General features: G+C 67.7%; 50 protein-coding genes and 6 pseudogenes (1 of these 56 cut by a window edge). 25 read left to right on the top strand and 31 right to left on the bottom strand.

Annotation, left to right across the window (positions count from 1 at the left end; translation table 11 throughout):
- Positions 1-136 carry the 3' end of a hypothetical protein gene (locus tag ACFWXQ_RS05750; protein ID WP_386267614.1) on the top strand. It extends 557 nt beyond the left edge of the window, so the window shows 136 of its 693 coding nt (coding positions 558-693); its start codon lies beyond the left edge, outside the window; its stop codon occupies positions 134-136.
- Positions 137-180: 44 nt separating this feature from the next.
- Here ACFWXQ_RS05750 and ACFWXQ_RS05745 read toward each other — a convergent pair whose 3' ends face one another.
- The 3 genes from ACFWXQ_RS05745 to ACFWXQ_RS05735 form a co-directional block, all read right to left on the bottom strand.
- Positions 181-1,026, bottom strand: a complete 846-nt coding sequence (locus ACFWXQ_RS05745) for a MerR family transcriptional regulator (protein ID WP_383953277.1) — start codon at positions 1,024-1,026, stop codon at positions 181-183.
- A gap of 210 nt (positions 1,027-1,236) precedes the next feature.
- Positions 1,237-1,752: a hypothetical protein gene (locus ACFWXQ_RS05740; RefSeq protein WP_383953279.1), complete on the bottom strand. Its 516-nt coding sequence runs from the start codon at positions 1,750-1,752 to the stop codon at positions 1,237-1,239.
- A gap of 45 nt (positions 1,753-1,797) precedes the next feature.
- Positions 1,798-2,037: a hypothetical protein gene (locus tag ACFWXQ_RS05735; RefSeq protein ID WP_383953281.1), complete on the bottom strand. Its 240-nt coding sequence runs from the start codon at positions 2,035-2,037 to the stop codon at positions 1,798-1,800.
- A gap of 222 nt (positions 2,038-2,259) precedes the next feature.
- Between ACFWXQ_RS05735 and ACFWXQ_RS05730 the strand changes: the two genes are divergently transcribed.
- Positions 2,260-4,179 (top strand): hypothetical protein, encoded by a 1,920-nt coding sequence (locus ACFWXQ_RS05730; protein WP_383953283.1) that lies wholly within the window; start codon positions 2,260-2,262, stop codon positions 4,177-4,179.
- A gap of 954 nt (positions 4,180-5,133) precedes the next feature.
- On the top strand, positions 5,134-7,611 hold the full coding sequence (locus ACFWXQ_RS05725) for a WD40 repeat domain-containing protein (RefSeq protein ID WP_383953284.1): 2,478 nt from the start codon (positions 5,134-5,136) through the stop codon (positions 7,609-7,611).
- Between the two features lie 442 nt (positions 7,612-8,053).
- On the opposite strand, the gene ACFWXQ_RS05720 is transcribed toward ACFWXQ_RS05725, so the two are convergent.
- Positions 8,054-8,656, bottom strand: a complete 603-nt coding sequence (locus ACFWXQ_RS05720) for a DUF6000 family protein (protein WP_383953286.1) — start codon at positions 8,654-8,656, stop codon at positions 8,054-8,056.
- A 343-nt stretch (positions 8,657-8,999) separates the two neighbouring features.
- On the opposite strand from ACFWXQ_RS05720, the gene ACFWXQ_RS05715 reads away from it, so the two are divergent.
- Together ACFWXQ_RS05715 and ACFWXQ_RS05710 are read left to right on the top strand one after the other, a co-directional pair.
- Positions 9,000-9,290, top strand: coding sequence for a hypothetical protein (locus ACFWXQ_RS05715; RefSeq protein WP_383953288.1), 291 nt, complete (start codon positions 9,000-9,002; stop codon positions 9,288-9,290).
- Between the two features lie 33 nt (positions 9,291-9,323).
- The gene (locus ACFWXQ_RS05710; RefSeq protein WP_383953290.1) at positions 9,324-9,590 is read left to right on the top strand and encodes a hypothetical protein; all 267 of its coding nucleotides are present in this window, start codon (positions 9,324-9,326) and stop codon (positions 9,588-9,590) included.
- Positions 9,591-9,839: 249 nt separating this feature from the next.
- Here the strand turns inward: ACFWXQ_RS05710 and ACFWXQ_RS05705 are convergent, their stop codons facing one another.
- Together ACFWXQ_RS05705 and ACFWXQ_RS05700 are read right to left on the bottom strand one after the other, a co-directional pair.
- Complete coding sequence (locus ACFWXQ_RS05705; RefSeq protein WP_383953292.1) at positions 9,840-10,061, bottom strand: hypothetical protein; 222 nt, start codon at positions 10,059-10,061, stop codon at positions 9,840-9,842.
- Between the two features lie 244 nt (positions 10,062-10,305).
- Positions 10,306-11,817, bottom strand: coding sequence for a PLP-dependent aminotransferase family protein (locus ACFWXQ_RS05700; RefSeq protein ID WP_383953294.1), 1,512 nt, complete (start codon positions 11,815-11,817; stop codon positions 10,306-10,308).
- 54 nt (positions 11,818-11,871) lie between these two features.
- Between ACFWXQ_RS05700 and ACFWXQ_RS05695 the strand changes: the two genes are divergently transcribed.
- The 4 genes from ACFWXQ_RS05695 (at position 11,872) to ACFWXQ_RS05680 (ending at position 15,562) form a co-directional block, all read left to right on the top strand.
- Positions 11,872-12,465 (top strand): TIGR03086 family metal-binding protein, encoded by a 594-nt coding sequence (locus ACFWXQ_RS05695; RefSeq protein ID WP_383953296.1) that lies wholly within the window; start codon positions 11,872-11,874, stop codon positions 12,463-12,465.
- A gap of 53 nt (positions 12,466-12,518) precedes the next feature.
- Positions 12,519-12,938 carry a hypothetical protein gene (locus ACFWXQ_RS05690; RefSeq protein WP_383953298.1) on the top strand — a complete coding sequence of 140 codons (420 nt, stop codon included), beginning with the start codon at positions 12,519-12,521 and terminating at the stop codon, positions 12,936-12,938.
- 296 nt (positions 12,939-13,234) lie between these two features.
- A complete protein-coding gene (locus ACFWXQ_RS05685; RefSeq protein WP_386267609.1) occupies positions 13,235-14,035 on the top strand; it encodes an SDR family NAD(P)-dependent oxidoreductase in 801 nt (266 codons plus the stop codon).
- A gap of 333 nt (positions 14,036-14,368) precedes the next feature.
- On the top strand, positions 14,369-15,562 hold the full coding sequence (locus ACFWXQ_RS05680; protein WP_383951116.1) for an RNA-guided endonuclease InsQ/TnpB family protein: 1,194 nt from the start codon (positions 14,369-14,371) through the stop codon (positions 15,560-15,562).
- Positions 15,563-15,590: 28 nt separating this feature from the next.
- Here ACFWXQ_RS05680 and ACFWXQ_RS05675 read toward each other — a convergent pair whose 3' ends face one another.
- Positions 15,591-15,941, bottom strand: a complete 351-nt coding sequence (locus ACFWXQ_RS05675) for an ester cyclase (protein ID WP_383951122.1) — start codon at positions 15,939-15,941, stop codon at positions 15,591-15,593.
- 204 nt (positions 15,942-16,145) lie between these two features.
- On the opposite strand from ACFWXQ_RS05675, the gene ACFWXQ_RS05670 reads away from it, so the two are divergent.
- Positions 16,146-16,727, top strand: coding sequence for a TetR/AcrR family transcriptional regulator (locus ACFWXQ_RS05670; protein ID WP_383951113.1), 582 nt, complete (start codon positions 16,146-16,148; stop codon positions 16,725-16,727).
- A gap of 505 nt (positions 16,728-17,232) precedes the next feature.
- Here the strand turns inward: ACFWXQ_RS05670 and ACFWXQ_RS05665 are convergent.
- From ACFWXQ_RS05665 to ACFWXQ_RS05655, 3 genes and pseudogenes are all read right to left on the bottom strand, one after another.
- Positions 17,233-18,635: pseudogene (locus ACFWXQ_RS05665) on the bottom strand (NF041680 family putative transposase).
- A 241-nt stretch (positions 18,636-18,876) separates the two neighbouring features.
- Positions 18,877-19,659: a phosphotransferase enzyme family protein gene (locus ACFWXQ_RS05660; protein ID WP_383951111.1), complete on the bottom strand. Its 783-nt coding sequence runs from the start codon at positions 19,657-19,659 to the stop codon at positions 18,877-18,879.
- A gap of 208 nt (positions 19,660-19,867) precedes the next feature.
- Entirely contained in the window at positions 19,868-20,776 is a 909-nt protein-coding gene (locus ACFWXQ_RS05655; RefSeq protein ID WP_383951109.1) for a LysR family transcriptional regulator, read from the bottom strand.
- A gap of 182 nt (positions 20,777-20,958) precedes the next feature.
- Here ACFWXQ_RS05655 and ACFWXQ_RS05650 point away from each other — a divergent pair, with 182 nt between their 5' ends.
- Entirely contained in the window at positions 20,959-21,705 is a 747-nt protein-coding gene (locus ACFWXQ_RS05650; protein WP_383951106.1) for an SDR family NAD(P)-dependent oxidoreductase, read from the top strand.
- A gap of 349 nt (positions 21,706-22,054) precedes the next feature.
- On the opposite strand, the gene ACFWXQ_RS05645 is transcribed toward ACFWXQ_RS05650, so the two are convergent.
- Both ACFWXQ_RS05645 and ACFWXQ_RS05640 read right to left on the bottom strand, forming a co-directional pair.
- Positions 22,055-22,936 carry an expansin EXLX1 family cellulose-binding protein gene (locus tag ACFWXQ_RS05645; RefSeq protein ID WP_383951103.1) on the bottom strand — a complete coding sequence of 294 codons (882 nt, stop codon included), beginning with the start codon at positions 22,934-22,936 and terminating at the stop codon, positions 22,055-22,057.
- A gap of 402 nt (positions 22,937-23,338) precedes the next feature.
- On the bottom strand, positions 23,339-23,704 hold the full coding sequence (locus ACFWXQ_RS05640) for a hypothetical protein (protein ID WP_383951101.1): 366 nt from the start codon (positions 23,702-23,704) through the stop codon (positions 23,339-23,341).
- A 410-nt stretch (positions 23,705-24,114) separates the two neighbouring features.
- On the opposite strand from ACFWXQ_RS05640, the gene ACFWXQ_RS05635 reads away from it, so the two are divergent.
- The 4 genes from ACFWXQ_RS05635 to ACFWXQ_RS05620 all read left to right on the top strand — a co-directional run bounded on the left by ACFWXQ_RS05635 (position 24,115) and on the right by ACFWXQ_RS05620 (position 29,676).
- Entirely contained in the window at positions 24,115-26,469 is a 2,355-nt protein-coding gene (locus ACFWXQ_RS05635) for an MMPL family transporter (RefSeq protein WP_383951098.1), read from the top strand.
- Positions 26,470-26,599: 130 nt separating this feature from the next.
- A complete protein-coding gene (locus tag ACFWXQ_RS05630; protein WP_383951093.1) occupies positions 26,600-27,757 on the top strand; it encodes a sensor histidine kinase in 1,158 nt (385 codons plus the stop codon).
- A 16-nt stretch (positions 27,758-27,773) separates the two neighbouring features.
- Entirely contained in the window at positions 27,774-28,442 is a 669-nt protein-coding gene (locus ACFWXQ_RS05625; RefSeq protein ID WP_383951090.1) for a response regulator, read from the top strand.
- A 112-nt stretch (positions 28,443-28,554) separates the two neighbouring features.
- Positions 28,555-29,676: a PP2C family protein-serine/threonine phosphatase gene (locus tag ACFWXQ_RS05620; protein WP_383951087.1), complete on the top strand. Its 1,122-nt coding sequence runs from the start codon at positions 28,555-28,557 to the stop codon at positions 29,674-29,676.
- Positions 29,677-29,757: 81 nt separating this feature from the next.
- Here the strand turns inward: ACFWXQ_RS05620 and ACFWXQ_RS05615 are convergent, their stop codons facing one another.
- Entirely contained in the window at positions 29,758-30,144 is a 387-nt protein-coding gene (locus tag ACFWXQ_RS05615; RefSeq protein ID WP_383951084.1) for a hypothetical protein, read from the bottom strand.
- 127 nt (positions 30,145-30,271) lie between these two features.
- On the opposite strand from ACFWXQ_RS05615, the gene ACFWXQ_RS05610 reads away from it, so the two are divergent.
- Entirely contained in the window at positions 30,272-30,907 is a 636-nt protein-coding gene (locus ACFWXQ_RS05610; RefSeq protein WP_383951081.1) for a TetR/AcrR family transcriptional regulator, read from the top strand.
- 165 nt (positions 30,908-31,072) lie between these two features.
- On the opposite strand, the pseudogene ACFWXQ_RS05605 reads toward ACFWXQ_RS05610, so the two are convergent.
- From ACFWXQ_RS05605 to ACFWXQ_RS05595, 3 genes and pseudogenes are all read right to left on the bottom strand, one after another.
- A pseudogene (locus ACFWXQ_RS05605) lies at positions 31,073-31,268 on the bottom strand (ISL3 family transposase); the annotation flags it as partial.
- Positions 31,269-31,340: 72 nt separating this feature from the next.
- Positions 31,341-31,766: a nitroreductase/quinone reductase family protein gene (locus tag ACFWXQ_RS05600; protein WP_383951078.1), complete on the bottom strand. Its 426-nt coding sequence runs from the start codon at positions 31,764-31,766 to the stop codon at positions 31,341-31,343.
- 47 nt (positions 31,767-31,813) lie between these two features.
- Positions 31,814-32,593: an SDR family oxidoreductase gene (locus ACFWXQ_RS05595; RefSeq protein ID WP_383951075.1), complete on the bottom strand. Its 780-nt coding sequence runs from the start codon at positions 32,591-32,593 to the stop codon at positions 31,814-31,816.
- A 144-nt stretch (positions 32,594-32,737) separates the two neighbouring features.
- On the opposite strand from ACFWXQ_RS05595, the gene ACFWXQ_RS05590 reads away from it, so the two are divergent.
- Positions 32,738-33,382, top strand: a complete 645-nt coding sequence (locus ACFWXQ_RS05590) for a TetR/AcrR family transcriptional regulator (RefSeq protein ID WP_383951073.1) — start codon at positions 32,738-32,740, stop codon at positions 33,380-33,382.
- 332 nt (positions 33,383-33,714) lie between these two features.
- Here the strand turns inward: ACFWXQ_RS05590 and ACFWXQ_RS05585 are convergent, their stop codons facing one another.
- The 3 genes from ACFWXQ_RS05585 to ACFWXQ_RS05575 form a co-directional block, all read right to left on the bottom strand.
- The gene (locus ACFWXQ_RS05585) at positions 33,715-36,963 is read right to left on the bottom strand and encodes a TIM-barrel domain-containing protein (RefSeq protein WP_383955044.1); all 3,249 of its coding nucleotides are present in this window, start codon (positions 36,961-36,963) and stop codon (positions 33,715-33,717) included.
- A gap of 73 nt (positions 36,964-37,036) precedes the next feature.
- Positions 37,037-37,621, bottom strand: a complete 585-nt coding sequence (locus ACFWXQ_RS05580; RefSeq protein ID WP_383955046.1) for a DinB family protein — start codon at positions 37,619-37,621, stop codon at positions 37,037-37,039.
- Between the two features lie 143 nt (positions 37,622-37,764).
- Positions 37,765-38,532 (bottom strand): hypothetical protein, encoded by a 768-nt coding sequence (locus ACFWXQ_RS05575; protein WP_383955048.1) that lies wholly within the window; start codon positions 38,530-38,532, stop codon positions 37,765-37,767.
- A gap of 1,273 nt (positions 38,533-39,805) precedes the next feature.
- Here ACFWXQ_RS05575 and ACFWXQ_RS05570 point away from each other — a divergent pair.
- The gene (locus ACFWXQ_RS05570) at positions 39,806-40,066 is read left to right on the top strand and encodes a hypothetical protein (protein ID WP_384079978.1); all 261 of its coding nucleotides are present in this window, start codon (positions 39,806-39,808) and stop codon (positions 40,064-40,066) included.
- A 66-nt stretch (positions 40,067-40,132) separates the two neighbouring features.
- Here the strand turns inward: ACFWXQ_RS05570 and ACFWXQ_RS05565 are convergent, their stop codons facing one another.
- The gene (locus tag ACFWXQ_RS05565) at positions 40,133-40,399 is read right to left on the bottom strand and encodes a hypothetical protein (RefSeq protein WP_383955052.1); all 267 of its coding nucleotides are present in this window, start codon (positions 40,397-40,399) and stop codon (positions 40,133-40,135) included.
- A gap of 41 nt (positions 40,400-40,440) precedes the next feature.
- Positions 40,441-40,728, bottom strand: a complete 288-nt coding sequence (locus tag ACFWXQ_RS05560) for an IS3 family transposase (RefSeq protein WP_383955054.1) — start codon at positions 40,726-40,728, stop codon at positions 40,441-40,443.
- Between the two features lie 310 nt (positions 40,729-41,038).
- Here ACFWXQ_RS05560 and ACFWXQ_RS05555 point away from each other — a divergent pair, with 310 nt between their 5' ends.
- The gene (locus ACFWXQ_RS05555; RefSeq protein WP_386267599.1) at positions 41,039-42,031 is read left to right on the top strand and encodes a helix-turn-helix domain-containing protein; all 993 of its coding nucleotides are present in this window, start codon (positions 41,039-41,041) and stop codon (positions 42,029-42,031) included.
- A 68-nt stretch (positions 42,032-42,099) separates the two neighbouring features.
- Here ACFWXQ_RS05555 and ACFWXQ_RS05550 read toward each other — a convergent pair.
- From ACFWXQ_RS05550 to ACFWXQ_RS05520, 7 genes and pseudogenes are all read right to left on the bottom strand, one after another.
- A pseudogene (locus tag ACFWXQ_RS05550) lies at positions 42,100-42,744 on the bottom strand (IS701 family transposase); the annotation flags it as partial.
- A gap of 366 nt (positions 42,745-43,110) precedes the next feature.
- Complete coding sequence (locus tag ACFWXQ_RS05545) at positions 43,111-45,231, bottom strand: FG-GAP-like repeat-containing protein (RefSeq protein WP_383950236.1); 2,121 nt, start codon at positions 45,229-45,231, stop codon at positions 43,111-43,113.
- Complete coding sequence (locus ACFWXQ_RS05540; protein ID WP_383950231.1) at positions 45,228-45,962, bottom strand: hypothetical protein; 735 nt, start codon at positions 45,960-45,962, stop codon at positions 45,228-45,230. The genes ACFWXQ_RS05545 and ACFWXQ_RS05540 overlap by 4 nt, the downstream gene beginning before the upstream one ends.
- Before the next feature lie 487 nt (positions 45,963-46,449).
- Positions 46,450-46,660, bottom strand: a pseudogene (locus tag ACFWXQ_RS05535) (hypothetical protein); the annotation flags it as partial.
- Positions 46,642-46,767, bottom strand: a complete 126-nt coding sequence (locus ACFWXQ_RS05530; protein ID WP_383950243.1) for a hypothetical protein — start codon at positions 46,765-46,767, stop codon at positions 46,642-46,644. The gene ACFWXQ_RS05530 and the pseudogene ACFWXQ_RS05535, both read right to left, overlap by 19 nt.
- A 273-nt stretch (positions 46,768-47,040) precedes the next feature.
- Positions 47,041-47,457, bottom strand: a pseudogene (locus ACFWXQ_RS05525) (transposase); the annotation flags it as partial.
- Between the two features lie 859 nt (positions 47,458-48,316).
- Positions 48,317-48,499, bottom strand: a complete 183-nt coding sequence (locus tag ACFWXQ_RS05520) for a hypothetical protein (RefSeq protein ID WP_383950228.1) — start codon at positions 48,497-48,499, stop codon at positions 48,317-48,319.
- Between the two features lie 220 nt (positions 48,500-48,719).
- Here ACFWXQ_RS05520 and ACFWXQ_RS05515 point away from each other — a divergent pair, with 220 nt between their 5' ends.
- The 3 genes and pseudogenes from ACFWXQ_RS05515 (at position 48,720) to ACFWXQ_RS05505 (ending at position 51,902) form a co-directional block, all read left to right on the top strand.
- Positions 48,720-49,640 carry a hypothetical protein gene (locus ACFWXQ_RS05515; protein ID WP_383950225.1) on the top strand — a complete coding sequence of 307 codons (921 nt, stop codon included), beginning with the start codon at positions 48,720-48,722 and terminating at the stop codon, positions 49,638-49,640.
- Positions 49,641-49,693: 53 nt separating this feature from the next.
- Complete coding sequence (locus ACFWXQ_RS05510) at positions 49,694-50,176, top strand: hypothetical protein (RefSeq protein ID WP_383950222.1); 483 nt, start codon at positions 49,694-49,696, stop codon at positions 50,174-50,176.
- Positions 50,177-50,392: 216 nt separating this feature from the next.
- Positions 50,393-51,902: pseudogene (locus tag ACFWXQ_RS05505) on the top strand (UvrD-helicase domain-containing protein).
- A 186-nt stretch (positions 51,903-52,088) separates the two neighbouring features.
- Here the strand turns inward: ACFWXQ_RS05505 and ACFWXQ_RS05500 are convergent.
- Positions 52,089-52,625: a TetR/AcrR family transcriptional regulator gene (locus ACFWXQ_RS05500; protein WP_383950219.1), complete on the bottom strand. Its 537-nt coding sequence runs from the start codon at positions 52,623-52,625 to the stop codon at positions 52,089-52,091.
- Positions 52,626-52,700: 75 nt separating this feature from the next.
- Here ACFWXQ_RS05500 and ACFWXQ_RS05495 point away from each other — a divergent pair, with 75 nt between their 5' ends.
- The 3 genes from ACFWXQ_RS05495 to ACFWXQ_RS05485 are packed head-to-tail and all read left to right on the top strand — an operon-like array spanning position 52,701 to position 55,499.
- A complete protein-coding gene (locus ACFWXQ_RS05495) occupies positions 52,701-53,750 on the top strand; it encodes an aldo/keto reductase (protein ID WP_383950216.1) in 1,050 nt (349 codons plus the stop codon).
- Positions 53,747-54,466: a DUF998 domain-containing protein gene (locus ACFWXQ_RS05490; RefSeq protein ID WP_383950214.1), complete on the top strand. Its 720-nt coding sequence runs from the start codon at positions 53,747-53,749 to the stop codon at positions 54,464-54,466. Before ACFWXQ_RS05495 ends, ACFWXQ_RS05490 begins: the two co-directional genes overlap by 4 nt.
- 10 nt (positions 54,467-54,476) lie before the next feature.
- Entirely contained in the window at positions 54,477-55,499 is a 1,023-nt protein-coding gene (locus tag ACFWXQ_RS05485; protein ID WP_383950211.1) for an NAD-dependent epimerase/dehydratase family protein, read from the top strand.
- Between the two features lie 176 nt (positions 55,500-55,675).
- On the opposite strand, the gene ACFWXQ_RS05480 is transcribed toward ACFWXQ_RS05485, so the two are convergent.
- Together ACFWXQ_RS05480 and ACFWXQ_RS05475 are read right to left on the bottom strand one after the other, a co-directional pair.
- On the bottom strand, positions 55,676-55,909 hold the full coding sequence (locus tag ACFWXQ_RS05480; protein ID WP_383950234.1) for a Helicase associated domain protein: 234 nt from the start codon (positions 55,907-55,909) through the stop codon (positions 55,676-55,678).
- Positions 55,910-55,914: 5 nt separating this feature from the next.
- Entirely contained in the window at positions 55,915-56,040 is a 126-nt protein-coding gene (locus tag ACFWXQ_RS05475; protein ID WP_383950209.1) for a hypothetical protein, read from the bottom strand.
- Position 56,041: the final 1 nt, after the last annotated feature.

Below are 56,041 nucleotides of genomic sequence, written 5' to 3'. Positions count from 1 at the left end.
GCTTCCCGGCAAGGCTGGATACCAGGGCGTCGACAAGAAGGGGCGGTACTTCGACCTCACCATCGAGTACGGCGAACGCTGGATCTCGGTGATCGAACGGTCGAACTGGCTGACGTGGGAGAAGCCCAATTCGTGAACGCCCCCGGCCAATCCGGGTCCTCACGTACGGCCCACCAGCTGTCAGCTGCCTGCGGAGAGGTCCCCGTAAAGGAGCCGTGTCGTGAGTTCGAAGCACCGCGTCCGGGCCGCGGAGAAGCCATAAGGCATTTTGGTGATCGCTTCGAAGGCGCTCATGTGGGTGTCCTCCTCGTCGCCCGTCAGGTCGGCGTCGTAGATCTCGAAGAGCTTCTCCTCGACCTCGTCCAGTCCGGCCGCGTCCATGGCCTGTTCCAGGGCCTTGTGGTGGGCGCAGTGCTGCGCGGCGAGTTCTTCGACCTGCGGGTCGTGGGGGTCGACGGTGTCATCGAGGGCGGCGTCGGCCGCGTCGAGGCGGTCTGCCTCGGCCCGTAGGCCGGGATGGGTGGCCAGGGTGATGAACACGCTGGCCTGGATCGCGGCTCCCAGCGGCCCGAAGATCCGTTCCGTGACCAGCAGGGTGTCCAGGTCGGAGGGGCGCAGTGCGCCAGGAGGCAGGTGACTGAGCCGGTCCGTGACCAACGGGGAGAGCAGGCCCAGTGGGCTGCCCACGGCCCGCAGGCGCTGGACTGCCGCGCGCTGACGCTTGATGTCGGCCTCCTGGGCGGCCAGGGTCTCTTCCAGCCGGCCCAGGACGTCCTCGACGTCCCGGGCTTCGTCGAAGGCGGCCCGCATGTCGTCCAGGCTGATGCCGGCCTCGGACATCTTGCGGATCCACAGCAGGCGGATCATGTCGTCGTAGCCGTAGCGGCGGCGTCCGTCTCCGCCTCGCTCGGGCTCCGGCAGCAGACCGATCTGGTGGTAGTGACGAATGGCGCGCGGGGTGGTTCCGGCGAAGGCGGCGGCATCGCCGATCTTGACCTCGCGGGGAGGCATGGCGGAGGGGTACATCGCAGACAGTGCCTTTCGTGCTGTGGTGCCCTCGACGACATCACATGCCGCTACGGCATGTGCAACTACACACCACCCGGACCCTGACGGGCTATCGGGCGCTCACACGACCTCCGTCGCCTCCGGAATGCCTATGTCAGAGGCTCTCGCGAACAGTCCCGTAGTGGACGTCGTGGGCCGTGGAAGGGCGTTCCGGCCGTGCCGTGTCCGTCAGGGGTGGTCGTGACGGCCCGCGAGGGATCCGCCTATCCAGAAGGGCAGTTCCTTCTGATTTTTGCTCAGTGACAGTCGTATGGCGTTGACCAACTGCACCTGTGCCTGGGCGGGTGCACGATTGGCTTGGTCGAACTCCTCCGCGCTCAACGGATTGCGCGACGGATCGCGTGCCGGGTCACGCGCCACCTGGTCCAGGAACGTGCCGATGGCTTTGCCGAAGTTGTCGATCTCCGTCGCGACGGCGGCGGGGGCGACCAGGCTGGCACGGGTCAGGGCTGCACTCCACTCGCTCCAGTCGTAGTCCCATCCCTGTCGGCCGGCGTGGGCGCGGCTGATGGTCATCGTGAACTTGGCGTAGTGGCTGATCAGTTCCTGGTAGGCGATCAGTTGCTTGTCCCGCAGCCACTGACGGTCCTGGGCCCGGTGCGTGACAATGCCCCCGACCAGGACCCCGATCGTGACGGACAGCGCCCCGGCGGCCGTTGTCACCAGTGTGTCCAGCAGTGCCACCCGAGGCCCCGCATCCCCTGTCGCTCGAACGTCAGCGGCTCGAACCTACTGGTGTCCAACCTCCGGTGACAATGCCCAACCTGCACATAGGCCCGCCGTGAGGGCCTCGTCGATCCAGGTGGGCAGGAGGACGCCGGTCTGTTGGGTGAGCATGTCACCGAAGTCACGGAGGAGTTGGTGCGCGGTGGCCAGTTCAGGGAAGGTGTCCAAGACCGCTTTGAGCTGCTGGTGTTCGCCCTCGGTGAGCGAGGCCGGCCGGCGGGTGAGCCGGCCAGGGAGCGTCACGTACGGGCGGGTACAGCCCAGCGCACCCCGGCTCAGACACGGGGATCGAACACGCCCGTCACTCCGACCGTGACAGCTTCCTGTGATCGCTGTCAGAGCCCAATTCGGGCCCCCGGGCTGGGCGCGACGACATCGCAGCCAATGACCTGTACGGGGGTGAGGGCCGGTTGCGCCTTGGCTGACGGCCTTGTTCCGCCGCGAGTCGGCGGGGATCATGATCGCGTGCAACGCCGAGAGAAACTCCACGAACTGCTCGCGTGCGCCGGACTCACGGTCGTCGAGGACATGAGCCCGGGCAGCCTGTTCCCGCCGGAGGCCGGCTGGCGGATCGCGCGGGGGATCGCGGCGCCGGACGGCGCGGTCCGGCAAGCGCTCGACGCCGCGTGGTGGCGCCGCCTCGCAGATGCGGACGGCGAGTTCCTGGTTGCCGTTCTCGGACATCGGATCGGCGGCAACGACTCCTGGTGGACCCGGGTCCGTCACTACGGCGGCGGTGTGCCGGGGCTGACCGGCGACCCCGGGTTCGTGGCGCTCTCCCTCGACGGGCAGGTGCTGCTGGCGGAGGTGCCCGGCGCGGACGGGCCTCGGGTGACGGCCCTCGACCGACTGCCGGAGCGGCTGGAGGAGGCCGCCGCGGCCGCCGGGCGCGAGACGGAGGCCGAGCGCGCCGAGGTGTGGGCGGCGGTGCCCGGCCGGCCGGCATGGCCTTTGCACTGGGCGGAGGGGATCGGGTCCAATCCGGCCGCGCCGGACGAGCTGCTGATCCGGCTGCTGGATGTGGAGGCGGGCTTCCTGCACGGCTGCGACCGGCCCGCCGTACTCGACGCCGCCGTGGCGCATCCCGATCCGCGGGTGCGCTCTTGGCCGGCGGACACCTTCCGGCCCAAGCTCACGTCCGATCAGTGGGTGCGCATGGTCCGCGCCGAACCGTCGCCGAGCCGGCGCGTGCTCTGGGCCGAGCATGCCTGCGCCTGGGGCGTCGAACTCCCCGGGGACCTGTACGACGACCTCCTCGCCGGTCCGTCCCGCGCTCAGGCCGCCGAACTCCCGGGGCTCCCCGCACACCACCTCCCCAGCCTCGCCGCGGACGCCGATCCCAGGGTGCGGGCGACTGCCTGCGCCCGGTGGGATGACCTCGCCGCGCCGCTGCGGGCGCGACTGCTGGCCGACACCGACGACGCGGTGCGAACGGCGGCGCTGCTCGCCCATCACAACGGCGTCCCCATGCCTCGCGACGTCTTTGCCGCGCTGCCCGCGCCCCGGCGCGCGCTCGAACAGTGCCGTCTCTCGCCCGAGCTGGAGGCGGAGCTGGTCCGGGACGGGGACGCGGAGGTACGACGAGCGCTGGCCGCCAACCCGCGGCTCAGTGCACACAACGTCGCCGTCCTGGCGGAGGACCAAAACGACGACATCCGCTCGGCGGTGGCACTGCGGCCCGACCTCAACGAGGAGCAGCGTGCCGCGGTGCACTACGACTTCGACCCGACGTCGATGTCACGCACCGTGCCCTGGGTCAAGGGCCTGCACGGTGACGCCGACGCGATGCGCCGCCTCTCCGTATCGTCCCATCCCCTCATCCGCCGAAGCGTGGCCCGTGCCCGGCATCTTTCACCGGACGTCGTTGAGCGTCTGGCGCGGGACGAGGACCGGACGGTCCGCTTGTTCCTCGCCGAATCGTGCGATGACGCGCCGGCCGAGATGCTGCTGGAGGTCTGGCGCTGGTGGGACGGCAGTTTCAGCCACCCCGACCGCCCCCGCAGCCACCCCAACTTCCCCCGTACGGGCCTGCTGCGCTACGCCGGCGACCCCGCAGGGCGGATGCGCCGCCTGGCCCTCGACGCCCCGGAGTCCACGACTGCCGACGTCGCACGTCTCGCCCGGGACCCCGAAGCCGAGGTGCGCCGCCGCGCGGCCGAGGACCCCCGGCTGTCACCGGCCGACGCGGTGCGGCTGCTGAACGACCCAGCGGCCCACGTCCGCGGGACCGCGATGCGCAATCTGCGGCTGCCGGCCCGCGTCCTGGCCGGACTGCTGCACGACCGCGACGCGGCATGCGCGGCGGTCACCAATCCGGCGATCCCGGTCCCCGTCCTGCACCGCATCCTGGACGCGGCCGCGGCAGCCGTGGCAGCCCGGCGCTGAACACCGCCACCCCGCCGAGCGGCCGTGGCGGTCTGACCCCGAACTCCGGCACACCCCCGCCCGTGCGGCGCGAGTTGGCCCCACTGGTGCAGCAGAAGCTTTCCCTGGCAACGGCAGAGACCGGGCCATGCTGGCACGGGGGCGCTTCGAGTCGTCATGCCAGAACCCGTTTGACGACGCCGTAGCCACGTCGCGCCTTGACGGCCGCCAGTAGGGGAGGTGGCCGAGAGCCTGACGACCCCAGAGTCGTAGCGATTCGGCGAACTCGTCGCTGTTCTACGCCAACTCTGACCAGAGTGCCTCGGATCGATGCGGCGGCGTCTTCCGTGTGCTGCTTCGGGACGATAGCGAGGAGACCAGCCAGATGCATACCGACTGCTTCGTGGTCTGGGAGAGCTCCTGGGCGTACGCGGCCGGTGTTCTCGCGCTGCTCCCGGCCCGGGCGTAGCGCACTCGGGTTGGGACGAAGTCGCGCCATCCCGCGGCGACTTCGCCCGCAGATCGCGCGCGTTGGGGGGTGGGTGTGGCACCGTGGATTCAGGTCGGGCCCGTCACTCCCCCCGTGGTGTCGGGCCCGGCCCATTGCGTGAGTTGTGCGGCTCCGCCGCCGAATGGGCCTCGCCACATGGCGCGGACAGGAGTAGCGGGCCCGGCGTCGAGATCTGCGTCGATTGCGTGTTGGCGGCGGTCGCAGCACTCGGTGCTGCAAGGCACCGAGCGACCTCCAGGTACCTGAGCCTGGGGGGACTCCGTTCCTGGCGATGCCGTGCGGCCGGCTGTCCGGCGTAGATCTCTGGCTCGACGGCCAGGAAATGCGCGACCGCGCAGATCTGAACGCCAACGCGGGCGCGCTCTCGACACCATGCCGATCGGCCCGCATTCCGAGGGCCGTTGTCAGTGCGGTCCCATAGCTGCTGAGGGTCGTTGTCAGTGTGGCCCCATACCTTTGGGGTCATGACGGAAAGATCTGATCACGGGTCCCGGGAAGCGACTTCTTCGCATGAGGCGGCCTCGTGGCGGGCGGAGTGGACGTGCGGTTCCGCGTCCGACCCACGGCTGCTCCGCTCCTTGGACGGTCACGACGCCCCCGTGGTCGCAGTGGCGACGGCGGTCGTCGAGGGGCGTTCGGTTGTCGTCTCGGCGAGCCGTGATGCGACGGTGTGTGTCTGGGATCTGGCGACGGGGGAGCGGCTGCATACGCTGACGGCAGCTCCTCCCGACCTCATGTCGTCGTTGTCGCCCGAGTTGGTGGCCCTGGCCACGGTGGTGGTCGACGGGCAACCCCTGGTCCTCACATGCCACATCGACGGGACCGGGAGGTTGTGGGATCCGGCGACGGGGCGTTCTGCGGGCGAACTGGCCCTGGGGCTGGCGCAGTTGGTCCTGGACGGGCGGCACGTGGTGCTGGCCGTCCAGGCGGACCGGACGCTGGGCGTGTGGGACCAGGCAACCGGCAGTCGGCTCGGCGTGTTCCCCTGGATGGTGGACATCGGGGTGCTGGATGGACGCGATGTCGTTGTGACCTGCCATCCGGACCACCAAGTGCAGGTGTGGGACCTGGCCACCGGCCGCGAGGTCGGCGAGTGCCTGCCGGCCGAGGGACCGTGGACACTCGAAGGGCGGGACATCGCCGTAACCAAGGAGGAGGGTCGGGCGGGCCGCGTGTGGGATCTGGACCGCCACGTGCTTCTGGCAGCCAACCTGCGGGAGTTGCTGGCGGATGCCGACTACGAACGCGCAGTGTCAGCCCTGGCGTCCATGGACACCGTGTCGACCCTGACGGTCGTGGACGGCCGGGTCGTGGTCCTCGACACCCACTACGAGGATCCACCGGAGCTCGTCGGTGACCTCGTCCGCGTCTTCATCCCCTACGGCCCGTCCCCGACACTGACCCTCGAAGGGCGCGGTGTAGCGCTCGCCGTGGGCGTGGACCACACACTGCGCTTGTGGGACCTGCCGACGAGCCCCATGGACTCCACGGGTCCTGACGGTACGCGGAGCATGCGCAGCATCCCTTTGGAAGCAACCGCGGGCAAGGAGCTGATCAAGGGCGGTCCAGGAGACCTCGTCGACGTGGCGAGCCTGCTCTCCGCCCGGACGAACGGCCTGGTCGTCACCAAGTCCGGCTGGGAAACCCAGGTGAGGGACGCTTCCCGGAGCCTGGTGCTGGGGGACACGCCCGTCTCCCTCGTGCCCGGTCCGGACGGCACCGTCACGGCATTGCACACGCTCGACCCGTCGGCCTCGGGCAGGGTGCTGACCGGTCACACCGATCGGGTGTGGGCCATCGACAGTGTCCCGGTCGGGACGCGCACCCTGGCGGTCACGACATCCCGCGACCTCACTGTGCGGGTCTGGAATCTCGCCACCGGCGAACAGGAGGGTGAGCCGCTCACCGGGCACACCGGCCAGGTGTGGGGCGTCGCCACCACCGTGATGGACGGACGGGGTGTCGCCGTCACCGCAGGGGAGGACCACACGGTGCGCACCTGGGACATCACCGCTGCCCGAGGGAACGGCGGCCGGTTGCGTGCCGGACACACCGGATCCGTCCTGGCCCTCGCCACAGCGGACTTCGACGGTGTCCCCATAGTCGTCACCGCAGGCGCCGACCACACCGTGCGCACCTGGGACCTGACCACCGGCTCGCAGACCTGCGACCCCCTGAGCGCAGAGGTGTCCGCCATGGCGACGGCGGTGGTGGGCGGGGACTCGGTCGTCGTTACGGCCACGCCCGACGCCACCCTGCACATTCTCGAGCTCGCCACCGGCCGAGCCGTCCACGATCCGTTCCCAAGCGGCCACGGCAGAGTCCTGGCCATGGCCTCGGCGACCCTGGACGGCCTGCCCGTCGCCCTCACGGCAGGCAGCGATCGGGTCGTGGGCGTCTGGGACCTCACCACCGGACGGCCCCTGGTCGCACCTCTCACCGGCCACTCCAGCCGTATCACCGCCGTCGCCACCGCGGTCCTCGACGGACGGCCCGTGGCAGTGACGGGCAGCTGGGACAAGACGGTGCGACTGTGGGACCTCGCCACCGGCCGACAGCTCGGCGAACCCCTGACCGGCCACACCGATTGGGTGACCGCCGTGGCCACCGCCACCCTGGGCGGAACTCCCATTGCGATCAGCAAGGGCCGGGACCGCACGATACGCGTCTGGAACCTGTCCACAGGGCAGGAGATCCGCGACGCCCAGGCCGCCGAGTCAGGCTCCGGCAGCACGCTGGCGGTCACGGCGATGGCTGACGGGCGGCTCGTCGCGGCCTTCGGCGATGACTGCACCGTGCGATTCCGTGATCTCACCGCAGGGTGCCGGGCCGGTACCGACCACCTGCTCCCGTTCCCCGTGCACTCACTCGCGGCGGCACCGGGCGGGCGCTTCGCGGTCGGCTTCGGTGACGAGGTTGGGGTGCTGTCAGGGGCATCCTGACAAGCCATGGGGCCCTGTCGGGGTAGCGACGGTCTTCGCCGAGCAGCGGGTGTCGCCTCCACGCGGTCCGTCGGCATGACGGACATAGGGGACGCGGGGGAGCGGCACTGCCCGTCAGGAACTGCGCGAACAGCGAGACGCAGCACACTCGCAGCCGGCCGCCATGCAGAGACCGCCACGCAGGCACTCCGCAACGTCAACCAGCGGCTGATGGTCGAGAACAGCCGGTTGATCGCCGCAGATACTCCAGAACCAACCCGGACAGCCGCAACCGCCCGCAAGCCGCCCAGCCCTTGAGAAGCCTGCCGCCGACCGACCTCTGACCGACGCCCCCGGCCGCTCTTGCCTGTCACTGTCACCCCCCGGTGGCAACCGGGTGACGCGACGACCGCCGCGGCGCTTGCGGGGCGTGTCGCGGGTACTCACTGACAGAGCCAAAGGGTCAGATGCTGGCGCATTCGTCGATGACGGCGCAGGCGAGGCGAATGCCGCCCAGGTAGGTGGATATGTCGTCATCGCCGTGCATGTGGGGCGCGCCCTGGAACCATTGCGGCCACAGGCCACCCTCCTGAAGGAAGGGGCTGGCCCGGCCGCCGTGCAGGACGGAGTCGGTGTACGAGAGGGCACCCATGGCTGTGGGCTGGTCGTAGGCGAGGTCGGGCCGGCGCAGATAGCGATCCAGGTAAGCGGCGAGCAGGTCGGCGTCCCGTACGGTGCCGAAACTCGCCAGCGCCACGCAGTAGGCCCCGCCCGCGCAGCAGACCTCGCTCTCCAGCAGCAGTGCTCCCAGATGCTCGCGGAAGTGGTCACGGCGCGAGATGGCGGCGAGCCATGCCGCGGTCCGCCGCTCGCGCCAGCTGCCTTCGAAGAGAATGGTGAGGTCGGCGTCGGAGACAGCACTCGCATCAGCGGCCAGGGCATGAACGAACGGCTCGTACTCCTCGCGCGACATACGAAGTACCGCTCCGCCGAGCTTCAGGTAGCGGCGCGCGGGGGCGCAATAGCGGCGGAACAGCGCCTGTATCTCAGGGTCGTGGCGGATCACCACGGCATCCTCTCGCAACCAACACGCAGCTGAGGGCACGGGACGGAATACGCTTCGGTGATCCCGGGACGGGCGGGACGCCACCTGGGACCCGAGTCGGGTGAGCGGGGTTTCGACAGCACGCAGCGCTACGGCTCCACAGAAGCTGTCCTACCGTTCTAACTCGGGCTTACGCCGGTCATTCGTAGGATCGGAGGGGCCTGGGAGTCCGGGGTATGGCTGAGAAGCTGTCGCCGTTCGATGGCTCTTGACACTTGGCCGCCCCGAGCTCCGTGACGGTCTGAACTGCTGATTGGGATACGCGACTTGATCGCTCTGTAGGACAACGCCGGTGAGACCGTCCGTGGCACTTGAACACGACGAGCTGGCAGGGGTGGTCATGGTCGAGATCTGGGCCGCATGGCGGGCCGCCCACGACCCCGTTGCGGGAGTGTCCCGACGGATGCAACTCGCCGCCTACGCCGTGCCGTTCACCGTCCTACCTGCCAGCATCTGGCGGCTGCGGGCCGCATTCGACGAGGGGAACGGGCTCGGTGGGCGGGCGTACGTCGTCTTCCTGTCGGTCCTTTCCGAAGTCCTCGCATTCACGGCGATCGGCTTGATCGCCCGCTGGGGTGAGGTGTTCCCGCGCTAGATCCCGTTCCTTCGCGGCCGCCGGGTCCCGACGATGGCGGCGGTCGTCCCGGCCGCCATCGGGGCAGCTGTCCTCATACTCGTGTTCACCCTCCTGTTCAGTGTCTCCGAGATCAGGGGCACCACGATCCAAGGCGACGACCCAAGAGCCGGCTCCCCGACCCTGGCCATCGGCTGGGAGTCTGCCTGGTACCGCTTCTGCTACGCACCGCTGAGCCTGTGGGGGCCGTTGTTGGCCGTGCTGACCGTCGCGTACTGGAAGCGCCGTCGCACGGCTGAGAACACGCCTGCGGCGGCGTGAGCGTCGAAGACGATCAGTCTGCCGACACTCGCCCTGTGCTCAAGGACCCACAGGTGACCAGCGGTGTGTCGGTCTCCCGGCTGGGCAGCACGGTTCGAACAGCGACGACGGCCGGTTCTCCACGAACTCCCCGAAGACGTATTCACCGTCTCCGTCGCTATGGCACCGTGGCGGAAATGCAGCCGCACAGGGAAGGGCCTGTACTGCATCCGTGTGCGGAACGGGCCTCCGGCCCCACGGTGGTGACGATCATCTCCAGGAGTGCTCGCCCACCAGCAACACGTGCTCCAGCACGTCCTCCATGGGGTCGTCCACCTGGCCCACGTTGATCAATCCGATCCGGGGGCCGTTGTGCGAGGCCGTGTTGGTCTCGTCGGCATACGCGACCCCCGTCGGCAGCGTGCACACCGCTGCCAGGACCAGCACCCGGGCCAGCCCACGCGCCATCGCCCTCGCCGGCTCGTTCGTCATCGCACGACACCTCATTCGTCGGTTCAGCTTCTGATCGGACTCTGCGTCCACCGGTTCATCTGCCGAAACCATGAGAAGGTCACGCCGAGCAACCCGTACGTGACCCTCGTAGTCCCAAGGTCGACGTGCTCGGACGTGGTCCAGCCCCGGCCCATGGGTCACGGAAGCGAGACGGACTCATGTCCAGAAGATCTTCGTGGTGCTGCGGAATTGGACGAGTCGTGTACGTCGCTTCCTGCCGCGTTCAGTGATCCTTGGGCGCGCCGAGTACGCGGTGCAGGCCCGGCTCGATGTCAGGGGCGCTGATCGAGCCGTAGCCGAAGACGAAGCCTGGGCGCGCGGAGCGGTTCGCGGCGACCTCCGCCAGGGTGTAGACCGCCACGCCGGATGCCCGGGCCCGGCCGGCTCGGTCCGCGAGGGCCTCGGGGTCGGCGAGGTGGCCTCGGGTGAGTGCGGTCACGTGCAGGCCGGCGGCGGACGGCACCAGCTCGGCCAGGTCCGCGAAGTGGTCGGTGAGCACGCGGGTGATGGCTTGGTGCCGGGTCGCGTAGATGTGCTGCATCCGGCGGATGTGCCGGGCGAGCAACCCGTCGTCGACGAAGCGGGCGAGCGCTGCCTGCGTGGGGACCGCTGTGTGCCAGTCGGCGGTGTACTTGGCGGTGCGCAGGGCCGTGCGCAGCGGGGCGGGCGCCACCAGGAAGCCGACGCGCAGGGAGGGAAGCATCACCTTGGAGAACGACCCCACGTAGATGACGTGTCCGTCCTGGTCCAGACTCTGCAGCGTCTCGACCGGCCGCCCGCCGAACCGGAATTCGCTGTCGTAGTCGTCCTCGATCACAGCCGCGCCGTGCCGCCGCGCCCACCGCAGCAACGCCGTTCTGCGCCGCAGGGACATCGGCATGCCGAGCGGGAACTGGTGGGCGGGGGTGACGTACACGGCGCGGGTGTCTGGCGGGATGGCGTCCACCAGCAGGCCCTCCGCGTCCACCGGTATGCCCGTGACTTCGGCACCCTGTGCCAGGAACGCCAGCCGGGCCGGTGGATAGCCGGGCTCTTCGACGGCCACCCGGTCGCCCGGTTCGAGGAGCACCCGCCCGATGAGGTCCAGGGCCTGCTGCGTGCTGGTGGTCACCAGCATGTCGTCCGGGCCGGTCCGCACGCCTCGGGAGAGTCCGATGTGCCGGGCGAGTGCGGCCCGCAGTCCGGCGTGGCCGGCCGGGTCGCCGTATCCGACCGCCCCGGCCGCCGAGAGGCGCAGTTCCCTGGCGATCAGGGGACGCCAGGCGTCGTACGGGAAGAGCCGGGCGTCCGGCAGGCCGACCCGGAAGTCGTGGTCCGCCGTGGTCGGTCCCGTGGTTTCCGGGGCTGCCCATGGGGACAGGCGCGCCCACAGGGCGCGGGGGCGCAGTCCCGGGCCGGCGGTGTCGGTGGCGGGCGCGGCCTCGGGCGTGGACAGGCCCGTCGTACGCACAAAGGTCCCGGCGCCGACTTTGCTGTCCGCGTAGCCCTCGGCGACGAGCCGTTCATAGGCGACGCCGACGGTGTTGCGGGCCACCGAGAGGCGGCGGGCCAACACCCGGGTCGGGGGCAGCGGATCGCCGGGGCGTAACAGCCCGCCGTGGATCGCGGTGCGCAACTGACGGTAGATCTGGCCGGACAGGTCCCGCTGCCCGTCAAGCCTGACGTGCACGTCCATCTCGGCCTTCCGCTTCCGGCTCGGCAGTTGCCGGCGCCATCCGGCAATTGGCTCAATCATTCGGCAGCTTATTGGCCCTGGAGCTGAACCGCTGTGTGATTTTACGCTCGGGCCATGGACATACGACGACTGGACCGCCAGGCGCTGTTGCTGACCGGGGAAGTGGTCTCCCGGGTGAAGACCGACCACTTGACATTGGCGACGCCGTGCGCGGACTGGACCCTGTACGGTCTGCTCCGCCATCTGGTCAGCCAGAACGAGGGGTTCGCCGCCTCCGCCCGCGGCGCGGGTGAACCGTGGGCCGTATGGCGCGACGGCGACCTCGGCGATGACCCGGCCGGAGCGTATGAAGCGTCGGTGGGCGACGTCACCGCGGCGTTCGCGGAAGACGAAGTGCTGGAGCGGCGGTTCGCGCTGCCGGAGGTGGGTGAGGGCTTCGCTGTCCCCGGACGGACAGCGATCGGCTTCCACCTGCTCGACTACGTGGTGCACGCCTGGGACGTCGCGGTGACGATCGGCGCCCCGTGGGAGCCCGCCGCCGAACTGACCACGGCCGCGCTGCGCGTCGCCACCCTGGTCCCGGACGAGGGCCGTGGGGCCGGTGCCGCGTTCCGCCGACGGATCACCGTCCCCGACGACGCCCCGCAGGGCGACCGGTTGCTCGCCCTGCTCGGCCGTGACCCGTCCTGGTCACCGAAGCCATGCTGAGGAGCCGCTGGTGCCAGGGCCCGGCCGGGGACTCCCTTGGCGACCGCGCCGCGGTGAATGGCGTCGACAGCGGCATGCGCGGCCGCCGGAGCGGCCCACTGATCGTCAGCGTCACTGACTTCACCAGCGACGCATACCGCGACTTGCCCGGCATCGCGTGTCGCGGCTTCGCGCTGCGGCGCCGCTGGCCGCATCTCGACGGAGCGGTCGGCATGTGGCTGTGGGCCATGCCCTCGGCCCGGCGCTGCGGATCGGTCTCGGTGTGGACCGGGCGGCGGGCCCTGTCGGGGTTCGTACGCCTGCCGGAGCATGTTGCGATCATGGGCGAGTACCGCGAGCGAGGCACGATCAGGTCGGTGATCCGGGAGTGCCAGAGCTTCGACGTGGCGCGGATCCGGCGGGACGCAGAGGCGTGGCTGATGTCGGACGATCGTTGCCTTGCCGCGCGGGGGACGCCACGGCAGAGCGGATGACAACACCTGCTCAGCTCAAGGGCCAAGACCGTGAGACAAGACGCCGTGGCCTGCGAATGAGACATGCCGAGAACTCACAGGTCGTCACTACGGAATGGGATATTCCAATTGAGGGCCTACGCCTCTCGCGGGCGGCGCGGCCCAGATCGCCGACGTGGCAACTTATGTACCGGTCGGAATACAAGTCGCGGGGTCGAGGTTCTCCTCGGTGACAGCCACCGCGACCAGAGCGCGGGAGGGCGTCGCACGTCACCAGCACCCAGCACCGCCCGATCCGGGGCGACAGAAAGGGCATCATGTCTGACACCGACCTGCGCGACATCGAAGCGCACGACGCCCGTGAGTCCGACCGCATCGCCGTTGTCACCGGCGCCAGCCGTGGCATCGGGGCGGCCATCGCCGGCCGTCTCGGCGCCGACGGGTACACCGTCGCAGTTCACTACCGCCAGGACTCGGCCGCCGCGGCCGTCGTCGTAGAGAAGATCACCGCGGCCGGCGGTACGGCGTTCTCCTTCGCCGCCGACCTGGCCGCACCCGACACCGGCACCGCGTTCTGGACGGCCTACGACGCGGCTGCGGGCCCGCTGCGCGACGCGCCCGTGCGGGTGCTGGTGAACAACGCCGGGATCGCCCTGCACGGCACCATCGAGGAGTTCGGCGCCGAGGACTTCATCCGCCAGCAGCAGATCAACGCCACCGCGCCGTTCCTGATCATCAAGGCCGCTCTGCCGCGCCTGGCCGACGGCGGACGCATCGTGAACATCTCGTCAGGCACTTCCCGCGTCGCCCTCCCCGATCTCATCGGCTACACCATGACAAAGGGAGCCATCGACGCCCTCACGCTGCCCCTCGCCCAGCACCTCGGCCCCCGCGGCATCACTGTCAACACCGTCGTCCCCGCCACCACCGACACCGACATGAACGCGTCCTGGTTGCGCGGCAACTCCGAACTCATCGCCACCATCGCCGCACAGAACGCCCTCGGCCGCATCGGCGAACCCGCCGACGTCGCCGACGTGGTCGCCCTTCTCGCCTCCCACGACGCCCGGTGGATCACGGGCCAACTCATCGACGCCACCGGTGGCTTCCGCCTGTAGGTGGTATCCCTCCGGGGGGCACGGGAGACATCCGAGTCGCGACGTGGTCGACACGCAACGAGAGCCCGGCCGGTGGCCGGGCTCTCGGCGGTGCGGTGGCTTCAGCTGCAGGCGAGGGTCGCTTCCGTACGTCAGATGCCTAGTTGCCCTTGTACGGCCTGGGCGTCGATCAGGTAGGTCATCGGTTCCTCCGTGGATACTCCGCCCTTCAGGGCGGAGGGGAATCGGGCTCCTGCGGAGTAGGGCAAGGAGCTGGGATTCGCCGCCAGGGCGGATCGCAGTGCCCTCATCAGCAGGTTTTGCCCTTACTCGTGAACCCGCTAGTTTGCGAGAGTGACCGTGAACCACGTGAAGCGGGCGTTCAAGTACCGCTTCTATCCGAGTGATACGCAGGCGGCTGAGTTGTCGCGCACCTTCGGATGCGTTCGCAAGGTCTACAACCTGGCGCTCGCCGCCCGTACGGAGGCGTGGACGCGTCAGGAACGGGTCAACTACAACCAGACCTCGGCCATGCTGACGGTGTGGAAGAAGACCGAAGAACTGGCCTACCTCTCCGAGGTCTCCTCGGTTCCGCTACAGCAGACGCTGCGGCACTTGCAGACGGCGTTCACCAACTTCTTCGGCAAGCGGGCCAGATACCCGCACTTCAAGTCCAGGCGGAAGTCCCGGAGGTCGGCGGAGTACACCACGTCCGGTTTCCGGTTCCGCGACGGGAAGCTGACACTGGCGAAGATGTCTGAACCGCTGGACATCGTGTGGTCCCGGCCCCTGCCCGGGGAAGCGAAGCCCTCGATGGTGACGGTGTCGCAGGCCGCTGGGGGCCGCTGGTTCGTCTCGATGCTGTGTAACGACCAGTCCGTCAAGCCCCTCGGGGCCAGCGGCAACGCGGTCGGTATCGATGTGGGCCTGGACCAACTGCTGACCCTGTCCACCGGGGAGAAGGTCACCAACCCGCGCCACGAGCGCAAGGACCGCGTTCGCCTGGCGAAGGCTCAGCGGAACCTCGCGAAGAAGACCAGGGGTTCGGCGAACCGGAAAAGGGCCCGACTCGAGGTCGCCAGGATCCATGCCCGGATCGCCGACCGCAGGCGGGACGGCCTGCACAAAATGACCACCCGGCTCGTGCGTGAAAACCAAACGCTCGTGATCGAGGACCTGACCGTGCGCACCATGGTCAAGAACCGGACCCTGGCCCGTGCGATCAGCGATGCCGCCTGGTCGGAGTTCCGGAGGATGCTGGAGTACAAAGCCGACTGGTACGGGCGCGAGGTGATCGCCGTGGACCGGTGGTTCCCCTCGTCCAAGCTGTGCTCCGCCTGCGGGACCTTGCAGGACAGGATGCCGCTGAACGTCCGCACCTGGACGTGCGCCTGCGGCACGACCCACGACCGGGACGTGAACGCAGCGAAGAACCTGCTGGTCGCCGGACGGGCGGTTGCAGCCTGTGGAGCTGGTGTAAGACCTCAACGGAGTACTCCGGGCGGGCAGTCGGCGATGAAACAGGAAGTCTCACGGCGCGAGCCGTAAGAATCTCCCCCCTTCAGGGGGGAGAGCGTCAACTCGTAGAAGCGTCCGTCACGTCACGCACCTTGTGGAAGGAGTACTCCGCGTACTCGATCGTTTCGCCGGTCGGAGCGACGCGGAACCACTCCTTCGCGGGGGTGCCCTTGTTGAACAGACGGGCTGCGACGCGGTCATCGTCGATGGCTACGTCCCGTACCCGCCAGGTGAAGTCCGGCACCGCGGCGCCGTGCCCCTTCAGCTCCGCGATGACGTCGTCCCGCGTGACCGGACGGCCGTTCTTGGCGAGCTCGTCATGAATGAATTCGGCCATGCGATCGAACTCATGGGCGTTGACCGCCTCGATGTAACGCTCGAAGGCTTCGCGTACTTCCTTCTCGGACAGGCTGACCTCTGTGCCGCCCCGAACCGCGAGGCGTGTACTCGGACGATGGTTGACCTGCGACGACGCCCTTCCGTGAAGTCGCCGTGGTGACTGCCGTCGTGGGTAGGAACCGAGAGTGCAAGACTTCTAATCCGATCGGTCTAGAAGTCGTGGATCACCGCTCGGGAGTACGCTGCACACATGGCTGGTTCGCGGAGTGCCGTCATGGGTCGGCCTCGAGAATTCGATATCGACGAGGCGCTCGAGCGCGCCATGCAGGTGTTCTGGGAACGGGGATACGAGGGGGTCAGCCTCACCGATCTGACCAAGGCCATGGGCATCACGAAGCCAAGCCTGTACGCGGCCTTCGGCAACAAAGAGGAGCTGTTCCGCAAAGCTCTGGAGCGCTACACCGAGGGTCCGGCCAACTACGGGACGCGCGCCCTGGAGGAGCCGACGGCGCGAGGCGTGGCCGAGGCACTTCTCCGCGGAGCGGTTCGGACCACGACGCGTCCAGGTGGCCCTGCGGGATGCCTGGTCGTGCAGGGCGCGCTGGCGTCGAGCGATGCGGGTCGGCCCGCGCACGACATGCTGGTCGAGTGGCGGAACGATTCGGGTCTACGCCTTGAGGAACGCTTCCAGCGGGCCGTCGACGAGGGGGATCTTCCGCGCGACGCCGACCCTCGACAACTCGCCCGATACGTCATGACGGTGACGTTCGGCATCGCCGTCCAGGCCGCCGGCGGCCTCGGCCGCGAAGAACTCCAGGACATCGCCGACATGGCACTGGAGCGCTGGCTGCCGTAGCGGACGCGCACAGGGTGTTCTGGCCAGTACTGCATAGCCAGGTCGGAATGACCTGGAGGCGCGGGCGGCGCTTGAAGCAGACCTGCCGTCCCAGGGCAGACCCGCGACCTCCTCTTCCACTGAGAACGCGTCCACTCCCGCGTCGGCGGCCGTGGACGGCGACAGCACTCGAATGGCGGATGGGCCGGGCGACCCAGGTCGCCCGGCCCATCCGGTGAGGGAAGACGTGCCGAACTCCTGCACCACGGCGTGGAGTTGCTCGTGGCAGTTGAACCGTTCGGCCGAATTCCACTGCCAGCGCTCAGACATCGGCCGACACGCCAAGGCCGTGTACATCCAAGCCTATGACGACGTCAGCACCTGAACCCGTTCGACCTTGTGGCGGCTCCTCACTGCGCGGGCTCCGGGCCCCGGACTCTGACGGACAGTCTGCTGAATCGGCAGTTCGCCGCTCCGACTACCGGTGAAAGAGAGGCACTCGTGCGCGGCGGGATCAGCTTGTTCTTTATGGTCTGAGTCGGTTTCGTTCGGTGATGCTCTCGGGTCGTTTCACGGTCTTGCCCACGTCGTAGCGGGTGGCGGGCCGCCAGTTCTTCGAGCCAGGTGGCCTTCCCGGGCCGGGTGTTGAGGGTTTCGGCGCACGGGCGGGGCAGGACAGGTGCGGCCGGAGGTTCCGAAACCCCCGGCGGACGCGGGCCGGGGTGAGCCGGCCGGGCTCGGCAGGCTTCTCCCACGGGGCTGGCTCAGGTCGGCGGCCGCGTCGCGCAGAAGGCGGATCTGGGTGTGCGCGGCGGTGATCAGCCAGGTCCAGCGCTTGCCGGCTTCGGTGGTGCGCAGCTTCGGACGGGTCCACCCGAGGGTCTGTTTCATCAGCCTGAAGAGATGCTCGATGGCGAACCTTCGCAGGAATGTCTGCCAGCGTACGTCGGCGTCCTCGCTGTTCAGGCCGGTGGCGGACGACCAGAGCCAGGGCGGGAGCGGGTCGCCTCCGCCGGGCAGGTGGTCGACCTGGAGGCGGATCAGTGTGCCTTCGATGACGGGGAGTTCGCCGGTGTGGTCGATCCATGCGGAGCGGGTGGTCGGGCGGGGGTGGAGGCGGTCCCAGGCCATCGCGTGGGCGGTGCCGTACCGGTCGGTGACCTGCACGGTTGCCGCGTCTGGCTCGCTCCCGGTCTCCGGCCTGGCGAAGCGGAACTCCTTGCCGTGCTTCGGCGGTCGCCCGTCCTGGGGATCGGCCCAGGGCGTACTCCTTGAGCGAGGGCGTCGGCCCTCGCATGACGCGGTCGGAGCGCATCGGTCCCAGGTACCTCGACCGGGAGGCAGGTCAGGATGTGGGCCATGCGCTGGCGTCGTAGCCGGCGTCGAAGACGATGAGGATGTCGCGGTCGCCCAAGTGCCAGCGGCCCATCTCGATCAGGTCCTCGACCACCCGGCGGAGCTGGGCGGCAGTGACCTCGACGACGTCGTCCTCGAGTCCAAGACGCACGGCGTCCGGAGCTGGCACCAGGATGTGCGGCCCGATTCGAGGGCGGCGACGAAGAAGTACGGCCAGCGCGGGATGAACTGGCCCGAGGAGCGTCCGCTGCGGCCGTAGACGTAACAGAACAGGCGGTCCGCGCTGGTCGGCGCGTCGGGACGGAGCCAGTTGCTGACGCCGGCCGCCAGGACCAGGCGGCCGTCGACAGCCCGCGGCATCGGCGGACCGGCCAGCACCTGCCGCAGCCGGGGCACGTCCACACTCCCGCAGTTCAACGCCTCATACACAGCGCCGTGCCCGCGCCGGCGCTCGGCCACCAGCGTCAGGTCCACCTGCGAGGTCACCGGACCATCCGCGCACAACAACGCGTCGACGAGCTCGAACAGTTCGTCCCCACGCGCGGTCAGACAGTCGAATAAGTCCTCCCGCAAGCGTCACGCTTGCGCGAATGCCTCCCCGGGACCGGTGTCAGGCAGCAGACTCACCCTCACGGCCTTCGTGTCGATCGGTGCACCTTGGTCGGAGCACATGATCAGGCGAGGGCCGCTTCTATGTCCTGCGAATGCCCCGGTGAGTGATCCAGTTCGAGATGTCGTTCGATGCCAGGAGCCAGGAGCCAGGAGCCAGGAGCCAGGAGCCAGGAGCCAGGAGCTAGGCACGGGCGCTGATGCCTCAGCTAGCGAGCAGGGCCTGCATCCACTGGTCTTCGCGTTGCTCAATGTATTCGGCGTCGTTTCGCCAAGCGTCGCCGTGGCCTTCAGCCCACAGCCTTGCCCAGGGCTGGGCTCCTTGGGCTGCCTGGTCGCGCAGGAAGTCGTGCATGGAACGCGTACGGCGCCCCAGTAGAGGCACCAACCGACGGCGTTCGGACTCAGCCAGACCGTAGGCGTCGGCGAAGACTCGCAGTCGGTCCGCCGCGTCCGGGCTCTGCCAGTCCGGATGCGCGGACAGCGGGATGAACCCGTGAATGGCGTATGCGACATCCCACAGGCGCGAGCCGGGACCTGCAGTGTCCCAGTCGATGAAGGCCCACCGCGCCTCGTCTGCGACCACGAGGTTCCAGGGGGCCAGGTCGTTATGAGCGATGATGTCACTGCCCTCAGCGGGGATCAGCGTCTGCCACCGCGCATCGGAGGGCGCCGTGAAGTCCTGCACGGCGTCGTGGAAGTCCCGGATCAGCCGTGCCACGCGAGCCAGTTGTCGAGCGGGTTCCATCAGGGAGAACCGGTCGGGCCAGACCACATCTCCCGGCATGAAGGTCAGGATCTCACGCCCCTGATCGTCAATGCCGAGCGGACGAGGCGCCGCGCCGAATCCCACCTCGTGCAGGTGGGCAAGCAGGGCATGCACAGCGGGAGTCCATGGTCCGGTCGGACGGCGAACGGTGTCCCCGACGCGAACAACACCATCACTGACGTTGCCACCGGACAAAGGCTGTTCATCATCGTGCCGCATCGAACCAGTGTGTCGGATCAGGTCGTCATGATCACCCCATTAAGGGGGAGCGTCAGAGTAGGGATGGAGGTTAAAGAACAAGATCAGTGCTGTTTCTGAACCCCGTATCGGCAGGTCAAAAGGCTGAGCGGCGGGAACAAGGGAGGCAACGTGAATGGCTTCGAGGCCCGAGGCCGTTCCATGTTGGTGCACCGTGGAAAGTGAACGCTCAAACAGTTGAGGGCTGACAGAGGAGGTCTGTACCGCACCAGTTCTGCTGGTGGAGATGGTCGAGCATGGCCGTCTCTGCCGAACCCGGGTTGGGCCGCACGCCGACGAGCACGGGCTCGGTCAGGGAGGGCAGTAGCGGGCAGGCCAGTTCTTCGAAGCCTTCGGGGATGGCCGAGGCCGGGACCACAGTGACGCCCAAGCCCTGAGCCACGAGCCGCACCGCAGTGGAGATCTGTGATGCTCGGGCCACCGTGTGCGGGCTGAGGCCCGCGTTGGCGAGCAGGCGGGCGAGGTAGTCGTCGAGCAGGCTGGCGCGCCGGAACCGGATCCATCCCTCTGACGCCAGGTCTTCCAGGCGCAGGGCGGCGCCGTCCGAGAGAAGCGGGTGCTCCTTCGGCAGGACGGCGACGTAGGCTTCCTCGCCCAGAGGGTGAGTGTCGAAGGTGCACCCGGCGGGGATGCGGTGCACGAGGATCATGTCGAGGGTTCCCTGGCGGACCAGCCGTTCCATGTCCGCGGGATCGGGCTCCTCGTAGAGAGTCACCTGCAGCTTCGGGTGTCGATTGCGCAGCTGCCCCAATACCTGGGGCAGCTGGCGTGCCCCCAGGCCCATGTGGACAGCCATGATGAGTTCGCCGGCCAGTTCCCCGTCGGCGGCGCGTGCGGCCGTGATGGCACGCCGGGATGCGGTCGTCGCGATCTCCGCCTCCGCGAGGAAAGCCCGCCCTGCCACCGTCACCGTCACGCCGCTCGGGGTGCGGGTGAACAGCCGCACCCCGAGGTGCTTCTCCAAGGTGGCGATCTGCTGCGACAGAGAGGGCTGAGTGACCCCCAGACGTTCTGCTGCCGCCGTCATGGAGCCCTCCTCGGCGACGGCCAGGGCGTATTCGTACTGGCGCAGGTTCATTCGAAATCCAACCCTCGACATGACATAGACGATGTCAATGCAGAGTATACGTTGCCACTATTTGCCTCTATGTCAGGCCGGTCCTACCGTGGTGCACGTCCAGCGCAGCCACCAGGGCCGGAAAGTTTCCGCCCAGTCTCGGCGCGCGCAGTCAGACATCTTTTCTTTTCGAGGGGCACGCAATGGATTTCGAGAGCAAGAGCGTGCTGATTACGGGTGCGGGGTCACGGGGAGGTATCGGCGCCGCGACTGCGCACGCGTTCGCGCGCGACGGAGCGTCGGTGGTGATCACCGGCCGCAACGCTGAGCGCGGGGCCGAGGTGGTGGACGACATCACCGCCGGCGGAGGAAAGGCCCGGTTCATCCTCGCTGATCTGAGTGATCTCGCCGACGTCGAGCGGTTGGCCAAGGAGGCGGGTGAAATCGACGTGCTGGTCAACAACGCGGCAAGCTACAGGGCCAGTATCAAGCCGACCCTCGACCAGGACCTCGAAGCGAACGCGGAGTCATGGGACACCAACGTGCGCGCCACCTTCGTCCTCAGCACACGACTCGTCCGGGGGATGATCGAGCGGGGCGGCGGCAACATCGTCAACATCAGCAGTATCGCCGCCGCGATCGCCATGCCGCACATGGCAACGTATGGAGCACAGAAAGCGGCCGTCGAATCCTTCACCCGCAGTTGGGCCGCGGAGTGGGGCCGGTACGGCATACGCGTCAACACGGTGGCTCCTGGGAACGTGAACAGCGACAACGTAGTGAACTTCATCGGCGCCGACCAGTTCACGACCTGGTCCGAGGTCAACCCGCTCAAGCGCAACGCCACGCCTGAGGAACTCGCCGAGGTCATCGCGTTCGTGGCGAGCGAGCGCGCGAGCTTCGTCACCGGCCAGGTGATCGTGGCCGACGGCGGTCGCCTCGTCGTCTGAACGACGCGGCGACCACCGCCACCGCGAAGGTCTCCGGCCGCCCGTCCGTGTGCGGCCGGAGACCGAACCGGGTCACGACGTCGACCGTCGGTCGGGCCGACGACGCACCCACCTCAGCCTTTCCGGGCGTGGCCCGCATCCTTAAAGAGCGTTGGTATCACCTTGAATCTCTTCGCGGAGGGTTCAGTAGAGGCGCCTTGGGATCAGGCAGGAGCGAACGGGCTGAAACGGGCCTGCATATGTCGTCAACGGCATCACCTGACACAGGAGATATCCCTGGCCCGTCACCCTTGAATCGACCTGACACCCAAAGAGCTCCCAAACGCTACCCCCAGGACAAAACACTCTTTCAGCGCCGGGCGAACTGAACCCCGGTCGGTTGCAGGACATTCGGCCGGAGCGCGATCTCGGTGAGGGTCACTTGTTCTCCGTAGATGTCCGTGACTCTGATCGAGCCGCCGCACCCACTGCCGTCGGCGGAGATGAAGTAGTTGTATTCGGTGCGGGGCAACTGTCGCCAGCCGCCACCGGCCCGGACCTCCAGGCGCGCGACCGGATTGCGGTGGCCGATCGCCTGGATGCCGCACCAATGAGGGCTGGATCCCGTCTTGTATCTGATGGAGATCGTGTCGGCCGTGCTGGGACTCAGCAGCTGCCAGGTGATCGGTATCCGGCCGACCTTGAGGTCGGCGAGCTTGGCGAAGGCCTGTTGGCTGAGGTCGAGTTGTCCGGGTGCGCAGGGCAGCGGGCATTCGTTGGTGATCCGTACCGTGATCGACTTGCCGTTGGCCGCGCGGACGAGCACGTACGCGCCGCACGCCCTGGACGTCTCATAGTCGGTGGTGTTCATCGCCGCGATCATGAGGTCGTCACTCGGGCCGAACAGGCAGGCGCCGTTTCCGTCGGCGGCCTCGTAAGCGGTGGCGACCCCCGTGTAGGTGCTGTTGGGCCGAATCCGCCCTGCCGACGGTGGAGTGGTGGACGCCTTTCGCGGGCGCCGCGAAGTGGCCGTGGCCGAAGGGCGTGCCGCACTGGTCTTCCCACTGGCCGACGGCTTGGGCTTCGGGGTGCCGGTCGCGGAAGGGGTCGCCGACGCGCTCGGGGTGCCCGTCGTGGTGGTGGTTCGCACCTGGTTGGTGGCGAGGGGTGTGCTCGCGGCCTGCCCTGCCTCCGCCTCGCGGCCGGGGAAGGACCCCAGGACCAGGTAGGCGAGAACACCCACGGTGGTCACTGCCAAGGTGGTGCCCAGCACAAGTCTGCGTCTCTGCCTGCGCTGACGCGCGGCCTGCCTCGCTGTCTTCATACCTGTCCGTTCGGAAGATCGAGCCGATGGTGCACTGCTCAGTGACCGCAGCGAGCGAAAAGGTTGCCTTCGATTTCCCAACGGGGCGTACGGAGTTCCGCGATGGGCGTATCCGGGCGATTTACCGGGGTCGTTCCCGGTGTGGTGTCCGGCGGCGCGGGTCCCACTCTCGGATGGGGGGAGTCCGCCCCGTCGGGCGGAGGTGTCTCGCTGCACGGCGGAGTGAATGCCGCAGGGCGCTGTTCCCGGTGACCGGCTACCTCTCCTCTCTGCGCGTGCACGCCGACCCCGGCCGCCCGGACGTGTCGCGCGTCGAATGGCCTTGTACTTTCACCCCGTCGGTGTGAGCGACACCGACACCGAGGAGCTGTTCCACGGAATCTGCGCCGACGCCTCGCCGCGCTCCTGAAGGCCGTGAGCGCCTGAAGTGACGGTCACCCGATGGAAAGGATTGCTACTTCGCGCACGCGCGTCGCGAGCACGCTGCCGCTCGTGACGGTCGTGAACCACTCCAGCTGGGGCCGGGCAAGGCCGGGCAAGGCCGGGAAAGCGCAGCATCGCGGGGAACGGACCGATCAGCGCGCCGTTCTCGTCGGTCGAAGTGAAGGGCGTCCGCAGCCCGTCCATCATCCGCCGAGCATGCTCGGCGAGCGCGCGCTGCTCGGCCGACAGGGCACTTGGCTCGATGGCGGGCATCCTCATGGCTTCCTCCTGCGTGTGACGGGGCTGCTGCGACGGTCGGCGGGGAGCGTCAAGACGCCGAAAGTCGTGCGGACGTCGGACAGTTGGCCTGCGGTCGGGGTTCCCGAGTGAGTGGCCGCCTCGCGGTCTCTCGAAGCTCGGGCGGTACCGAGGTGGACCTGCCCACCACCATCCATCGACGTGATTTCGTAAACTACACCGGCTAGTGTGGTTTTAGGAATGGCGCCGTGCCTCACGGCGTGCCCGCGCCGAGGTGGGCGGCGTCGTAGTTCTCACGGCGGAGGGCCGCGAGGAGCCGTACTTGAAAGTCAGTAGGTGGATTGTCGTAGCACCGATGACGACTCGGCATGGTGCTTGTCGGGAGGCTGAAGGGGTTCCCGAGACGAGATACGGAGACTTCTTCGATGGCGACTTTCCTGTACCAACTGGGCCAGCGGGCCTTCCGACGGCGACGGTGGGTGGCCCTGCTGTGGGTGGCCGTCCTGGCCGTCGTCGGCATTGGTGCTCTCAGCGCTGCGGAAGCCCCTGACGATTCGTCGTCGATGCCGGGGATCGAGTCCCAGAAGGCGTTCGACCTCATCAACGAGCAGTTCCCCGGCAGTGAGGCGAACGGAGCGAGCGCCAGGATCGTCTTCGTCGCGCCGGACGGCCAGAAGATCACCGCGGCAGGCCACCGATCGGCTGTCGACCGGTTCATCACCGAGGCGGCCGACGGACCACAGGTCGCCGACGTGTCGAGCCCGTTCGACGGGCCCGGGCTGAGCAAGGACAAGACCACGGCTTACGCCACGGTCACGTACAAGACCAAGGACGACGAGGTCACCGATTTCAGCAAGAAGGAGCTGGAGGGGGCCATCGAAGAGGTCCGCGACACGGGTCTGACGGTCGAGGTCGGCGGAAGCGCGCTGGCCACCGAGGCTCCCGCCGGAATGGGCGAGATCGTCGGCGTCCTGGTAGCGGCGGTCGTACTGCTGATCACCTTCGGCTCCTTGGCCGCGGCAGGGCTTCCGCTGATCACCGCCGTCATCGGCGTCAGCATCAGCCTGGCCGGGATCACCGCTCTCGCCAATACCTTCGGACTGTCCTCGACCAGTGGCGAGTTGGCCATGATGCTCGGTCTCGCGGTCGGTATCGACTACTCGCTGTTCGTGGTCTCCCGCTACCGGGAGGAACGGGCGAAGGGGCGTACTCCGGAGGAAGCCGTCGGTCTGGCCCTGGGCACGGCTGGTTCCGCGGTCGTCTTCGCCGGTCTCACGGTCGTCATCGCGCTCGCCGGCCTTTCGGTGGTCGGTGTGCCGATGCTGACGAAGATGGGTCTGTCCGCCGCGGGCACGGTCGTCACGGGTGTACTGATCGCGCTCACCCTGGTTCCCGCACTGCTCGGCTTCTGGCCGAACGCCGTCCTCGCCCGCCAGAGCCGTAGCGGCCAGACCCGCAGCAGCCAAACCCGTAGCGGCCGGGCCCTCACGTCCGAGCGCGGCCCGCGAATCCCCAGGATCAGGATCCGCCGTCGCGGCCGGCAGCTCCGAGGGAGTCAGGAACCCGGCGACAGCCAGGCACCCCGCAAGAACCGGGAGCCCCGCAAGCGTGAGGAAGCCGGAAGCTGGAGCGTCCGCTGGGCGAGTTTCGTCCTGCGACGGCCCGTAGCGGTGCTGCTCATCACCGTTGTCGGCCTGGGCGCACTCGCCGTGCCTGCCCTGGACTTGCGGCTGGGTATGCCGGGTGACGAGGCCAAGCCCACCTCGACCACTGAGCGCCGTGCCTACGACGCCCTCGCGGAGGGTTTCGGCCCCGGCTTCAACGGTCCGCTGACGATCGTCGTGGACGCGCGGGACGCCGATGACCCGAAGGCCGCGGTGGAGACGGTCGCCGAGAGGATCGGCGCCACCAAGGGCGTCGTATCGGTCTCCCCGGCTCAGTTCAACGAGGCCCAGGACACCGCGGTGCTGTCTGCTACACCCTCCACCGCTCCCACCAGCGAGCGGACCAAGAACCTCGTCCACACCATCCGCGATGAGCGCTCGGCGACGGAGACCGAGACCGGTGCCACCTTCGAGGTCACCGGCACCACAGCGTTGAACATCGACATCGCCAAGAAGATGCAGGACGCGCTGATCCCCTACCTCGTGGTCGTCGTGGGCCTGGCCTTCCTCCTGCTGCTGGTGGTCTTCCGCTCCGTACTGGTGCCCCTCAAAGCGGCTCTCGGCTTCCTCCTGTCGGTTCTCGCGTCCTTCGGCGCCGTGGTCACGGTCTTCCAGAACGGCCACGGGGCCAGTCTCCTCGGAGTCGATCAGACCGGGCCCATCATGAGCCTGATGCCGATCTTCCTGGTGGGCATCGTCTTCGGACTCGCCATGGACTACCAGGTGTTCCTGGTGTCCCGGATGCGCGAGGCATACGTCCACGGGGAAGGGGCCGGCCAGGCGGTCGTCTCCGGCTTCCGCCACAGCGGGCGCATCGTGGTGGCGGCCGCGCTGATCATGATGGCCGTGTTCTCGGGCTTCATGACGGCCGGCGATTCCATGGTCAAGATGGTCGGCTTCGGCCTCGCCACCGCCGTCCTCTTCGACGCGATCGTCGTCCGGATGGTCCTGGTTCCCGCTGTGCTCGCGCTGCTGGGCAAACGGGCCTGGTGGCTGCCCGGCTGGCTGGACCGACTGCTGCCGCGGGTGGACATCGAGGGCGAAGCCCTCAACCGCCGGGCCGCTGAACTCCCTGCCGCGACCGGCGAATCACACCAGGACATGGCGCGCGTCTGACCGACACACCAGGGGAGGGGCCCCATGCCTGGCATTGGGCCCCTCCCGTTCCACGACCGCTCCGGGCCAGGCCGGCCGAAAGAACAACCGTCGGCGTGTCGGGACCGGATCCACCTCAGCGGAGAACCTCATGCTCGCGACTTGGCGGCGGTACGCCGGCCAACACCCCCGGCTGGTCGAGGCGGGGTTCCTGCTGTTGGTGTACGCGGCCACCAGCAACCAGTACAACGAAGGGGGACCAGGCCGGTGGCCCGGGCTTCTCCTCGCCACTGCCGCGTGTATCTCGCTGCTCTGGCGGCGTAACCATCCAGGCGCGGTCGTCGCGATCACCTCGGTCTGCGCCGCGATCTCCGGCAGCATCGGCCATCTGATCAGCCCTCTCCTGCTGCTCCCCGTGATCGTGGCGCTCTACGAACTCACCCTGCGCACCCCGCAGAAGACCGCGCACGCCTACGGCACCGCCGTGATCGCACTGATCGTCCTGACGGCCCTTCTCTCCGACGACAACAACCAGCCCTGGGGACTCAAGACGGTCAGCCCCGCCTTCTGGATCATGCTCCCGGTCGTTCAGGGCTCCGCGGTCCGGGCCCGGCGGGCCTACTTGGAAGCCGTTCACACACGAGCCGAGCACGCCGAACGCACGCGGGAGGAGGAGGCACGCCACCGTGTCGCCGAGGAACGGATCCGCATCGCCCGCGAACTGCACGACGTCGTCGCCCATCACATGGCCCTGGCCAATGCCCAGGCCGCCACCGCGGCGCACCTCGCCCCCACCCGACCGGAACAGGCGCAGACGATTCTTGCCGAGCTGGGCACCACGACCTCATCGGCGCTGCGCGAACTCCAGGCCACCGTCGGCCTGCTGCGCCAGTCCGACGACCCCGAGGACCCTCTGGAGCCGAGTCCCGGACTTGGACGTCTACCCGAGTTGGCATCCGCGTTCGGCGCCGCTGGACTCACCGTCCTTGTCACGGTGGATGGCGAGACACGGCCCTTGTCACCCGGGGTGGACCTGACCGGGTTCCGGATCGTGCAGGAAGCCCTGACCAACGTTGCCAAGCACGCCGGTGCGAGCACGGCCCGAGTCCAACTCGCCTACACCGTCGACCGTCTGACCCTGACCGTCAGCGACGACGGCGGCACCGTCCCGCGCGCACCTGCCCCCAGCGGCGGTTTCGGCCTCATCGGAATGCAGGAGCGCGCCCAGTCCGCCGGCGGCCGTCTCCAGGCAGGACACCGACCTGAAGGCGGCTTCGCCGTCACCGCTCAACTGCCCATTCACGCCTGACTCCGGAAAGACCCTGATGACCATCCATGTACTGCTCGCCGACGACCAGGCCCTCCTGCGGGCGACCTTCCGAATCCTGATCGACTCCTGCGACGACCTGGAAGTGGTGGCGGAGGCAGCCGACGGTGCCGAAGCCGTAGACCTCACACGCGTCCATCACCCCGACGTCGTCCTCATGGACATCCGGATGCCCGGCAGCGACGGCCTCGCCGCGACCTCTGCCATCTGCGCCGACCCGGACCTGCAGAACACTCGCGTCCTCATCCTCACCACGTTCCAGAGCGATGAACATGTGGCCCGGGCCCTGCGCGTCGGCGCCAGCGGCTTCCTCGGCAAGAACGTCACCGCCGATGAACTCCTCGGCGGAATTCGCACAGTGGCCTCCGGAGACGCACTTCTGTCCCCTGCAGCCACACGCTCCCTCATCGCACGCTTCCTCGCCACGCCCGACCGCAGCGACGGCCCGACCCCGCGCGTTCTGGAGAACCTCACCCCTCGCGAGCGCGAGATGGTGGTTCTCGTAGCGGACGGGAAATCCGACGACGAGATCGCCGAGGAGGCGTGCCTCAGCCCACTGACTGTCCGTACGCACGTTCAGCGGGCCAAGACGAAGATGGAGGCACGCAGCCGTGCCCAGTTGGTTGCCATCGCCTATCAGGTGGGCCTGGCGCGACCTCTTCCGTGAGGCGTTTCGATGGACCGGGCTGGTTGAACCGAGTGTCTGCCCGGCGAGAAGCGTGCAGCACACCGGGGCCCGAATACAGTTCCAGGAGATCACCACCTGCCTGGGAGCGTTCATGTCCGGTAGCCTCCGGAAGAGACCCGCCGAAGCCTTCGAGGCCATTGAGCCTCCGGGCAACGCCGAACTGATCGCCGCCGTGGTGGCGCTGACGGCCCTGGTGGAGGCCCTCGGCATCCTGTCCCACTCCGAGGTGTGGCTCCTCGGACTTCTGGTGTTCCTGCCCGGGACGGCATCGGCACTGTGCACCGTCCGCCAGACAGGTTTCGTCGCCGCGTGGACCACACTCGTCGTCACCACGACCGCGGTGCTGCGGGACGTCGACGAGAGCCGCTGGCTCGACCGCCTCCTGCTGGTCCTGTTCACCCTCGTCCTGGCCACGACCTCGGTCTACGCCTGCAGCAGGCGGATCAGGCGGGAACACGAGATGATGCGGCTGCGCTCCACCGCCGCCGCCATGCAGCGCCACATCCTGCATCCTCTTCCCCTGATCACCCATGACGTTCTGGTCAACGGTGTCTACGAACCCCTCCATGAGGACAGACTCGTCGGCGGCGACATCTACGACGTGGTCGCATCGCCGTGGGGGACGCGCGTTCTGATCGGGGACGTGCAGGGCAAGGGACTGGCCGCGGTGGGCACCGCGTTCGCCACCATCGGAGCCTTCCGCGAGGCCGCCCATCGCGAGCCGACTCTCACGGCGCTCGTCGACGCACTGGACGCGGCTGTCGTACGCCACAATTCGTACGCCGAACACACCGGCGACGACGAACGCTTCGTCACCGCTTTGATCATCGGAATCGAGACGGGCATCGAGGATGTGCAAGCCATCAACTGCGGGCACATCTCGCCCTACGTCATGCACGAGGGCACCATCACCAATCCCTCGCTGGACTCCGGCGTCCCGCTCGGTCTCGCCGAACTCGCCTCAGAACCCACGACGGTCGGCTGGTTCCGCTTTCCCCAGGGCGCGACGCTGTTGCTGAGCACGGACGGCCTCACCGAAACCCGCGCGCCCGACGGCACGTTCTACCCGGTCGACGAGCGTCTGGAGAAGCTCGACCTCTCGCCCACCGACCTGCCTCAGGCCCTGTTCGAGGACAGCCTCGCCTTCGCCGGCCAAGGCGGCCGACACGACGACGTCGCGGTCCTGACCGTCCGTTGGTCACCGGCCCACTGAACCTCCACTGTCACCGAGGGCGCTGAACGGCGTGGCAGGAGCCAGGAGCCAGGAGCCAGGAGCCAGGTGGCACGGTGACTGTCACGGCTCGGACGGAACGCCGATTGCATCGGCCCACGCGTGAATCAACTCGTCATGGCCGGTGAAATGCCGGCTCCGGACGACTCCTGACGGGTCGACATGGCGTGGCTCGGAGACTCCGAACTGCTGCAGCAGGTCGACGAGGAACGGCCGCGCGGTAGTAGTGAGCCGGGGCGACAGGCACGCGGTCAGGTCTACGGCGGAACGAGCGGAGCCGACGCTGGTGTACTGGCGCTTTCCTGCCGGACCGTACGCGCGACCGGCGTGGCTCCACACCTGTATCGGCACCGTAGGGCTGGGGTCGACAGGGCAGACGACAGTGACCTGCACGGCGGCTTCGCCCAGGGCCGAGACGTGACGGGCGAAAGCCGTGCTGAGACGCAACATGGCGATGATGATCTAGGCGATCGAGGCTGGGGCGACGCCAGAGGGGACCCGCCGACCACACATGTCGGCCCGAGTCACAAACTACACTCAAGAGTGTGGTTTTATGGGTCGACTGTAGGCTTAGCCCATGTCGAGGGCTATCGCGGCGGTTCAGACTCCCGGGCGCCGGCGGCGTTCCGAAGGCAAGAGGGCGGCGATCCTGGAAGCCGCGGAGGCGCTGTTTCTCGCGGAGGGTTATGAGCGGACGAGCGTCGATGCCATCGCAGGTAGGGCACAGGTCTCGAAGAGGACCGTCTACGACCACTTCGGCGACAAGGGAACGGTCTTTCTGCGGGTGATCGAGCGTTCCCACAACGCAGTGGTCGACACCATTCGCTCCGCGATCGACGAGGAGCTGGCTCGGGGTCGTGACCTGCGCGAAGCCTTGACGGCCTTCGGGCAACGAGTGGTCACGCAGACCTTTCCGTCGTCCGACTACGTGACCTTCCGGCGACTGACCTCGCAGCGATGGGCGATACCGCAGCTGGCCGAGGCCACGCGCGACCGCCCCGAACGGATGCTGGAGGAGCGCTTCGCCGTGCTGGTCGCCGACGGCGAGATCCGGGCCGAGGATCCCGGCCTCGCGGCGCGCCACTTCACGGCCCTCACCATCAGTCTCGCGCTGGAGGCACTCGACGCCCGCGGGGACACGGAGGCGGGAGAACCGGAGATTCTGGCGATCATCGCCGACGGTGTCGATGTGTTCCTGCGGGCGTACCGGTAGCCAGCCGCGGATCACGCGTTGAGTTCGGCTCCGGTCATCAGGGCGAGCAAGTGTGGGGCACGTGGTCGTCGATCATGATCGTATAGAAGCCGTCGTTGTCCGCTGCCCTCGACCATGTCGAGCAGCCGTGCCGGGCCGGTGCCGTCGCGGATCGTCGTGAGGTTGGTCCCGCGGAGTCCCTTCGCAGCCGCAGCGGTGACAACAATGGTCGGGTTCGACGACCCGGCACGCGAGGACTGCGCGCTCGGGCTTGAGGCGCTGGCCGGTGACGACGAGCCCAAGCTCGTCAAGGCAGCAGAAGGCTGTCGGATCGGGGTGGGCGAACGCATCTATGGCGCTCACCGACGGTGGCGTCGGGCACGTGGCGGTTCTTTCAGGAGCCGCGACCACACCCCATTCCCTGGGAGCAGGTCATCTGTCGAGGGATCCGCGATCATGGCCGATGGCGGAAGCTGATGCGCATCAGCCGGCTGTCGGCCCAGTCTTCGAGCCGAGTCGGCCGGATGGTGCCGGGGTCGTGGGGCTGATTGAGATCCGCCACGATCTCCGCCAGCACGGCCTGACGTTCAGCCGGGCCGGTGACAGGCGTGGCCCGTGCAGGCAGATCTGCACGGATCCCGTTTTTGAGGTGGAAGGTGAAATCGGGATTGGCGAGAAGGTTCGCATGCCAGTCGGTCGCGGCACCGCCGGCGCCGCTGCACAGGTAAGTGGTGCCCGCAGCTCGGTAGAAGAAGATCTCGATGCGGCGTGCTCGGCCGGTGCGGCGCCCCAGCGTCGTGATGTCGATGATCCGTTCCCTGGTGCCCGCGGCGGGGGTGATCTCGATGGCTCGTCGGATGTGGTCGGGCAGATGGGACAAAGACGTGTCCCGTGCGGAGTCGTTCGACCCGGTCGTGTCTGGACTACTCATGCGGTCTCGGCCTGAAGGGCGGGGCCGAGGAGGAGTCCACCGTCGATGACGTACTCCGACCCCGTGATGAACGCCGCGTCCGACGACGTGAGGAACAGGAGAAGACGGGTGACGTCGGTGGGCTCCCCGAGCCGGGGGACAGCGAACGGCTCGGGGGAGTAGAAGTCGGCGATTGCCGCGACTGCGCCGGCTGCTGGCTCGTGGATGAAAGGGGTCGAGATCACGCCGGGGTGGATGGTGTTCACCCGGATATGGTCGCGGCCGAGCTCGAGTGCTGCCGTTTGGGTGAGCCCTCGCACGGCCCACTTGCTGGCGACGTACGGCGCGTAGTGAGCCGTACCGCCCAGGCTCATGGTCGAGGCGACGTTGACGATGGCTCCCCCTGCCGCGCGGCGCAGAGCGGGGGCTGCGACCTTGATGCCGAGGAAGGTCCCTGTGAGGTTGATGTCGAGGATGCGCGACCACGTGGCCTGCTCCGTCTTTTCGATCGTTGCAGGCGGATTCTGCACGCCCGCGTTGTTGACGAGCACGTTCAGGGCGCCGAAGGCGCTCTCGGCCGCCAGCACAGCGGCGGACCACGAGCTCTCGTCGGTAACGTCAAGGCGGGCAAAGCGAGCGCGGGTCCCGAGCTCGTCGGCGAGAGCGGCGCCGCGTTCCGCGTCGATGCCGCCGATCATCACGTTCGCTCCCTCCGCGTGAAAGGCGCGCACGTGGCTCGAGCCCTGGCCGCCGGCCCCACCGGTCACGAGCACGGTCTGGTTGTCGAAGCGGGGCATCAGATGTTCCTTCGGTACGTGGGTGAATGACCGGGATCACCAGTGATGAACGGCGTCCAGTGGTGAGCCGGGCGACTCACCATCGCCCTGACACTAGGTCGGCGGAAGTGGCGAGTCAAGCCACTCACCTCGTATGCTCGGCCCATGAGTAGAGTTGTGACGACGTATCACCAGCGCGTCGCCCAGGAGAAGCGCACGCTGATCGTGACGGCCGCGACCGCACTGTTTCTCGAGTTGGGCTACGACCGGACGTCGCTGGCGCGGATCGCAGAGAGCTCGGGCGTTTCGCGGGCCACCTTGTTCAAGCAGTTTCCGAGCAAAGCTGCCCTGTTCGACGCCATCGTGACCGAGTCCTGGTCGACCGCCGACGAGGAGGATCCTCCACCGGCAGGCAACGTCGTTGACGGGCTCGGCATCATCGGTCGCCGCTACGCCGAGTTGCTGGGCCGGGCCCAGATGACCGACCTGTTCAGGATCGTCATCGCCGAGCTGCCGCGGTTCCCCGAGCTGGCCCAGGCGCAGTTCTCGCACGGGAAGATGCCCTACTTCGAGTCCGTACGCAGCTACCTCCTGGCTGAGCACGAGGCGGGAACGGTGCGGGTCGAGGACGTGGACCTCGCAGCCACCCAGTTCCTGGGCATGATCTCCAACTACGTCTTCTGGCCGACACTCCTGGTGCCGGGCTGGGAGGTGAGCGCCGAACGCGTTGCTCAGGTAGTCGACGAGGCCGTCCGCACCATCGCCGCCCGGTACGCCACGACTGGACCAGGGTCGTCCACCAACGACTGAGCCCCGCCGACCGCGACAGAGTCCCGCCGTCACCAAGGGAGCTGATGCGGCCGGGTGGATTTTCATCGTCAGTCCGCCGCCGTGGGCCGAGGGCCGTTTCGGCTGCAGGGCCTGGCCAGCGGTCTTCGCGCGACCGAGCAGTTTGCTGCCGCTTCCCCTCACCCATCAGCAACACCTCCCATGAGGAGGTGTTGCAACGACCACTTGAGAAGGACGACGAGTCCTGCGGCCCGATGCCGTCGGTGTGCGGTCCGCCTGGTCTCGGGGTCGCCGACGTCGTACGCCCCGGCCCCGACGGCCGGGGCGTACGACGAACGGACCGTTGCTGCGGGTCAGTGGTAAGTGAGGGTGAGTGAGGCGTGGATGCTGTGTCGGGGGAGCTTGACGGTCAGCGTGCGGGTCGTGCCATCCCAGCGATAGGCATCGGCGCTCAAGGGCTCGCCGTCGACCGAGATACCTTTCGGCGCCCGGGCGTTGAGGAACTTGACGGTCCACTCGCGGTGGGTCACCTGGCGTTGGAAGGAGCCGGTTGCGGGGCCGATCCGCAGGGTGTGCCCGGAATCGGTCTCGGTGTATTTGATTCCGGTGGTGGCACTCTGTGAGGCCTTTGCGGTGGTGCCGTCGTCCTCGTAGAGGTTGTAGCTGCCGGATGCTCCTTCGGCGATGGTGAGGGTGGCTTTGGTGAGCGGGTTCTGAGCATCGTTGGCGACTTTGTCTGTCCGGGTCGGGACGATGGCGCCGGACTTGACGAACACCGGCATCGAGTTGAGACCGGCGGTGATCGTTCGGGTGGTGGGGCCGGTGTAGGTCTTTCCGGTGAAGTAGTCGGTCCACTGCCCGGGCGGGAACCATACCGAGACGGAGGCCGTGGCACCGGGTGAGGTCACGGGGGCCACAAGCATGTCAGGTCCGTAGAAGTACTGGCTGTCCGCTGTCGCGTAGGCCTGCTGCTCCTCGGGGTATTCCAGGTACATCGGCCGGGCCATCGGTACGCCGGTGGTGCTCGCCTGGTGGGCGAGCGTATAGGTGTACGGGACGAGGCTCTCCCGGAGGTTGAGGAACTTGTTCGCGGAGGCCCGGGCAGCCGCTCCGTACTGCCACGGCAGTCGGTCGCTGTGGGTGCTGTGCAGGCGGTCGATGGGCTGAAAGGTACCGAACTGGACCCAGCGGGCGTACATGTCGTCCGGCAGTTTGGTGGTGTAGTGGGTTTTCCCGTCCAGGGTGTACGTCTCGGAGCCTTTGAGGCCCGTAGCGTCGCCGTGCCCGCCGATGTCGTGGCTGATGGCGGACATCCCGGTGGCCGCGGATTCGCCGGCGGTGTAACCGACTTCGGACCTGAGAGTGCCCCAGGTGGAGACGGCGTCACCAGTGAAGTGAATGGTCGTGCGCTTGTCCGCCCAGGGACCGGTGGGCAGGCCTGAGTGGCCGCTGTAGGTGCCGGACTGCAGTGAACCGTAGGCACGGGAGATGACGAAACCCCGCCCGATCGCCTGGTCCGCGGCTGTGGCGTACTGCTGGTTGATCCAGGCGTCGGGGGTGACTCCGTTGGGTGAGGTCGTGGAGGAGTCACAGCACCAGTCCAGCCACCAGAAGTCGTTGCCCTGCTGGTCCATGGTCCTGTGCAGGCCCATGTATGCCTTCAGTTGGTCCGGGTCGGCGAAGTCGAAGGTGTAGCAGTCCTCATTGCTGTTCACGGCCGAGGAGCAGCCGCCCTTGTGCAGCTTGTTCTTGGCTGTCGCCATTGCCTGCGAGAACTGGGGGTCGGTGCTGAGGATGCTCGGGTGGGTGTTGAGGGAGTTGCGCAGGCCTTGCGACTCGGACCAGTCGAAGAATCCCTTGGGGTCGGGAAAATCGCTCCGGTCGATCTCCCAACCGTTCCATGTGTTGGGGGACTTGAAGTCGGTGTCGGTCACGAGCACGTCCAGCGGGACGCCCTCGGCGCGGAACGCGGGCAGGATGGTGTTCTGGTAGTCGTCCGCGGTGCGGTCGATGTACTCCGAGTACCACACGCCGTAGGCCCACCTGGGCAGCAGTTTGCTCGGGCCGGTGAGCGTGGCGAGGTCGGTCAGTGCCTGTTTGTAGTCGTGTCCGTAGCCGAAGACGTATCCGTCCTGATAGGGCCTGCCCTTGTGGCCTGGGCGCTGAGTGACCTTCTTGGCGGCGGTGTCGTACACCGCTGACGGGGTGTCGTCCAGTAGATACCAGCCGTCCTTGTGGAGCAGGCCCGGGGTGGTGGGTGGTGCGCCGTCGTCGCCGTTCACTTGGTCGAGGCTTCGGCGGTAGCCGCCGAGCGCCAGGTGGGGCGTCGGTGCGGCATCTGCGGAGCCTGCTACGGCCAGCGTGTCGGCGTTGACGTGACAGCTCTCGCTGTCTGGGCAGTTGAGCGTGATGTCGTTGCTGCCGGCTACGAGAGTCACCGGCACCGAGGCGGAACTCCAGTTGTCCCAGTCGTCGGTCGGTGGCATGGACAAGTTACGGGCAACTCCGTTCGCCGAGACCACGGCCGTCCGCTTCCCGTGCAGACCGTCACCGCCGACGCCGTTGGCGTAGCGCACGGACAGGGAGTAGGTGCCGTCGGCAGGCACCTCCACGACACGCGTGGTGAGGCTCGTCTTCTGGTTGAGCTCGGCCACGAAACCCCTGCCGGCAAAGCCTTTGTGGTCGGTGGCCAACACCGCCGAGCCGGTGCTGCTTCCGTCTTCCGCCTCACAACTCGTGCCGTAGCGGCAGTCCAAGCCCGCCCGGCTGGAAGCCGGCGGATACTCCCCGTTCGCTTGCAGCAGCGCCAGGCTGTCGATGTTGACGTTGCCCGAGTCGCCGGTGGCGCGCTTCAACGTGATCGTATGGCGCCCGGCGTCGAGCGGCACTGAACTGGTGGCTTGGGCCCAGGAGTCCCAGTCAGAGGTCACCGGTAGGCTGAGTGTCCGGTCCGTGCCGTCTACGGACAGGGTCAGGGTGCGCTTCCTGTGCTGGTTGTCGCCGGCGACCCCGTTGGCAAAGCGGACAGCGAACCGGTATGCGCCTGTTTTCGCGACACTTGTGTCAACGGTCAGTGCGTCACCGGTGTTCTCGAACCCGGCAAGGAAGCCGGTTCCGGTGTATCCGGAATGGTCCGAAACAGTGGCCAGGCCGCTGTACGACATGTCCTCGGCCTCGCACAGTGTGTCGGCAGCACACGTCACGCGCCGCCATGGCGTGGCGAGAACCCGTTGGCCCCCTGCCTTCAACTCCACGGACAGATTCTCCGAGTTGAAGGGACCCGAACCCACTTTGTACTTCAGGGTCATCGCGCTCGTCCTGAGGGTGAGCCACCCGTCGGAAGTACGCGACGTGAACGGCGTTTGCGCGAAGTCGTCGCGGCCGATGGCGTTGAAGGTGGCTGCGTCGAGGAACGAGCCGTCGCCCGCGTACTCGGTACGGATCAGAGTGGGAGACAGCACCCGGAAGCGGGCGTCTCCCGATCTCAACGTGGAGAACCGTTGGACTTTCTGATCCCCCGCGGAATTCTGTGCGGTCCCGATCAGGACCGCTGCCGTTAAGGCGAGTGCGAGGGAAAAGGCGAGTAACAGATACCAGCGCATGTTTCGGCGTAGTGCAGGGCTGGTTGGTCTCGATATCAATGGACACTCTGTTCTGGATAGGTCTTAGAGGCCTCTAAGCCTTGATTGGTGCGGCCGACCTGGCGGCCTGCTCGATCTTCGCGCAGTAGGCTGCACGGGCTTTCTCGTCGATCTGCTTCTCGTGTTCGGCGCGCACCCCGGTCCGGCCGTCGAGGCCCTCGCGCAGGATATCGGCGTGCCCGGTATGCCGGATGGACTCGCCGAGGACATGGACCATGATGGCGAACAGGTTCGTGTTCGGATAAGGCTCCGGCCACCACGGCACGTGGCCGGGTGCGTCAAGGGGAAGCTCGTTGATCGTCGCGTCCGAGTGTTCCCACGTACGCCGGTAGAACCCGATGATCTGATCGCGGGTCTCGTCCTCGGTCGCCCACATATCGCTGCCGTTGTAGTCCTGCCACCGGGGTAGCGGCTCCGGGGAAGGGCGGTCGAAGACCTCGCCGAAGTACCTGGCCTCGACGGTGGCCACGTGTTTGACCAGGCCGAGGAGGTTGGTCCCGGTCACTGTCAATGGCCGACGGGCGTCGTATTCGGACAAGCCGTCGAGTTTCCAGAGCAGCGCCTTGCGGTCACGCCGCAGTCTCCCGTGCAGGTTGTCTTTCGCGAATTCATCGATCATGCGGCATGAGCTTGCCATGGGCTGCTCGTGGTCTCAAGATCCCATACGTGGTCCGCAACGACTGACAGAGCCGAGGCCTGGGCATGGCCGCGGCTCTGACCTGCTACAAGAAGCTCGCGAAACTTGCCACGGGATACAACCCCTTAGGATTTCCGTTTCGCTATCAGCTCTTTCATTTCACGAAGCGCCTCGTCCCTCCGAAAAGCATTAGGCCACCCGAAGGCCCGATAGAGTTGTCGAGTATATCGAATGTCCAAATGGGTTCCCCAGAGTTCATCGGTTTGCATCAGAACCTCCTCCTCGCTGAACACTTCGCCCGGTATTTCCGGACCCACGCCCGCCGCTCTGACCTCTATCATTTCCTCGCCGGGGCAGGGAATGAGCTCTAGACTCCGATATTTTTCCTTCAAGTCCTCGAAGTATTCTTTGAGATCTTCACGGAAATCGTCACACCGAATCTCTGCTTCGAATATCTCGCCTTCCAGCACGTCGAGGAAGAGGGTTCGGCCGCCACTCTCGAAGCCCTCCGCAATGATGAAGACGTGGTCGGGCACGGTCTCTTCGTCCTCCGATTCTTCACTACCCGACCAGAGGTGCTCCTGATCCGTGAATCGCTCGAGATCGAACGTGGTGTAGTCGAGCAGGTGCGATTTGTAGTGGATTTGCCCCAAACTATCAGAGTGGTCCGAGGCGCGACTGTCGAGGTATGGAAGGTTCCTCAGGACTTCGATGGCGAAATCAGACTTGAAGCCGGCGCAATTCTCAGGCGTGTAATCGGGCCACCCTCCCGGTGGCGGCATGACGATATCGTCAGGATGGCAGTGCAGGGTCGTCAGAAAAGTAAAGAAGTCCAGTAGGGTGGCGGCTATCTCGGAGGCCGAGTAAACCGGAAGTTCTTCTTCGTCAGGCATTTCATGTCCTTTGTTGCGGAAAATTATTGCCGTGCGTGATGCGGGTCTTAGCGGGCACGGTTGACCACGGCGGGGGCTGTCGGTGGGTGGTGAGGCGGGAGGCGAGTTTGAGTAACCCCGTGGCCGGCGCCGGACCGGCTGTGTCTGCAGGGCATCCCGTAGGCCCTTCACAACGACGTCGCCTGGCAACTCCTGCCCTTGGAGCTGCAGTTCGGGCTCCTAGCAGACCTGCCGGCGGCGGCCTGGACCGCTGGCGGCAGGCCGATGTCTTCGACCAGTTGCGCCCCTTCCCGCTCGCCGAACTCAACGCCGCCGACGACCTCGACCGGTCGAGAGTGTCTGTGAACGGTTCCCGCAGCCGCGCGAAGAGAAGGGGGCCCTGACACTGGTCCGCCGCCGATCGGCCACCGGAAGACAGGCGGCAGACACCACCGGAACCGCGACTGACGCCGCACCCCGTTCAACGTCATCACCACCGCCGCCGCCCACGGAGGCCGGGGCATGCCTCGACTCTCGTCGGGATTCCTTACTGCGTTCGCACGCACCGTAACATCCCCATCAGATGCATCTTTCTGACACTTCAAATCATGGCGCATATATTCCGTCGGGATGTCGCTGTGGTTCAAGTGCGCGCCGCGCTCGTCCTCTTGATATCCGGCGATAGGGGCAAACCTGGCGCATCGCTGGGCCGGCAAGAATGATCCGCGTGGTCACCTTGGGTCGCCCCTGGTTACCTTGGGTCGCGCCCTAACGGTTGCAGCAGAAGAACGTGATGATTCCTGCGGGAATTCTTGCCGATGTGATAGAGACACGGCATGTATGCAGTTGGGGGAGAGCGAGGCGGCGATAGTGGCGGAGTTCCAGGTGCTGTTTCCGGATCTGGATGGGCGTCAGCATCGGCTGCTGAGGGGGGCGAGACCTGGATGCTGGGTCGTGGCGGTATCAGGCCGGTGGCCACGGCCGCGGGTGTGTACGAAGTAGCCGCCTCGCGCGACGTCGCTGAACTGGGCTCTCGGCAGGTGCCGTTGAAGAGGGCCTGCCGGGAGGGTGGGGACCGTAAACGGCTCACCGATCTCGGTCCGGGACGGGTCCGGCCGCCGCTGGTGCTGGTGCTGGTCGAGCCGGGCAGGCGCGGCCGACGTGTCATCCGGTGCACACGCCCTCATTTTGGTTGCCAAGCACGTAAATGTCAGCGTTGAGCGAGAGGTCCGACGTGAGCGATTTCTACATTGTTGCCATTCTTACCGGGGGCATAGCCATAGTCGCCGGTGCTATGACATACCCCCTCCTCCGGCGTGATCTCAGCCCTGCGGGAGCTGTGCTGGCCGTCGGGTGCGTTGCCGTGGCCGTGGGCGCCGGCTGGCTGTTGACGCTCTTCCACGCGTTACTCGGTTTCGCGGTCGGGCTCGTCGTCTATCTGGTGACGCGCCGACGGTTGACGGGTACGCAGGCGGTGGTGGCCGGTGGCGCCGGTTATGTCGTCGGGACGCTGCTGTCCGTCGGTGCCCTGATGGTGGCCCTCAGCGGTATGTAGAGCATGGAACCGCCAAGTTGTCCGTGGGCTGGGCGGGTCGGCGTGTGGGCACTGGCGGTGCCTCGTTCAGGCCGCGGTGGACACGCTGGTGACCTGATTCCAGATGGTGAAGCGGTGTTGCGACGCCCCCTTGAACCTGAGCTGACTGACAGCCGTGATCGGCATGGTGAATGAGCTTGCCGGGTTCAACCTCGCGGCTGGCGAGCGCGTATTCCGGGTCAGGAGGACCCGGTCGGCGTCCACACGGGCGAAGGTCTCCCAGGCCACCACCCGGCGGGAGGAGGCGTCGCGGATCGCCGACAGCCACAATGGTCCTTCATCGGTGGTGGTCACCGTCAGGTCGGTGACCCGCAGCCGATTCGGCGCGGGCGCTGTCAAGTCGCGCTGGACAAGGCCCGGGGCGAGCGTGGCCTTGGGATCACGGCGCGCGAAGCCTTTGCGGCTCGGGCCCCCCCCGCGATATCGGCCTCGCTTATCAATCGCTCCACCCGCTTGCGGCCCACGGCCAGACCCTCGCACTTGAGTACGGCATGCACGCGCAGGGAAGCGTAGATGCCGCCGGAGGCCGTGTGGATCTCCTTGATCCGCTCGGTCAGCTCAACGTCCCGTCGGCGCCATTGGCGCGGCTCCGTCGAGGCGCGACGCCATTGGCAGTAAGTCAAGGAGGGGATGTGCAGGTTCCGAAGGACGCACTCGACTCCCAGGCGGGGGCCTCGTCAACGAGCTCCGTCACCTGGGCCGGGTTGGGCCGAGCTGCGCCGCGAAAAGGCCGAGGCCGTCCGCAGAACGTCGTTGTCTCGATTGAACGGACGAGCCGGCGCTCGTAGCCCTACCGCTGGACTTACGACGGCACCCCGCTCAAAGACACATGAACCCCCGAAGGTTCAACGCGGTGCTGCACTAGATTGGCCATTCCGGCCGTGCGTCTTGCGGCGGCCGGGGGAGATTAAACGCAAGGAGGAGAACAGCGGCATGGCAGACATGAAATCGGGGCCGGGCGCAACTCCCAGAAGATTCTCTGCAGGTCTGACCAACTCAAGCGCCACACGAAAACCCGACACTGCTCTACGGCGTAGATGGGACTTACAAGTTGGCAAAACGGTCCCTCTGCCGCCTGCCGAGCTGGCTGACACCGGTGAGTTCCGGGTCAGCATCCGCGGCACCAAAGTATACGATGCATTCATCGCAAATATCAGCTACAACTCGACGAAAACCGACGGTACTTGGGTTAATTCCCGATACTTCCCCGACATGATAGCCATAGATGTGGTACGGCGCGGTACATGGCATTTTACCCGCCCGCGCGGCCGCGACAGAGTCGCCGTGCCAGCCGGGCAGTTCATCGCTCGGTACAACAACTCGTCATGGCAGTTCGCAGTAGCCTCACATACGACACAGAAGGTAATGCTGCCGGTCGCTCACCTGGGACCGCTCATCCGAAAACGGCCAGTCCTCGGATCGTCCGGATCCGCCGAAATGCGGTTGCTCTTGGCGCATGTACGCATGATCGACGCCACGCTGGACGACCTGTCCCCGGCGGGAGTGCATGCAGCCCGCAACGCTCTCGTCGAACTGACCATGGGGGTGCTCACACAGAAGGCCGACGGGGACGAGCCGCTGCTTGCTCCCGCGCTCGCCCAGGCTGCGCAGGAACTCGCCAACACGCATCTCGCAGATCTGGAGCTTTCTCCGGCGATGCTGGCTCGCGAGCTCAATGTCTCGGTGCGAACACTGCAACGGGCGTTCGCTGTGACCAATGAGTCCGTGACCGCCTACATTCGCCGCCAACGACTGGAGCAAGCCCGGCACGCACTCATCACACCTCACGGCCGGCCGAGTGTCTCGGAACTCGCGGCCCACCTACAGTTCGCCGACAGCAGCCACTTCATCCGGACCTTCAAGGAGTGCTACGGCCAAACACCCGCCCAGTACGCCCGGTCCCACGGCCGCACAGCGACCCCCTAGCAACATCTACCGCCACATCCCGAAGGCGGCCTGAACCAATAACAGCACACCACTCGGCCTCCGAGTAAACCCCTCCGGGATCGCTGGAGGAAGTCGGCGTTCTGCCCGTAGACGGCGTCGGCCACCACCACCGGCGGCACCAGCCCCCACCCGGCCAGCTCGTCGAAGGCGTCCAGGGCCAGGCGCCACTTCTCCCGGTGCCCGACCTCATCGGGCACCTGGCAGCGACGTCGGCGTTCGGCGTCGCTGCTGTCCCACTCCTTGGGCAGGAACAGCCGCCACTGAAGCGGGACGGAGGCGGCATCGGTCACCGCGTGCACGCTGACCGCCACCTGACAGTTCGCCTGCTTGCCCAAGGCCCCGCAGTACTGGTGCGCGACGGCGACCGACATCTTCCCGTCCTTAGGGAACGACACGTCGTCGACCACCCAGGCATCCGCGCCGATCAGTGGCACCCTCCGCTGGGCGATACGCAGCCGCACCGGCACCGGATCCCGGGTCGACTGGTTCACGAACTGCTGCAGGTTCTGCTCGTTGCCGTCCGGCAGCCGCGAGGCCATGGCCTGGATGGACTTGCGGCGACCGTCCAGCATCAGTTCCCGCAGACAGCAGTCGCCCTTCGACCGCTGATCCTTGCGCGGCGCCGACGCGAACACATCGGCCACGAACAACGCCAACGTCGCCCGAGCACGGTTCACTTCATGTGCGTCCACACAACCACGATGCCGCTGAACACCACCAAGCGTCCTGGGCAGCGGCGGCCCCGGATCCACCTCGACACCGCCCTGCCGGACACGAACCGCCCCGAGAACCGTGAACCCACAACCTACGCTGCCATCGGCCCCCTCAAAGTTTCCAAGGGCTTGTCGGCGCGACAGGTCACCCGCTGCGGTGTTGTACGACGAGGACCCGCCCGGCCGATCCGGTGCCCGCGTTGCGCACCGCACGATTGTCGAGGGCGGGGCCGGGGCCGGACGCCCTCCGGAAGGGGACCGTGCCGTCTCAAGGTGCCAGGCCCCCACCCCGAGGTGGGGGTGGGGGCCGGGGCCGGAGCAGATCGTGTGGCGGGAACGGGCAGGTCAGAAGGTGTAGACGCCTCCGCTCAAGAGGGCAGGGGTTGTCCCGACAACAGGGGAGAGGACGGTGAGCGTGTTGGCGGTGGTGGAAACGTGGCCGGTGCCGTCGCCGGGCCACCAGCGGGCGGCTCCGGAGGAGTTGACGGCCGCGAAGTCGGAGTGGCCGTCGGAGTTCACGTCGCCCGTGAAGAAGCGGCTGTACGCGGCGAAGGACGTGCCGGACGCCAGCTGCTGGGCGGCGGCCAGGCCGCCATTGCCGTCACCCTTCCACCACCAGAGGGTGCCGTTGGAGTCGACGGCGGCGACATCGGTGTTGCCGTCGTCGTCGAAGTCACCGGTGGGGACGCCGGAGTAGGCGGAGAAGGACGCGCCGGACAGGTTCTGGCGGGCGCCGAAGGTGCGGTCGCCGTTTCCGGGCCACCACCACAGGCTGCCGTCGAAGCCGAGGCCGACGATGTCGGTGAGGCCGTCGGCGTTGAAGTCGCCGCCGGAGACCGCCTTGACGGTGCTGAACGAGGTGCCGGACATCAGGACCGTGGGGGTGGCCAGGATGCCGTCGCCCTGCCCCAGCCAGAAGTTCAGCTGGCCCTGGTCGTTGATGGCGATGAGGTCGCCGATGCCGTCGTTGTTGAAGTCGCCGCGGGCCGGGTGGAAGGTCGAGCCGAAGGTGCCGCCGATCAGGGTGGCGTTCTCCAGGTGCCGTTCACCGGTGGTGGCGTCGCCGAAGCCCGCGAAGTACCAGATCCTGCCGTCGCTCAGGCGGTTGAAGACGTCCATCTGGCCGTCGCCGTCGGTGTCGTCCCAGGAGCGGGTGTCGGCCTCGCCGGTGTTGAAGGGCAGGCGGAGCAGCATGTCGGCACCGGAGTACGTGTCAGCGGTCGCGGCGGAGGAGATCTCCTGGGTGCTCAGCGCCCGGCCGTAGAGCATCACGCGGTCGATCGAACCCGAGAAGGGCTGCGCGCCGTCCACCCGGTTGCCGACCTCGAGCGGCTGGGGGCGGGCCGGCGAGACCGCGCCGCTCGGCGCGGTGTCGGTGTCGACCTTCGCGCCGTCGATCCACAGGCTCAGCTCTTGGCCGGCGCGTACCAGGGCCACTTGGTGCCAGGCGTTGTCGTTGTAGCTCGACGTGGATTCCACCGTCTTGCTGCCGGATGCCGTGGTGATGTTGGCCACGATCCGGTTCTGCTCGGGTTCCCCCCGGATCCACATCTGCGGCAGCCCCGCGCCGACGCCGAAGCCCCAGAGGATGGCCCGCAGCCCGGTGGTGGAGTTGTACTTGAAGTCGGCGGCGGCCGTGAAGTCCCCGGTGAGCTTGGTGGCGTACGCGGGGCTCGGTGCGACGTCGACAAAGCCGGCGGAGGTCGCAGGGTCCAGCGTCACCGCGCGGCCGAACCTGCCGGCGGTCAGCCGGGCACGGCCGCGCAGGGTGGCCGCGTCCCCGACGGTGTTCGAGGTACGGGAACCGGTCACCGGTCCGGTGAGAACGGTCTGGCCGGCGGAGACGATGGTAAAGCGGACCGAGGTGAGGTCGTACGTGCCGTTGGGGTTGTCCTTCGGGGCAGGCCCGGCCTCGTAGAGCACTCCGAGACCGCCGGACTCGGTGCGGGTGAGGTCGGAGTAGCCGGCGCCCGCCTTGGCGATGGTCAGGCCCTGGGCGGGCGTCTGCCAGGTGGCGCCGTTGTCGAAGGAGGAACGGAGCTTGAGGGTGCCATGCCGCTGCGGGAAAGCGGAGTCGTGGTAGACGGGCTCGGTGATCACCAGCTGGTTGAAACTGTCACCGTCCGGGACGCTGTTGAGGGACAGAATCGGGGCGAAGATCTGCGAGCCGGGCAGGTTGGCCGTGGTCGCCGGCTCCCAGCTCATGCCGCCGTTGAGGCTGATGGCCTTGCTCCGGGTGGCGCCCGAGGCGGCGTCGGCGTCGGCGTCGCCGCTGGCGCCAAGCTTGTTGTTGCGGGCGGTCATGTAGAGCCTGCCGTCGGCCAGTTGCGTGATGCTGGCCTCACCCGACCCCAAGGTACTGGTGTTGGTGGTGAAGGCGCCGCGTTGCCAGGTCTCTCCGTGGTCGGGGCTGTAGATGGCGGAGGCGTGGTGGCCGTCGCCATTCCATGTTCCGTCGGGATTTATCTGGTCTGGTACGCGGGCGCCACCAGTCGGCCCCCGTAGGCGCCACCTGGACGCAACTGGATGCCGTGTCCCGGGCCGGGCTGGAGGAAGCGCATGCCCTGCTCATCCGAGGCGGGCTGGTTGGCCTGCTTGGGGTTCACCTTGCTGGTGATGTCAGTCCGGTTGACCCAGGTCTGGCCGTCGTCACGGCTGTACATGACGAACGTCTGGATACGGTTCACCGGGCCGTTCGGGTTCTCGATGTCCCCGTTGGTGAGCAACCGCACGCTGTAGAGCAGTACCACCTGGCCCTGGACGGCCGGGTTGGGGTTCGCGTAGGTGGCGTCGACGATCGGTGTGGGCTGGGCGTTGATCGCCGGCACGCCCAGGTTCGCGGGGTCGCTGGACAGACTGCGGGCGATGATCTTCGGCGCGCTCCAGGTGGCGCCACCGTCGGTCGACGCCCGGCTCACGATGTCCATCTCGTGGGTGTCTTTGCACGTGCTGCCCAGTCGGGCTTCGGCGAAGGCAAGCAGCGTCTTGTTGGCGGTGCGGACCACCGAGGGGATCCGGAAGCATGTGTAGGTGCGGCCGCCGATGGTCGTGTTCGACGTGAACAGGGTCGACTGGCTGGGTAGTTGCGGTGGCTGCGCGGTGATGACGGGCGCTGCTGTCGCGGGTGCCGGTGACACCAGTGCGGCGCCAGCGATCAGCGGCAGCAGCAGAGCCCTGACGACGGCGGAGAGATTCATGTGAAGAAACTATGACGATCTCCTGTGACGATTCAACGAAATACCGTCGGGCCAGGGGCAAATGGCGGCTTCCTCTACGCCGGCGGACTTGCCCGTCGGCCAACCGGCCTTGGTAGCCGGCAGATCGTGTCGGAGCCCAACGCCGCGTTCGCGGCCGCGGCGTGGGTCAGTTCCTCGTCGTCGAGGAGTACTGCCGGCCGGGGCTGCGGAAGATTCGGGTGACGCGTCGCCGCAGCCCACACGGCAGGGGCCGGGTCCCGGGTGAGTCGCTCCACGGCTGTCGTCTCGGTTTCGGGGTCGCGTCCGGCCAGAGCCCGGACCTCAGGGTCCTCGTAGTTGGCGAAGACGGAGAGTCCGTCATGAGCACGCAGCGCTCGGTCGGTCCCAGGTCCGTACGGCTCGCCACCTTCGTGCCCACCTCCGGGTCCGGATCGGCGACGAGTGCACGGCGCTCGGCGGAGCCGGGGTCCGCGCGGTGCGCGATCAGGCCCCGTATCAGCCGTTCCGCCATCGGCTGGATCGACTTCCGCCTTCCTTCCGGCATCAGTCCCGCAGACGGCAGACGGCAGACGGCAGACGGCAGACGGCAGACGGCAGTCGCCCTTCGACCGCTGATCCTTGCGCGGCACCGACGAGAACACGCCAGCCACGAACAACGCCAACGTCGCCCGAGCACGGTTCACTTCACGTGCGTCCAGAAGAGGCGGTTGAGTACTGCTGCGCTCAGCGGTGCTGGTGGTAGCCAGTCCACGGACAGTCCCTGCGTGTTGTCGTAGGTGTGCAGCAGGGTTGCGGCGACGCCCATAGCCGCGAACCCTTCGGGGTCGCACGGCCCCAGTGCCAGGCCCTCAGAGTCGGGTTGGCTGTGGCCAGGGCGCTGCTGAGCAGTCCGCCGCAGGCGGTGACGGCCTGGAGTACTTCGGCCGGCGAGGCAGTGGGGCGAACGTTCAGGTCGATGGAGAGGTAGGCGTCTGCGGGCTGTACTGCCAGGTGCCCTGCGTAGGCCAGCAGGTCGTGGCCGTTGTCGAAGCCGGGTGGCCGTCGGCCGCGTGAGCCCCTTGCGAAAGCGGGCGACCTTGCTGTCCGCCTTCTCCGGGATCGTGTGCCTGACTCCCCGCCGTCGCAGGTACTCGCGGCAGGGCCCGTTGCTGTACGCCTTGTCGGCCGCCAGGCTGCGATGCTTGTTCCGCGGTCTGCCGGGACCAATCCGAGGAACACAGATCTTCTCCAGCACGGCTTTGAACTGGGTGCGATCCGCCCTTTGTCCTGGGGTGACGGTCAAGGACAACGGGCGGCAGCGACCGTCCGCGCTCAGGTGGACATTGCTGGTGAACCCGCCACGTGAACGGCCCAGACCCTCACCGCCGGCACCGCCAGCACCGCCTCCACCGGGCGGCCGGACGAAGTCCGCCACGGCGTCTCGTCCTGATGTCCGACCCGCTCGGCCCCTTTTGAAGCAGAACCGGCGGCGGATCGATACGGGCGCCGGCCGCATGCTGATGTGCGCGAACGATGGTGGAGTCACCGAGATGTCCCAGTCGATCTCGCCCGCCACATCGGCCACAGCACCTGTTGCTGACCGGCAGGAAAGGACGCAGCCGTTCCCACTCGGCATCCGTCAGGTCACCCCGCCCCATGCCCGTATTAACGCCCTGGGAGCGGAGCAGTCACTTGTAAAGGCTCCCGGGTACCGGGGCGTGCAAGGATCGGCAGATGGTGCTTGAAGGTGAGTTCTTCCTAGCCGGAGACGATGCTTCTACGGCGCGGGTGGGCCCGCGCAAGAGACACGATTTTCCTGCCGTGTCGTGTGACGGCATCTATCCAGATGACGCGGTTCTCAGCTGGGAGAGTCTGCTGACGGGCGCGCCCGCGAGCCCGCTCCGAGACGTGGTGCCCATGGCCAACGATGGATTCACCGTCTTCGCTGTTCCGGAGCCGCTGTGTACGGCTTTGGCTCGTGCCGAAAGGGATCAACTCCGAACGACAGGCGTTGCGTGGGCTGAGAGTGCCTCCGAGCCGGACCATGAGATCTCGCCGGATAGAGCGGTGCGCCTCCTTGAGCGTCTGTCAGTTCTAGCCAACAGCCGGGCAGAGAAAGGCCTGAGCCTGTACTGCTGGTACTTCGCTCCCTGACCTCACCGCCCACGTGCCTGTAGTTGCAGTGCCCCGGCCTTGCCGGGACGGCGCGAGCCGCGTGCCGATGATCGACCGGACAGGTCCTGGTTGGAAGCACCAACATTTCCAATTGGCACAACGAGCCACCCGGTGAACCTATCCGGTCACGGCACTAGCTCAGGCGCGGGCTCGATGCCGAGCGTCTCCAGCAGGTACTGCTGCGCGGGCATCAACCTGGCTCACCGGCCCCGCTTGGCCCTGATCCACACCCCGGGGTCCTTGCCCTGGACGACCAACTCGCCCGCCCCGGCCGGGAGGCTGCCGCCAGGCTTCATGCGGGCGGGCGCCAACCGGTAGCTGCGCTGCCACGTGATCTCCCATGCCGGGCACCACCCTGGATCGACCTCCGTCAGCGCTTCCATGCGGCTCTCAGAGAGTTCGCCGGCGTACGGGACGCCCGTTTTCCCTTCGCCCGGATCGTGTTCGTCCTGTTTCTGTGATTGCCGGCAGCCGCCGGAGGCGTCTGCCGCCCTGACAGATGTCAGGACCGGCCGGGACAGCGTCCGTGTTGTGCTTCGTCGGCCGGGTCCACCGGCCGGCGGGGGCTGTCCCGCCCGAGTGACCCGAGTGAGGGGAGAGGAGATGCCGGACCAGAGGACGCGCCGGTTCCTGGCGGGCGCCTCCGCGTGCGTGGCGGTACTCACCCTGCTCGTGGGCTGCGGTGCCGCGGCGCCCGACCGGCCAGGGCCGGAGATGGAGCCGGCCCGGTCGGTCCCTCTGACCGACGCGGATCGTGCCGTGACGAGCCGGGCCGAGGCGTTGCTCGTGCAGACCTGCATGAAGCGCAAGGGCCATCGGTACTGGGTGGCGGCGCCGCTCGACGAGGAGGAGACCCGCAGTTTCGGCTACGTCATGGACGACGTGGCGTGGGCCCGGGCGCACGGCTACGGGAGCCGTATCAAGCAGAAGGTGCTCAAGGCCAAGAAGAACGACCGGAACCTGTCCTACCGGGCGGGTCTGGCCGCACGTGCGGCACGGACGTACGTCACCGATCTGGCGGGCGGTCCCGGCTCGGAGGTCATGGCGGTGCGGCTGCCGGCCGGCGGGCAGATCCGGCTCGCCACGGGCGGGTGCGAGGGGGAGGCCGTGCGCAAGCTGTATGGAGACCAGGAGCAGTGGTTCCGGGCCGAGAAGATCGCCACCAACCTGACGCCTCTGTACGTACCGGATCTCGTCGCCGATCAACGCTTCGAGACGGCGCAGAGCCGCTGGGCCGCCTGCATGCGCGCCGCAGGACACCCCTACCGGACGCCCGCCGACATCCGCTCCGCGCTGCCCGAGGTCACCTCCGGCCGCAGTGCCGCACAGGCGTACCGGACGGAGGTGCGCCTGGCTGTCGCCGAGGCGACCTGCGCGCGGCGGACCGGGTTCGGCGACAGCCTCCGTGCCCTTGAGGAGGAGCACAGTGCTCCGGTGCGCGAGCGCTACCGCGCCGAGATCACCAAGCGGGACCAGCTGGAACGCGCCGCGCTGCGTCGCGCCGAACACATCCTGAACGACTGAACGACTGAACGACTGAACCAGTGAAACGCCGAGAACACGAGGAGCACACCGGTATGAGCAAGAAGACTCGAGCGCTCGCGGCGGTGGGGCTGAGCGCCCTGTTCACCGTCATGATTCCCGCCACGACGGTGCAGGCCGCACCCGCGAGCGCCAACTGCGACAACGAGTACTGGCAGTACGCGGGGGACGGCAACGTCCACATCTACTACGAGGCCGACTGCCGTAGCCTGAACGTCAAGTACGGTGACGGAGATGACGTCAACTGGGCCGACGGACTGGGCCACTTCGCATGGTCCGACAACGACGCGGTCAGCTCGGTGATGAATACGGGCACGTACTCCGGCGGCTGGGACGTAGTGAAGTTCTACGTCGACGCCAACTACAGCGAGGCACAGGGATACAGCTGCCTGAAGCGCAGCGAAATCTACGTGGACGACCTCAGCCGCAACACCAGCACCACTGGGCACACGATGAACAACTCGATCAGCTCGCACAAGTGGGTGACACAGAGCGCCTGCGCCAAGTTCATGAGCTGACGCAGGCCGCCGGAGGGGCCCGGTCGAGGGCCGGACCCCTCCGGCGGGAGACGTTTGGGCTTCAGGTTGCCGGTTGTGAGTGATGGCTGGCGGGCAGGGCAGCAGCCTGACCGAGTGAATACGCCGGTTCGCATGAGCTGTTCCTGCGTGAGCCAGTACGGCGCTGATCGTTGAGCGCGGCCGCACCGTCACCCACGCCCCCGGAGCCGCGCCGTGCTGAATCCGGCCGACGAACAGCAGGCCGCGGCCGACGCCTTCCACTCCGGCCACCACCTGGCCCTCCAGGCTGGCGCAGGCACCGGCAAGGCCACCACCCTGGCCCAGCTCGCCCACGCCACCATCTGCCGCGGCCGCTACCTTGCCTACGACCGGGCCATTGCCCAGGACGCCCGCTCCTGCTCCCGCTTCCCCTCCACTGTCAACTGCAAGACCGCCCGCCCACGCCCTGGCCTACACCGCCGTCGGCCACCGCCGCACCCAGCGTCTCGACGCACCCCGCCGCCCCGCCTGGCAGACCGGACACGCCCTCGGCATCACCAAAGCCATCCGCATCGGCGACCGTGACCTGTCCCAGAAGACCTTCTCCAACGCCCTCCTGCGCTCCGTGGCCCGCTTCTGCCGCACCGCCGACCTGACGATCACCGGCCGCCACGTCTCGCGCCAGCGCGGCCTCGAAGACCGCACCCTGCATGCCCAACTCGCTGCCTATATCGTCCCGTTCGCCCGCAAGGCCTGGGCGACCTCCAGCACCCGGACGACGGCCTCGTGCGTTTCGACCACGACCACTCCCTGAAAATCTGGGCCCTCACGAGTCCGTAGATCGACACTGACTTCCTTCTGCTTGACGAGGCCCAGGACACCGACTCAGTGGTCGAGGAGATCTTCCTCAACTAGCGTGGTCACGCCCAGCTGGTGATGGTCGGTGACTCCGCCCAGGCCATCTACCACTGGCGAGGCGCCAACGAGGTCATGACCGGCTTTCGACGGCATCCAGCTCGCCCTCTCTCAGTCCTTCCGCTTCGGCCCCAGGCTCGCTGACGAAGCCAACCGGTGGCCGGCCATCGCCGGCGCCCCGATCCTCCTCACCGGCATCGAAGCCGTGCCCACCGAACTCGGCCCCCTCACCCGGCCCGACGCCGTCCTGTGCCGTACCAACGTCGGCGCCATGGCCCAGGTCATGGACTTGTTGACCGCCGGACACCGCGTGGTGCTGGTCGGGGGAGGAGACAGCCTGCGCGGCCTGGACCTGGCCGCCTGCGACCTGAAGGGAGGCCGCCGCACGACCCAACACGAACTGGTGCTGTTCCCCTCCTGGGGCGATTTGCAGGACTACGCCGCCTGCGACCCGGCCGGACGGGATCTGCAGCCGCTGGTCGACCTCGTCGACACCCACGGCACCGACGCCATCGTGTCCGCCGTTGCCCGACTTGCCCCCCAGGACCAGGCAGAGGTGACCGTCTCCATCGCCCACGTGGCCAAGGGACGCGAATGGGCGCGGGTGAAAATCGCCGACGACTTCACCCCGCCCAAGGACACCGACGAGCTCGATGCCACCGGCAACACGATCCCTGGTCCGATCGACGACGACGAAGCTCGCCTCGCCCACGTCGCGGATACCCGCGCGCGCCACCGGCTCGACACCAGTGGCCTGTCCTCGATTGAGAACAACCCTGACGCTCGCTGTTGGGCAGCCGCTTCTCGAAGGCTTTCTTCCCTGCCGGGGTGACGGTGGTGGTGTGGTGTTCGCCCTTGCCGACGTCCAGGCCGAGTAAGGCGCCGATGTCACTGACGTCGATCACGTGCGTCCTTCGGTCGTTCTCGCCCGGCCGTCCCACGGCACCGATCGCCACATCCACATCACGAAGAGCCTCCCGAGAGAGCCAATTGCCAGGCCCTGTCTCGCGCGCGGCGTCTACCGGTTGGTGCGGAGTCCGTCGAGGATGAGCGCGAGCATGTGGGGTGCCCGGTCCTGGGGGCTGGACGCGGCGCGCCACAGTGCGCCGGTGAGCTGGAGGAAGTCGCCTGGGTCGGCGTCCGCGCGGATGGTTTCGTCCTTCTTGCCGGCGTCGAGGAGCTGTGTGATCGCGGCGATGACCGGTCCGTAGCTCTGCTCGCTGATCGCCTGGTGCGCGCCCGGGCCGAGGGCGTCGCCGAGGCCGTGCTTTCTGCGCATGGCCTCGACGAGGTCGGTCGTCCAGTGACGGAGCGCTTCCAGTGGCGGCATCTGGGCCAGCAGGCCGGGCACGGTGCCGGTGATGCGTGCCACCTCGTCCTGGTAGACGGCCAGGACCAGCGACTCGCGAGTGGGGAAGTTGCGGTACAGGGTGCCCGAGCCGACTCCCGCGCGCTGGGCGATCTGGTTTATCGACGTGCTGCCGTCCGCCGTGAGCGCTTCGCGTGCGGCGGCGAGGATGCGCGCCCTGTTCTCACGGGCGTCTGACCGGACCATGGGACCTCACCTTGCTAAGTGGGGAGCTCTCCACTACGTTATGTGGGGAGCTCTCCACTTACTCTAAGGAGCGTCATGCATTACATCAAGCTCGGCATGACCGGCCTCGACGTGTCCCCGATCGCGATCGGCGCGATGAGCTACGGCGAACCCGACCGCGGGCACCCCGTCTGGTCGAAGGGCGAACAGGACGCGCGCCCGCTCATCAAGCACGCGCTGGAGGCGGGGATCAACTTCTTCGACACCGCGAACATGTACTCCAACGGTTCCAGCGAGGAGATCCTCGGCCGGGCGCTCAGGGACTTCGCCGACCGCGATGCCGTGGTGATCGCCACGAAGCTGCGCCATCCGATGCGGCTGGGACCCAACGGACGCGGCCTGTCCCGCAAGGCGATCATGACCGAGGTCGACCACTCCCTGCGCCGCCTGGGAACCGACTACATCGACCTCTACCAGATCCACCGCAACGACCACTCCACCCCGTGGGAGGAGACCCTCGAAGCGCTCAGCGACCTCGTGAGGGCCGGCAAGGTCCGCTACCTCGGCGCCTCGTCCATGCATGCCTGGGAGTTCGCGAAGGCGCTGCGCCTGCAGAAGCAGAACGGCTGGGCGCGGTTCGTGTCCATGCAGGACCACTACAACCTGCTCGCCCGCGAGGAGGAGCGGGAGATGATCCCGCTGTGCCTGGACGAGGGCGTCGGCACGATCGTCTGGTCGCCGCTGGCCCGCGGCCGACTCGCCCGCGCGTGGGACGACGCCCGCTCGACGGCGCGCTCGGAGACGGACGGCGCCTACGCGGACCTGCTCTACTCGCCCGCGCAGGAGGCGGCCAACCACGCGATCATCGACGCGGTCGGGCAGGTCGCGGACGCCCACGGCGCCGGCCGCGCACAGGTCGCGCTCGCCTGGCTGCGCCGCCAGCCGGTCGTCACCGCACCTCTGGTCGGCGCCGGCTCGATCCGGCAGATCGACGAGGCGGTGGCCTCCCTCGACATCGAGCTCACGGACGACGAGGTGCGCGCCCTGGAGGCCCCGTACACCCCTCGGTATGACTGGCAGGGAGTCTCGGACGAGGCCGAGATGGAGGTCATCCGCAAGCGCGTGCCCGGAATGGCTCTCGCATGAGCTCCATCGTCCGCTCCGGCGCTACGGCCCGCGCCGGAGCCCTCCTCATCCTTCTTGGCCCGCTCGTGTCCTGGACCGCCGAGTTCGTCACGGCCGCCGCATGGCAGGACCCGCCGTACTCGCCCCTGTACAACTGGGTCAGCCACCTCGGCCTGACCGGCCCGGCGCAGACCGCGTTCGGACAGGTCGCCAACTCCCCCCTCGGTGCCGTCATGGACACCGGCTGGGTGATCTACGGCAGCCTCTTGGTCATTGGCGCGTTCCTCGTGTTCGATCCGCGCAAGGGCACCCGCCCGGTCGTCATCCTGATCCTCGCCCTCCTCGCCGGCGTCGGGGTTTTGCTCGTCGGCATCTTCCAGGGCTCCAACACCAACGTTGACAACGGCCTGATCGCGTTCCACACCGTCGGCGCGCAGAGCGTCATGCTCGCCGGCAACATCATGGCCATCGCCGTCGGAGCCGGCGGAACCCGCATCGGTCTCACCAGGGGCCGGTCGATCACGAGCATGGCCCTCGGCACCGCCGGACTGATTGCATTCCCCCTCTTCATGGCCGACGTGTTCACCGGCTGGATGTGGAACATCGGTCTGTTCGAGCGCGCCGTGATCTACCCGATCATGATCGGCCACGCCCTCCTGGGAAGCAGCGTGGCCGCTGCCCAGCGGCACCGTGCGACGCACCCGCCGACACCCCTTACCGCACGAGTTGTGAGCTGAGGAGAGACAGATGACACAGGTACTGGTCACCGGAGGAACAGGATTCGTCGGGAGCTGGTGCGTCCTGACCCTGCTCGACGCCGGGCACACCGTCCGCACCACAGTTCGCGACCTGCGGCGCGAGCCGGCCCTGCGCTCCTGGCTCCACGCTGCCGCACCGTTCGACGACGACCGTCTCACGGTCGTACGCGCCGATCTCGAACACCCCGACGGCTGGGACGCTGCCGTCGCCGACTGCGACTTCGTCCTCCACGTCGCCTCGCCGACCCTGCGCAGTACGCCGGCGAACGACGACGAGCTGGTGGTCCCGGCACGCGAGGGCGTCCTGCGGGTGCTGCGCGCCGCCCGCGACGCCCGTGTGCGCCGGGTCGTCCTGACAAGCGCCTTCGGTGCCATCGGGATCGGGCACCCCCCGCGCTCGACCCCGTTCACCGAGGAGGACTGGACCAACGTCGACAGCGATATCCCGCCCTACCAGCGGTCCAAGACACTCGCCGAACGCGCCGCCTGGCAGTTCGTCAAGGACGAAGGCGGTGGTCTGGAACTGGCAGCGGTTCATCCCGTGGGAGTCCTTGGACCACTCCTCGGCCCGGACGACCCACCATCGCTGCGCCTGGTGCGCAGAATGCTCGAGGGACAGGTTCCTGCGTGCCCTCCCTTCGGGATGGGCTTCGTCGACGTGCGCGACGTCGCGGATCTGCACCTGCGCGCGATGACCGATCCGGCAGCCGCCGGCGAGCGTTTCCTGGCCATCGCCGGGCACAGCCTGCGCGTCGTCGACATCGCACACACTCTGCATGACCGCCTCGGTGAGCGCGCCGCGAAGGCCCCGACCCGTGAACTGCCCGTGTGGCTCGCACGCACACTGGGCATCGCGAACCCGGAACTGCGGCTGCTCAGGCACCAGCTCGGCCGGGATCTCAACGCCACAAGCGCCAAGGCGGAGAAGCTTCTCGGCTGGCGAGCACGTCCCATCGAGGACACCATCGCGGAGACCGCCGAGAGCCTCCTCACCCACGGCATCGGAAAATGACTGGCTCGCAACCGACCGACGCGGCAGCCCTGCGCGCCGAAGTTGCGTCGAACTGGTGACGCGGCGCGCCATGTGCCGTCGGCTTACGGGGCAGGCTGTCTGCCCGCCGGGTGAGCGGAGGGTTCTGCGGGTGCCGATGGGCAGCGTCGTAGCAACCGTCGCGCCGGGATCGCAGGTCATCCCGACAGCCTGCGGATGGCATTCGCGAACAGGGCTGCTCGATGGACAACACGGGCTGCCCTGCGGCGGGTGTTGTCGAGCCACCCGCCCAGCTTCACCTCCGTGCTGTCCTCCATTTGTTCCACATGATTGAGTCTCACGTTCAAATGCCCTTCGCGGGTGTGGAATTGGCGGGCGGCTGCGAGGTGGGTGACCCATCGGTCGGCCTGCGTCCGGCGAGCACAGGTCACGCTGGTCACGCCGCGCACGACTGGGGCTGACCCAGGACGACGTCGCCGTGCTGGCCATCGGCCGCAGTCCCTACGCCGGCGTAGAGCAGGGTGAGCGGGGCGGCGGGCGTGCCCGAGACGGCCGTGCTCACC

It is taken from the genome of Streptomyces sp. NPDC058697 (genome assembly GCF_042715345.1).
GTDB classification, from domain to species: domain Bacteria; phylum Actinomycetota; class Actinomycetes; order Streptomycetales; family Streptomycetaceae; genus Streptomyces; species Streptomyces liliifuscus.
This window is presented reverse-complemented; position numbering and strand designations above follow the sequence as displayed.

Bases quoted from the DNA above. Each gene is read 5' to 3' on its own strand.
- ACFWXQ_RS05640 (WP_383951101.1), bottom strand. From the start codon at position 23,704: ATGCCCGCCATCGAGCCAAGTGCCCTGTCGGCCGAGCAGCGCGCGCTC.
- ACFWXQ_RS05635 (WP_383951098.1), top strand. From the start codon at position 24,115: ATGGCGACTTTCCTGTACCAACTGGGCCAGCGGGCCTTCCGACGGCGA.
- ACFWXQ_RS05745 (WP_383953277.1), bottom strand. From the start codon at position 1,026: ATGTACCCCTCCGCCATGCCTCCCCGCGAGGTCAAGATCGGCGATGCC.
- ACFWXQ_RS05520 (WP_383950228.1), bottom strand. From the start codon at position 48,499: ATGGAAGCGCTGACGGAGGTCGATCCAGGGTGGTGCCCGGCATGGGAG.
- ACFWXQ_RS05515 (WP_383950225.1), top strand. From the start codon at position 48,720: ATGCCGGACCAGAGGACGCGCCGGTTCCTGGCGGGCGCCTCCGCGTGC.
- ACFWXQ_RS05590 (WP_383951073.1), top strand. From the start codon at position 32,738: ATGAGTAGAGTTGTGACGACGTATCACCAGCGCGTCGCCCAGGAGAAG.
- ACFWXQ_RS05610 (WP_383951081.1), top strand. From the start codon at position 30,272: ATGTCGAGGGCTATCGCGGCGGTTCAGACTCCCGGGCGCCGGCGGCGT.
- ACFWXQ_RS05670 (WP_383951113.1), top strand. From the start codon at position 16,146: ATGGGTCGGCCTCGAGAATTCGATATCGACGAGGCGCTCGAGCGCGCC.
- ACFWXQ_RS05620 (WP_383951087.1), top strand. From the start codon at position 28,555: ATGTCCGGTAGCCTCCGGAAGAGACCCGCCGAAGCCTTCGAGGCCATT.
- ACFWXQ_RS05630 (WP_383951093.1), top strand. From the start codon at position 26,600: ATGCTCGCGACTTGGCGGCGGTACGCCGGCCAACACCCCCGGCTGGTC.
- ACFWXQ_RS05485 (WP_383950211.1), top strand. From the start codon at position 54,477: ATGACACAGGTACTGGTCACCGGAGGAACAGGATTCGTCGGGAGCTGG.
- ACFWXQ_RS05695 (WP_383953296.1), top strand. From the start codon at position 11,872: ATGGACATACGACGACTGGACCGCCAGGCGCTGTTGCTGACCGGGGAA.
- ACFWXQ_RS05655 (WP_383951109.1), bottom strand. From the start codon at position 20,776: ATGAACCTGCGCCAGTACGAATACGCCCTGGCCGTCGCCGAGGAGGGC.
- ACFWXQ_RS05555 (WP_386267599.1), top strand. From the start codon at position 41,039: ATGGCAGACATGAAATCGGGGCCGGGCGCAACTCCCAGAAGATTCTCT.
- ACFWXQ_RS05625 (WP_383951090.1), top strand. From the start codon at position 27,774: ATGACCATCCATGTACTGCTCGCCGACGACCAGGCCCTCCTGCGGGCG.
- ACFWXQ_RS05500 (WP_383950219.1), bottom strand. From the start codon at position 52,625: ATGGTCCGGTCAGACGCCCGTGAGAACAGGGCGCGCATCCTCGCCGCC.
- ACFWXQ_RS05650 (WP_383951106.1), top strand. From the start codon at position 20,959: ATGGATTTCGAGAGCAAGAGCGTGCTGATTACGGGTGCGGGGTCACGG.
- ACFWXQ_RS05705 (WP_383953292.1), bottom strand. From the start codon at position 10,061: ATGACGAACGAGCCGGCGAGGGCGATGGCGCGTGGGCTGGCCCGGGTG.
- ACFWXQ_RS05490 (WP_383950214.1), top strand. From the start codon at position 53,747: ATGAGCTCCATCGTCCGCTCCGGCGCTACGGCCCGCGCCGGAGCCCTC.
- ACFWXQ_RS05660 (WP_383951111.1), bottom strand. From the start codon at position 19,659: ATGCGGCACGATGATGAACAGCCTTTGTCCGGTGGCAACGTCAGTGAT.
- ACFWXQ_RS05570 (WP_384079978.1), top strand. From the start codon at position 39,806: ATGACATACCCCCTCCTCCGGCGTGATCTCAGCCCTGCGGGAGCTGTG.
- ACFWXQ_RS05700 (WP_383953294.1), bottom strand. From the start codon at position 11,817: ATGATTGAGCCAATTGCCGGATGGCGCCGGCAACTGCCGAGCCGGAAG.
- ACFWXQ_RS05510 (WP_383950222.1), top strand. From the start codon at position 49,694: ATGAGCAAGAAGACTCGAGCGCTCGCGGCGGTGGGGCTGAGCGCCCTG.
- ACFWXQ_RS05585 (WP_383955044.1), bottom strand. From the start codon at position 36,963: ATGCGCTGGTATCTGTTACTCGCCTTTTCCCTCGCACTCGCCTTAACG.
- ACFWXQ_RS05710 (WP_383953290.1), top strand. From the start codon at position 9,324: ATGGCGGCGGTCGTCCCGGCCGCCATCGGGGCAGCTGTCCTCATACTC.
- ACFWXQ_RS05580 (WP_383955046.1), bottom strand. From the start codon at position 37,621: ATGATCGATGAATTCGCGAAAGACAACCTGCACGGGAGACTGCGGCGT.
- ACFWXQ_RS05615 (WP_383951084.1), bottom strand. From the start codon at position 30,144: ATGTTGCGTCTCAGCACGGCTTTCGCCCGTCACGTCTCGGCCCTGGGC.
- ACFWXQ_RS05530 (WP_383950243.1), bottom strand. From the start codon at position 46,767: ATGGGCGTCGCCGCAACCCTGCTGCACACCTACGACAACACGCAGGGA.
- ACFWXQ_RS05540 (WP_383950231.1), bottom strand. From the start codon at position 45,962: ATGAATCTCTCCGCCGTCGTCAGGGCTCTGCTGCTGCCGCTGATCGCT.
- ACFWXQ_RS05725 (WP_383953284.1), top strand. From the start codon at position 5,134: ATGACGGAAAGATCTGATCACGGGTCCCGGGAAGCGACTTCTTCGCAT.
- ACFWXQ_RS05685 (WP_386267609.1), top strand. From the start codon at position 13,235: ATGTCTGACACCGACCTGCGCGACATCGAAGCGCACGACGCCCGTGAG.
- ACFWXQ_RS05595 (WP_383951075.1), bottom strand. From the start codon at position 32,593: ATGCCCCGCTTCGACAACCAGACCGTGCTCGTGACCGGTGGGGCCGGC.
- ACFWXQ_RS05575 (WP_383955048.1), bottom strand. From the start codon at position 38,532: ATGCCTGACGAAGAAGAACTTCCGGTTTACTCGGCCTCCGAGATAGCC.
- ACFWXQ_RS05495 (WP_383950216.1), top strand. From the start codon at position 52,701: ATGCATTACATCAAGCTCGGCATGACCGGCCTCGACGTGTCCCCGATC.